At 67.4% G+C, this 55600-nt stretch carries 53 protein-coding genes, 2 tRNA genes and 1 riboswitch (1 of these 56 only partly in view); of the genes, 33 read left to right on the forward strand and 22 right to left on the reverse strand.

All coding sequences use genetic code 11. The annotated features are described in order from the left end of the window. The 3 genes in view from pyrF to AC3A5N_RS13565 are tightly spaced (at most 6 nt apart) and all read left to right on the forward strand, a layout consistent with a single transcriptional unit that may run on beyond the window. Positions 1-111, forward strand: the 3' portion of a protein-coding gene (gene pyrF / locus AC3A5N_RS13555; RefSeq protein ID WP_487737847.1) for an orotidine-5'-phosphate decarboxylase. Its footprint begins 576 nt before the window's first position; only the last 111 of its 687 coding nucleotides appear in the window; its start codon lies beyond the left edge, outside the window; its stop codon occupies positions 109-111. 2 nt (positions 112-113) lie between these two features. Further along, complete coding sequence (locus AC3A5N_RS13560; RefSeq protein ID WP_487737848.1) at positions 114-476, forward strand: bleomycin resistance protein; 363 nt, start codon at positions 114-116, stop codon at positions 474-476. 6 nt (positions 477-482) lie between these two features. Continuing rightward, the gene (locus AC3A5N_RS13565; protein ID WP_487737849.1) at positions 483-1121 is read left to right on the forward strand and encodes a phosphoribosylanthranilate isomerase; all 639 of its coding nucleotides are present in this window, start codon (positions 483-485) and stop codon (positions 1119-1121) included. 50 nt (positions 1122-1171) lie between these two features. Here the strand turns inward: AC3A5N_RS13565 and AC3A5N_RS13570 are convergent, their stop codons facing one another. Both AC3A5N_RS13570 and AC3A5N_RS13575 read right to left on the reverse strand, forming a co-directional pair. Then, on the reverse strand, positions 1172-1630 hold the full coding sequence (locus tag AC3A5N_RS13570) for an outer membrane protein (RefSeq protein ID WP_487737850.1): 459 nt from the start codon (positions 1628-1630) through the stop codon (positions 1172-1174). A 227-nt stretch (positions 1631-1857) separates the two neighbouring features. Beyond that, positions 1858-2445 (reverse strand): porin family protein, encoded by a 588-nt coding sequence (locus AC3A5N_RS13575; RefSeq protein WP_487737851.1) that lies wholly within the window; start codon positions 2443-2445, stop codon positions 1858-1860. A 246-nt stretch (positions 2446-2691) separates the two neighbouring features. Here AC3A5N_RS13575 and trpB point away from each other — a divergent pair, with 246 nt between their 5' ends. From trpB to AC3A5N_RS13600, 5 genes are all read left to right on the forward strand, one after another. Further along, positions 2692-3939: a tryptophan synthase subunit beta gene (gene trpB / locus AC3A5N_RS13580; protein ID WP_487737852.1), complete on the forward strand. Its 1248-nt coding sequence runs from the start codon at positions 2692-2694 to the stop codon at positions 3937-3939. A 39-nt stretch (positions 3940-3978) separates the two neighbouring features. Next, on the forward strand, positions 3979-4371 hold the full coding sequence (locus tag AC3A5N_RS13585; RefSeq protein WP_487737853.1) for an endonuclease domain-containing protein: 393 nt from the start codon (positions 3979-3981) through the stop codon (positions 4369-4371). After that, on the forward strand, positions 4368-5147 hold the full coding sequence (gene trpA / locus AC3A5N_RS13590; protein WP_487737854.1) for a tryptophan synthase subunit alpha: 780 nt from the start codon (positions 4368-4370) through the stop codon (positions 5145-5147). Before AC3A5N_RS13585 ends, trpA begins: the two co-directional genes overlap by 4 nt. Positions 5148-5208: 61 nt before the next feature. Further along, positions 5209-6057, forward strand: a complete 849-nt coding sequence (accD, locus tag AC3A5N_RS13595; RefSeq protein WP_487737855.1) for an acetyl-CoA carboxylase, carboxyltransferase subunit beta — start codon at positions 5209-5211, stop codon at positions 6055-6057. Between the two features lie 93 nt (positions 6058-6150). Then, the gene (locus AC3A5N_RS13600) at positions 6151-7446 is read left to right on the forward strand and encodes a bifunctional folylpolyglutamate synthase/dihydrofolate synthase (protein ID WP_487737856.1); all 1296 of its coding nucleotides are present in this window, start codon (positions 6151-6153) and stop codon (positions 7444-7446) included. A gap of 1 nt (position 7447) precedes the next feature. Here the strand turns inward: AC3A5N_RS13600 and AC3A5N_RS13605 are convergent, their stop codons facing one another. After that, the gene (locus AC3A5N_RS13605) at positions 7448-9181 is read right to left on the reverse strand and encodes an AmpG family muropeptide MFS transporter (protein ID WP_487737857.1); all 1734 of its coding nucleotides are present in this window, start codon (positions 9179-9181) and stop codon (positions 7448-7450) included. A 71-nt stretch (positions 9182-9252) separates the two neighbouring features. Between AC3A5N_RS13605 and AC3A5N_RS13610 the strand changes: the two genes are divergently transcribed. The 3 genes from AC3A5N_RS13610 to rsmD all read left to right on the forward strand — a co-directional run bounded on the left by AC3A5N_RS13610 (position 9253) and on the right by rsmD (position 11843). Further along, positions 9253-10416, forward strand: coding sequence for an aromatic ring-hydroxylating oxygenase subunit alpha (locus AC3A5N_RS13610; protein ID WP_487737858.1), 1164 nt, complete (start codon positions 9253-9255; stop codon positions 10414-10416). 114 nt (positions 10417-10530) lie between these two features. Further along, positions 10531-11295, forward strand: a complete 765-nt coding sequence (locus AC3A5N_RS13615) for a pseudouridine synthase (RefSeq protein WP_487737859.1) — start codon at positions 10531-10533, stop codon at positions 11293-11295. A gap of 2 nt (positions 11296-11297) precedes the next feature. Continuing rightward, positions 11298-11843: a 16S rRNA (guanine(966)-N(2))-methyltransferase RsmD gene (gene rsmD, locus AC3A5N_RS13620; protein WP_487737860.1), complete on the forward strand. Its 546-nt coding sequence runs from the start codon at positions 11298-11300 to the stop codon at positions 11841-11843. A 28-nt stretch (positions 11844-11871) separates the two neighbouring features. On the opposite strand, the gene AC3A5N_RS13625 is transcribed toward rsmD, so the two are convergent. Beyond that, the gene (locus AC3A5N_RS13625) at positions 11872-12372 is read right to left on the reverse strand and encodes a hypothetical protein (RefSeq protein ID WP_487737861.1); all 501 of its coding nucleotides are present in this window, start codon (positions 12370-12372) and stop codon (positions 11872-11874) included. Between the two features lie 303 nt (positions 12373-12675). Continuing rightward, positions 12676-13332, reverse strand: a complete 657-nt coding sequence (locus AC3A5N_RS13630; RefSeq protein WP_487737862.1) for a hypothetical protein — start codon at positions 13330-13332, stop codon at positions 12676-12678. Positions 13333-13441: 109 nt separating this feature from the next. Here AC3A5N_RS13630 and AC3A5N_RS13635 point away from each other — a divergent pair, with 109 nt between their 5' ends. Continuing rightward, positions 13442-15748 carry an ATP-dependent helicase gene (locus AC3A5N_RS13635; protein ID WP_487737863.1) on the forward strand — a complete coding sequence of 769 codons (2307 nt, stop codon included), beginning with the start codon at positions 13442-13444 and terminating at the stop codon, positions 15746-15748. A gap of 67 nt (positions 15749-15815) precedes the next feature. Here the strand turns inward: AC3A5N_RS13635 and AC3A5N_RS13640 are convergent, their stop codons facing one another. Further along, complete coding sequence (locus tag AC3A5N_RS13640) at positions 15816-16430, reverse strand: GyrI-like domain-containing protein (protein ID WP_487737864.1); 615 nt, start codon at positions 16428-16430, stop codon at positions 15816-15818. Between the two features lie 64 nt (positions 16431-16494). Here AC3A5N_RS13640 and AC3A5N_RS13645 point away from each other — a divergent pair, with 64 nt between their 5' ends. Continuing rightward, positions 16495-16893, forward strand: a complete 399-nt coding sequence (locus tag AC3A5N_RS13645) for a GFA family protein (protein WP_487737865.1) — start codon at positions 16495-16497, stop codon at positions 16891-16893. A 139-nt stretch (positions 16894-17032) separates the two neighbouring features. Continuing rightward, positions 17033-17191: a hypothetical protein gene (locus tag AC3A5N_RS13650; RefSeq protein ID WP_487737866.1), complete on the forward strand. Its 159-nt coding sequence runs from the start codon at positions 17033-17035 to the stop codon at positions 17189-17191. A gap of 54 nt (positions 17192-17245) precedes the next feature. On the opposite strand, the gene AC3A5N_RS13655 is transcribed toward AC3A5N_RS13650, so the two are convergent. Both AC3A5N_RS13655 and AC3A5N_RS13660 read right to left on the reverse strand, forming a co-directional pair. Then, positions 17246-18613 (reverse strand): DEAD/DEAH box helicase, encoded by a 1368-nt coding sequence (locus AC3A5N_RS13655; protein ID WP_487737867.1) that lies wholly within the window; start codon positions 18611-18613, stop codon positions 17246-17248. Between the two features lie 130 nt (positions 18614-18743). After that, positions 18744-19292 (reverse strand): hypothetical protein, encoded by a 549-nt coding sequence (locus AC3A5N_RS13660; RefSeq protein WP_487737868.1) that lies wholly within the window; start codon positions 19290-19292, stop codon positions 18744-18746. Positions 19293-19449: 157 nt separating this feature from the next. On the opposite strand from AC3A5N_RS13660, the gene AC3A5N_RS13665 reads away from it, so the two are divergent. Together AC3A5N_RS13665 and AC3A5N_RS13670 are read left to right on the forward strand one after the other, a co-directional pair. Next, a complete protein-coding gene (locus AC3A5N_RS13665; protein ID WP_487737869.1) occupies positions 19450-20898 on the forward strand; it encodes an FAD-binding oxidoreductase in 1449 nt (482 codons plus the stop codon). 68 nt (positions 20899-20966) lie between these two features. Beyond that, complete coding sequence (locus AC3A5N_RS13670; protein ID WP_487737870.1) at positions 20967-21749, forward strand: SapC family protein; 783 nt, start codon at positions 20967-20969, stop codon at positions 21747-21749. A gap of 173 nt (positions 21750-21922) precedes the next feature. Here the strand turns inward: AC3A5N_RS13670 and AC3A5N_RS13675 are convergent, their stop codons facing one another. Continuing rightward, positions 21923-22867 carry an N-formylglutamate amidohydrolase gene (locus tag AC3A5N_RS13675; RefSeq protein WP_487737871.1) on the reverse strand — a complete coding sequence of 315 codons (945 nt, stop codon included), beginning with the start codon at positions 22865-22867 and terminating at the stop codon, positions 21923-21925. A 97-nt stretch (positions 22868-22964) separates the two neighbouring features. Here AC3A5N_RS13675 and cpdR point away from each other — a divergent pair, with 97 nt between their 5' ends. From cpdR to AC3A5N_RS13705, 6 genes are all read left to right on the forward strand, one after another. Then, positions 22965-23354 carry a cell cycle two-component system response regulator CpdR gene (gene cpdR, locus AC3A5N_RS13680; RefSeq protein ID WP_487737872.1) on the forward strand — a complete coding sequence of 130 codons (390 nt, stop codon included), beginning with the start codon at positions 22965-22967 and terminating at the stop codon, positions 23352-23354. 79 nt (positions 23355-23433) lie between these two features. Further along, positions 23434-23508 (forward strand) — tRNA-Val (locus AC3A5N_RS13685). Positions 23509-23624: 116 nt separating this feature from the next. Beyond that, entirely contained in the window at positions 23625-24845 is a 1221-nt protein-coding gene (locus AC3A5N_RS13690; RefSeq protein ID WP_487737873.1) for an NADP-dependent isocitrate dehydrogenase, read from the forward strand. Between the two features lie 58 nt (positions 24846-24903). Then, positions 24904-26559 carry a GNAT family N-acetyltransferase gene (locus AC3A5N_RS13695; protein ID WP_487737874.1) on the forward strand — a complete coding sequence of 552 codons (1656 nt, stop codon included), beginning with the start codon at positions 24904-24906 and terminating at the stop codon, positions 26557-26559. Positions 26560-26717: 158 nt separating this feature from the next. Then, positions 26718-28481, forward strand: coding sequence for a cation:proton antiporter domain-containing protein (locus tag AC3A5N_RS13700; RefSeq protein WP_487737875.1), 1764 nt, complete (start codon positions 26718-26720; stop codon positions 28479-28481). Between the two features lie 59 nt (positions 28482-28540). Further along, the gene (locus tag AC3A5N_RS13705) at positions 28541-28711 is read left to right on the forward strand and encodes a hypothetical protein (RefSeq protein WP_487737876.1); all 171 of its coding nucleotides are present in this window, start codon (positions 28541-28543) and stop codon (positions 28709-28711) included. A gap of 6 nt (positions 28712-28717) precedes the next feature. Here AC3A5N_RS13705 and alaS read toward each other — a convergent pair whose 3' ends face one another. The 11 genes from alaS to recR all read right to left on the reverse strand — a co-directional run bounded on the left by alaS (position 28718) and on the right by recR (position 43569). Continuing rightward, entirely contained in the window at positions 28718-31384 is a 2667-nt protein-coding gene (alaS, locus tag AC3A5N_RS13710) for an alanine--tRNA ligase (protein WP_487737877.1), read from the reverse strand. A 71-nt stretch (positions 31385-31455) separates the two neighbouring features. Continuing rightward, positions 31456-32286, reverse strand: a complete 831-nt coding sequence (locus AC3A5N_RS13715) for a class I SAM-dependent methyltransferase (protein WP_487737878.1) — start codon at positions 32284-32286, stop codon at positions 31456-31458. Positions 32287-32757: 471 nt separating this feature from the next. Next, positions 32758-33816: a recombinase RecA gene (gene recA, locus AC3A5N_RS13720; RefSeq protein ID WP_487737879.1), complete on the reverse strand. Its 1059-nt coding sequence runs from the start codon at positions 33814-33816 to the stop codon at positions 32758-32760. Between the two features lie 145 nt (positions 33817-33961). Next, complete coding sequence (locus tag AC3A5N_RS13725) at positions 33962-35545, reverse strand: DUF4139 domain-containing protein (RefSeq protein WP_487737880.1); 1584 nt, start codon at positions 35543-35545, stop codon at positions 33962-33964. A gap of 13 nt (positions 35546-35558) precedes the next feature. Beyond that, complete coding sequence (locus AC3A5N_RS13730) at positions 35559-37070, reverse strand: DUF4139 domain-containing protein (RefSeq protein ID WP_487737881.1); 1512 nt, start codon at positions 37068-37070, stop codon at positions 35559-35561. A gap of 86 nt (positions 37071-37156) precedes the next feature. Beyond that, the gene (locus AC3A5N_RS13735; protein ID WP_487737882.1) at positions 37157-39601 is read right to left on the reverse strand and encodes a hybrid sensor histidine kinase/response regulator; all 2445 of its coding nucleotides are present in this window, start codon (positions 39599-39601) and stop codon (positions 37157-37159) included. Then, positions 39601-40191: a DUF2062 domain-containing protein gene (locus AC3A5N_RS13740; protein ID WP_487737921.1), complete on the reverse strand. Its 591-nt coding sequence runs from the start codon at positions 40189-40191 to the stop codon at positions 39601-39603. The genes AC3A5N_RS13735 and AC3A5N_RS13740 overlap by 1 nt, the downstream gene beginning before the upstream one ends. 137 nt (positions 40192-40328) lie before the next feature. After that, positions 40329-40811 (reverse strand): SsrA-binding protein SmpB, encoded by a 483-nt coding sequence (gene smpB / locus AC3A5N_RS13745; RefSeq protein WP_487737883.1) that lies wholly within the window; start codon positions 40809-40811, stop codon positions 40329-40331. A 58-nt stretch (positions 40812-40869) separates the two neighbouring features. Next, positions 40870-42189, reverse strand: coding sequence for a hypothetical protein (locus AC3A5N_RS13750; protein ID WP_487737884.1), 1320 nt, complete (start codon positions 42187-42189; stop codon positions 40870-40872). Positions 42190-42284: 95 nt separating this feature from the next. Beyond that, positions 42285-42851, reverse strand: a complete 567-nt coding sequence (locus tag AC3A5N_RS13755) for a peptide deformylase (RefSeq protein ID WP_487737885.1) — start codon at positions 42849-42851, stop codon at positions 42285-42287. A gap of 121 nt (positions 42852-42972) precedes the next feature. Beyond that, complete coding sequence (gene recR, locus AC3A5N_RS13760; RefSeq protein ID WP_487737886.1) at positions 42973-43569, reverse strand: recombination mediator RecR; 597 nt, start codon at positions 43567-43569, stop codon at positions 42973-42975. 52 nt (positions 43570-43621) lie between these two features. Between recR and fmt the strand changes: the two genes are divergently transcribed. The 4 genes from fmt (at position 43622) to AC3A5N_RS13780 (ending at position 47630) form a co-directional block, all read left to right on the forward strand. Continuing rightward, entirely contained in the window at positions 43622-44527 is a 906-nt protein-coding gene (gene fmt, locus AC3A5N_RS13765; protein WP_487737887.1) for a methionyl-tRNA formyltransferase, read from the forward strand. 34 nt (positions 44528-44561) lie between these two features. Next, positions 44562-45602 (forward strand): alpha/beta fold hydrolase, encoded by a 1041-nt coding sequence (locus tag AC3A5N_RS13770; RefSeq protein WP_487737888.1) that lies wholly within the window; start codon positions 44562-44564, stop codon positions 45600-45602. A gap of 10 nt (positions 45603-45612) precedes the next feature. Further along, complete coding sequence (truA, locus tag AC3A5N_RS13775) at positions 45613-46353, forward strand: tRNA pseudouridine(38-40) synthase TruA (RefSeq protein ID WP_487737889.1); 741 nt, start codon at positions 45613-45615, stop codon at positions 46351-46353. Between the two features lie 164 nt (positions 46354-46517). After that, positions 46518-47630, forward strand: a complete 1113-nt coding sequence (locus AC3A5N_RS13780; RefSeq protein ID WP_487737890.1) for a zinc-binding dehydrogenase — start codon at positions 46518-46520, stop codon at positions 47628-47630. Positions 47631-47723: 93 nt separating this feature from the next. Here AC3A5N_RS13780 and AC3A5N_RS13785 read toward each other — a convergent pair whose 3' ends face one another. After that, the gene (locus AC3A5N_RS13785) at positions 47724-48704 is read right to left on the reverse strand and encodes an asparaginase (RefSeq protein ID WP_487737891.1); all 981 of its coding nucleotides are present in this window, start codon (positions 48702-48704) and stop codon (positions 47724-47726) included. A 77-nt stretch (positions 48705-48781) separates the two neighbouring features. Between AC3A5N_RS13785 and AC3A5N_RS13790 the strand changes: the two genes are divergently transcribed. Both AC3A5N_RS13790 and AC3A5N_RS13795 read left to right on the forward strand, forming a co-directional pair. Then, positions 48782-48857: transfer RNA gene (locus tag AC3A5N_RS13790), tRNA-Val, on the forward strand. Between the two features lie 12 nt (positions 48858-48869). Further along, complete coding sequence (locus AC3A5N_RS13795; protein ID WP_487737892.1) at positions 48870-50012, forward strand: MFS transporter; 1143 nt, start codon at positions 48870-48872, stop codon at positions 50010-50012. A 4-nt stretch (positions 50013-50016) separates the two neighbouring features. On the opposite strand, the gene AC3A5N_RS13800 is transcribed toward AC3A5N_RS13795, so the two are convergent. Then, positions 50017-50547: a TlpA family protein disulfide reductase gene (locus AC3A5N_RS13800; RefSeq protein WP_487737893.1), complete on the reverse strand. Its 531-nt coding sequence runs from the start codon at positions 50545-50547 to the stop codon at positions 50017-50019. Between the two features lie 61 nt (positions 50548-50608). Between AC3A5N_RS13800 and argH the strand changes: the two genes are divergently transcribed. The 5 genes from argH (at position 50609) to AC3A5N_RS13825 (ending at position 55135) form a co-directional block, all read left to right on the forward strand. Continuing rightward, on the forward strand, positions 50609-51985 hold the full coding sequence (gene argH / locus AC3A5N_RS13805) for an argininosuccinate lyase (protein ID WP_487737922.1): 1377 nt from the start codon (positions 50609-50611) through the stop codon (positions 51983-51985). Continuing rightward, positions 51985-52224: an LPS translocon maturation chaperone LptM gene (gene lptM / locus AC3A5N_RS13810; protein ID WP_203112376.1), complete on the forward strand. Its 240-nt coding sequence runs from the start codon at positions 51985-51987 to the stop codon at positions 52222-52224. Before argH ends, lptM begins: the two co-directional genes overlap by 1 nt. 89 nt (positions 52225-52313) lie before the next feature. Beyond that, on the forward strand, positions 52314-53573 hold the full coding sequence (gene lysA, locus AC3A5N_RS13815) for a diaminopimelate decarboxylase (protein WP_487737894.1): 1260 nt from the start codon (positions 52314-52316) through the stop codon (positions 53571-53573). Continuing rightward, positions 53570-54346: a precorrin-2 dehydrogenase/sirohydrochlorin ferrochelatase family protein gene (locus AC3A5N_RS13820; RefSeq protein ID WP_487737895.1), complete on the forward strand. Its 777-nt coding sequence runs from the start codon at positions 53570-53572 to the stop codon at positions 54344-54346. Before lysA ends, AC3A5N_RS13820 begins: the two co-directional genes overlap by 4 nt. 25 nt (positions 54347-54371) lie before the next feature. Then, a riboswitch (yybP-ykoY riboswitch) is annotated at positions 54372-54473 on the forward strand. Positions 54474-54562: 89 nt separating this feature from the next. Next, positions 54563-55135, forward strand: a complete 573-nt coding sequence (locus AC3A5N_RS13825; RefSeq protein ID WP_487737896.1) for a TMEM165/GDT1 family protein — start codon at positions 54563-54565, stop codon at positions 55133-55135. The last annotated feature ends 465 nt before the right edge of the window (positions 55136-55600 follow it).

Raw genomic sequence — 55600 nt, forward strand, 5'->3', positions numbered from 1 at the left:
ACCCCGCGCCAGGCGCGTGACGACGGCGCGAGCGTCCTCGTCGTTGGCCGCCCGATCAGCCGCGCCGAGGACCCCGTGGCAGCCGCGGTCGCGATCGAAGCGACGCTCTAGGCGTGGCGGACCGCGCCACCCCCAACCTGCCCGCGCGCGACTTCGACAAGACCGAAGCCTTCTATGCCGAGCTCGGCTTTGAGCGCAGTTGGCGCGACGGCGGCTGGATGATCCTCAACCGGGGCGAGGTGCAACTCGAATTCTTCCCTTATCCCGGTCTCGACCCTGCCGAGAGCTCGTTCGGCTGCTGTCTTCGGCTCGACGACATGCCGGCCTTCGTCGAGGCATGCCGTGCGGCCGGTATCAGCGCCGGCCCCGTGGGTTTCCCGAGATTACAAGCCCCGCGGCGCGAGCACAGTGGGCTCCACATCGCCTATCTCGTCGATCACGACGGTTCCCTCCTTCGCCTCGTCCAGAACGCCTGACCGCCGATGCCCAAAATCAAGATCTGCGGGATATCCACACCCGACGCGCTCGACGCGGCGATTGCGGCGCGGGCCGACCATTGCGGCTTCGTGTTCTTCGCCCCCTCCCCGCGCAACCTCACCGCTGGCGCGGCGCGCGAACTCTCCGCCCGCGCGGATGGGCGGATCGGCAAGGTCGGGCTGCTCGTCGATCCCGATGATGCCCTGCTCGCCGAGGCGGTGGCGGCGGGCGCTCTGGACGCAATTCAGCTTCATGGCGACGAGACGCCCGAGCGCGCAGCTCAGCTCCGCGCGCGCTTCGGCCTGCCGGTGTGGAAGGTGATTTCGGTCGCCGCGCAGGGGGACGTCGCGCGCGCGGGCGCCTACCGTGATGCGGCGGACCTGATCCTGTTCGATGCCAAGACCCCCAAAGGTGCCGCGCTGCCCGGTGGGATGGGTCTGCGGTTCGATTGGTCGTTGCTCACCGCCTATCGCGGGCCACTCCCGTGGGGCCTCGCCGGCGGTCTCGCGCCTGCCAATGTCGCCGAGGCGATCCGAGCGACCGAAGCGCCGCTGGTCGACACGTCCTCGGGCGTGGAAAGCGCGCCGGGCGTAAAGGATCCGGCGCTGATCTCGGCCTTCTGCGCGGCAGCACGCGGCGCATAGAAAAAGGGCGGCCCCGCAGAGCCGCCCTCCCTTCGCAATTTTCGCAGGCTTCAGAAGTTGAAGCCGACGCCGACCACCGCCGTGTTCACGTCGACGAAGTCGCTGAAGAAGTGGCGGTACTCGCCCTTCACGTAGAGATTGGTGCCCAGGCGGTGCTGATAGCCGGCGCCGAGGTGCGGCGTGTCCTCGCCCTCGCCGAAGGTGTAGCCGCCGGCGGCATAGAGTTTGCCGTTCGCACCCATCTTGGCGCCAACGCGTGCCGTGGCGCCCCAGACGACGTCCGCACCGTCCGCGAGGATCTTGTCGGCCGAGCCTTCGACACCAAAGAACGTCGTCTCGCCCAGGTCGAAGTCGTACCCGCCTGCCACACCTGCAACGGCCTCTTCATGACCATTGGCCCAGGCGATGCCGCCGCGCGCTTCCACACGGCCTTCGTTGGCCTGCGCGGGCGATGCGATAACGGCCATTCCCACGAGGGCGGGCAGGGTTGCCAAAGCGAACTTTTTCATTGTTTTTCTCAACTCCACGATCCGGCCGGGCCCATCCCGGCCGTTCGATTGGCCGCATCTGGGGAGCCGATCCTGTATCTTTCATTTACCGTCGACGAACGACATTCCCGGTTCGAGTAACATCGTTTCGCTCTCGACCAATGTCGTACTCGGCCACCACGGGCGCCTCACAACAAAAAAGGGGCGGCCGATGGGCCGCCCCTCTGGTTGTCACGCGTCGCTGCCGATCAGAAGCGGTATGCAACGCCCGCGCGAACGGAGTTGTTCTTGATGAAGTCGCTGTAGTCGGCATAGGTGTACTCGACGCGGAACGAGGTCGCATCGCCGAACCGGGTTTCCAGGCCAGCGCCCAGAACCAGCGCATCGTCACGATCGCTTTCGCTCACGCCATCTGCGGCGAGCTTGAACCGGGTGTTCTCCCAACCGGCGCGCGCATAGAGGCCGGTGCTGTCGTTGAGCATGGCGCCCAGACGAGCGGTCGCGCCGAAGGTTTCCTTCGCGCTCGCAGAAAACGCATCCGTGCCGGTGTCGGCAGTGATCTCCGCGGCGCTCAGCGCGGCCTTAGCCTCGATCCCGACGAACGTGCTGGGGCTCACCGGCAGGTCGTAGCCGGCGAACACGGCGCCCACGACGCCATTGCCACTCAGGCCGTCGTAATGATCGCCATCGGCGAACACGTCATCGGCCTGCACTTCGTAGCTGTCGAGACCAGCTTCGATCCCGACGTATGGGCCTGAAAACGGCTCAGCCATCGCCGGAGTTGCGGCCAGCGCAAGGAAAGAAGCAGAGGCGATAACTGCGAACTTGGTATTCATTATTATTTTCTCCGTTCAAGTAGAACTTGAATCTATTGGTTGGTTAGGGGTATGTTTGCCACACTGTAGTGCAGCATGTCGGAATTTGGGGATTGGTGTTCCGGATTCCAGTGCCGAAAAGTATCTACCCTGCAAGAAAAACGCTGTGTTGCCCGGGTGCAACACCTTGCCTGTCCGGGACGCCCGCGCGCAATCGGCCGCGGGATTCTGGACAAGCTCAGACGGCTCTGCCAAGCGCGAGGGGCAATGACCGAGCACCCCAACTCATCCGGAAACCAGCCCCCAGCGAAAGCGAACAGCTTTCGCCAGATGCCGGACTCGCGCGGCCATTTCGGCACCTACGGCGGGCGCTACGTGGCCGAAACGCTGATGCCGCTCGTGCTCGAACTGGAGCGCGAATATCGGGCGGCCAAGGCGGACGCGGCCTTCCAGCAGCAGTTCGACGACCTGCTCGAACACTACGTCGGCCGCCCCAGCCCGCTCTACTTCGCAGAACGGCTCACAGAGGCACTCGGCGGCGCACAAATGTGGTTCAAGCGGGAAGAACTGAACCACACCGGCGCGCACAAGATAAACAATTGCATCGGCCAGATCCTGCTCGCGATTCGCATGGGCAAGACCAGGATCATCGCCGAGACCGGGGCCGGCCAGCACGGCGTCGCCACCGCCACCGTCTGCGCGCGGTTCGGCCTGCCCTGCACGATCTTCATGGGTGCGACCGACGTCGCCCGCCAGCAGCCGAATGTCTTCCGGATGAAGTTGCTCGGCGCGGAAGTCGTGCCGGTGGACAGCGGCGCCGCGACCCTGAAGGACGCGATGAACGAGGCGCTGCGCCACTGGGTCGCCCACGTCGAAGACACCTTCTACATCATCGGCACCGCCGCGGGGCCGCACCCGTATCCCGAGCTGGTGCGCGACTTCCAGAGCGTGATCGGCAAGGAGGCGCGCGCGCAGATGCTCGCCCGCACCGGCCGCTTGCCCGACCTGCTGGTCGCGGCTGTCGGCGGCGGGTCGAACGCGATCGGCCTGTTTCACCCGTTCCTCGACGATCCTGATGTCGCGATGGTCGGGGTCGAGGCGGCAGGCCACGGGATCGACAGCGGTCAGCACGCCGCCAGCCTGACCGGCGGCGCGCCGGGCGTGCTCCACGGCAACAAGACCTACCTGCTCCAGGACGAGGACGGCCAGATCACCGAGGCGCACTCGATCAGCGCGGGCCTCGACTATCCCGGCATCGGGCCGGAGCACGCCTGGCTGTACGAAAGCGGGCGGGTGAAATACCTGCCGATCGGCGATGACGAGGCGCTCGAGGCGTTCCAGCTCTGCTGCCGTCTCGAAGGCATCATCCCCGCCCTCGAAAGCGCCCACGCGCTGGCCGCGCTGCCCAAGCTGGCGGACGACTACGGCAAGGACCAGATCATTCTCGTCAACGTCTCCGGCCGGGGCGACAAGGACATCTTCACCGTGGCGCATAAGCTGGGGGTGAAAATCTAGCCCTCTCCCATTCAGGGGAGAGGGTTGGGAGAGGGGAAGATGCGCAACGCCGGTTCACTCAAACACGCACAACGCATGCGCAAGGAGATGACCGAGCCGGAAACGCGGTTGTGGCTCGAACTGCGCGCAGCACGCTTTCGCGGGATTAAGTTCCGCCGCCAGAAGGTCATCGGAAACTTCATCGCCGACTTCGTGGCAAACGAACCCAAACTGGTGCTGGAGGTGGATGGCGACGGTCATGCGACACAGGCGGCGTATGATGCTCGGCGGACTGCGTTTCTCGAAGAACACGGTTATCGTGTGGTTAGATTTACGAATGCGGATGTGATGATGAATATGGACGGCGTACTGGATCGGCTTGGCGAGATCATCGACGAACTGCGCCGGCCCCCTCTCCCAACCCTCTCCCCTGAAGGGGAGAGGGCTATATGACCCGCCTCTCCTCCGCCTTCGCCAAGCCGCACCGCGCGCTCGTGACCTTCATCACCGCGGGCGATGGCGATACCGCGGCCAATCTCGATGCGCTGGTCGAGGGCGGCGCGGATGTGATCGAGCTCGGCATGCCGTTCACCGATCCGATGGCCGATGGCCCGGCGATCCAGGCGGCGAACATCCGCGCGCTCGGCGCCGGAACGACCACGGCCGAGGTGCTGCGGATCGCGCGCGAGTTTCGCCAGCGCCATCCAGACGTGCCGCTGGTGCTGATGGGCTACGCCAACCCGATGGTCCGCCGCGGCCCCGAGTGGTTCGCCTCCGCCGCCGCCGAGGCGGGCGTGGACGGCGTGATCTGCGTCGATATCCCGCCCGAGGAGGACGACGCGCTCGGCCCCGCCCTGCGCGCCGCCGGGATCGCCCCGATCCGCCTCGCCACCCCGACGACCGATGCCGCGCGCCTGCCGCAAGTGCTCGAGGGCTCGGCCGGGTTCCTCTACTACGTCTCGGTCGCGGGGATCACCGGCAAGCAGCAGGCTGCGCAGGCGAGCATCGACGAAGCGGTCAGGCGTCTCAAGGCGGCAACCAACCTGCCCGTCGCCGTCGGCTTCGGCGTGCGCACGCCCGAACAGGCTGCCGCCATCGCCAAGGTGGCGGATGGCGTGGTCGTCGGCTCAGCACTCGTGGAGCTGGTGGGCGAACACGGTAAGGATGCGCCCGAGCATCTGCGCAAGCTCACCTCGGCGCTGGCGGAAGCGATCCGCACCGCCGGCTGAGCCCCCTTCCCGCGAACGGGAGGGGCTGTCATTCGCTCGATTTCGGTTTAAGGCCCGGCCCATGAACTGGTTCACCCGCGTCCGCAATTCGCTGCCTTTCGTGGCCAAGCGCACGACTGAGGAAACGCTGTGGGTCAAGTGCCCCGGCTGCTCGGAGATGCTGTTCACGAAGGAATACGAGGAAAACCTCAAGGTCTGCCCGCGCTGCGGCCACCACGGCCGGATCGGCGCCGACGAGCGGCTGCGTCAGTTGCTCGACGAGGGTTACGACGTGCTCAGGCAGCCCGACGTCGCCGAAGACCCGCTCAAGTTCCGCGATACCAAGAAATACACCGACCGGCTGAAGCAGGCGCGCGCGAAGAACCCGCACAAGGACGCCTTCACCGTCGGCTCGGGCGCGATCGAGGACCGGCCGGCCGTCGTCGGCGTACAGGACTTCGCCTTCATGGGCGGCAGTATGGGCATGGCCGTGGGCACCGCCTTCTGCCAGGGCGCCGAGCGCGCGCTGAGCCGCAAGTGCGCCTATGTCGTCGTCACGGCGGCGGGCGGCGCGCGGATGCAGGAGGGCATTCTCAGCCTGATGCAGATGCCCAAGGCGACCGTGATGACGCGCCGCCTGAAAGAGGCCGGCCTGCCCTATATCGTCGTGCTGACCGATCCCACGACCGGCGGCGTCACCGCCAGCTACGCCATGCTCGGCGACATCCATGTCGCGGAGCCGGGCGCGCTGATCGGTTTTGCCGGCCAGCGCGTGATCCAAGACACGATCCGCGAGAAACTGCCCGAAGGCTTCCAGCGCGCCGAGTACCTGCACAAGCATGGTATGGTCGACATGGTCGTCAAGCGGCACGATCTGAAGACCACGCTGGCGAGCCTGCTCGACTACCTTCAGCCGAGGGCGGCGGCTTGATGCACGCCGTCATTCCAGCGAAAGCTGGAATCGCGTGCAGCAAGCCCGGAGCGTGAGGACAGCGATCCCGGCTTTCGCCGGGATGACGACGCTATGAAAGACTTCGGCACTTCCTCGGACCCCGCGGTCCAGGCCCAGCTCGACCGGCTGGCGGCGCTTTCGGTGCCGCAAGGCCGCCTCGGGCTCGAGACGATCCGTGCGCTCCTCTCGCGCCTCGGCGATCCGCATCTGGCGCTGCCGCCGGTGTTCCACGTGGCTGGGACCAACGGCAAGGGCTCCACCTGTGCCTTCCTGCGCGCGATGCTCGAGGCGCAGGGGCACCGCGTCCAAGCCACGACGAGCCCGCACCTGGTGCGCTACAACGAGCGTATCCGGGTGGCGGGCGAACTGGTCTCCGACGCGCGGCTGGCCGAACTTCTCGCCGAAGTGCTCGACGCGGGCGATGATCTCGCGCCCAGCTTCTTCGAGGTGACGATCGCCGCCAGCTTCCTCGAGTTCGCGCGCGTGCCCGCCGATGCCTGCGTGATCGAGGTCGGCCTCGGCGGGCGGTTCGACGCGACCAACGCGGTCCCCCGCCCCGCGGCGTGCGGCATTGCCGCGCTCGGCATCGACCACGAGCGCTTCCTGCTCGTGCCGGAGCACGGCACCCCGCCCGAGCCGATCGCGCGCATCGCCTTTGAGAAGGCCGGCATCGCCAAGCCCGGCGTGCCGCTGGTGACGCTCGACTATCCGACCGAGGCGATGGCGGCGGTCGAACGGACCGCCGAACGGGTCGGCGCTCCGCTCCTGCCGCAGGGCCCCGGCGGCGCGTGGACGATAGAGGCGGATGGTGACCGGATTGCCTACTCCGATGCGCAGGGCACGCTCTCGCTCCCGATCCCCACGCTGCCGGGCCTGCACCAGTCTCTCAACGCCGGGCTCGCCGTGGCGATGCTGCGCCACCAGCAAAGCGTCACCGTCTCACCCGAAGCGATGGCGCAAGGCATTCGCGCCGCCTACTGGCCCGCGCGCCTCCAGCGCCTCGCGCCCGGCCCGCTTGCGGGCGAGCGCGAAGTCTGGCTCGACGGCGGCCATAACCCGAGCGCGGGCGCGATGCTCGCCCGGCATTTCGCGGGCCAGCGGCTGCACCTCGTGATCGGCATGATCGAGGGAAAGGATCCGGCGGCCCTCACCGCCCCGCTCGCCCCGAGCATCGCCACCCTCACCGCCGTGCCCGTCCCCTACCACGAGCATTATCCCGCCGAAGCATTCGGCGAAATCGCCCGCTCCGCTCCCGACGTACCAGGCGCCCTTGCGGCTCTGCCCCACGATGGCCTGCCGGTGCTGGTCGCAGGCTCGCTCTACTTGGCGGGCGAGGTGCTGCGGCTGAATGGGGAAACACCTGACTAAGCTACTCGGCTGGGAGGGCCTCTCTCGCTTCCGGCGCCACGACCCCCGCAGCGCGCTTCCCGCGGGATTCGCGGATCCATTCGAGAATGCACAGCACCACCGCCACCACGCCGATCAGCGCGGTGAAGATGAACACGTAGTAGTAGCCGCGTTCCTCGATCATCTGACCCAGCGCCCCGCGCCCCAAGGTGCCGACCAGCAGCGTCAGCGACGCCAGCAGCGCGTATTGCACCGCGCTATAGCCCTTGGCCACGATCGAACTGAGCCAGGCAACGTAGGCCGCGCCCGCGATACCGATGGCAAGGTTCTCTCCGCCGATAGTGATCATTAGCCGCGCGAGCCGCTCGCTCCCGCCGGGGAACTGCAGCACCGCCCAAGTGAAGCCGGTCGCGTCGCTTACCGCCTGCATCGTCGCTCCGCCCAACGCAAGGTCCGCGTAGAGCAGGTTGGTCGCTGCAGCGAGGCCGGCGCCGAGTGTCAGAGTGAACATCCGCCCGAGCACGGTGATCAGCCAGCCGCCGAGCGCCAGGCCGAGCAGGATCGCTCCGACGCCGAAGAACTTCGAGGCGACCGCAACCTCGTCGTTCGTATACTGCAGCTCTCCGAGATAGAACGGATAGGCGAAGGTGCCCCAGATCGCGTCGGTGATGCGGTAGGTGAGCACCAGCGCAAGAATGAGCACCAGCGACCAGCCCATGCGCCCAACGAACTCCACCAGCGGCTGCACCAGCGCGCGGTAGAGTTGATCGAGGATCAGCCCGTCGGAGGCTTTCCCCGCACGCCCCTCGACGATCACGTGCTTCCCGTCGCGCTTGAGTTTGGCGAGCCAGGCGGCCACGAACGCGGGGAGCACGATTGTCGCGATGACTATCAATGGGCCGTAAGTCGCGATGAATGCGGTCGGGTCGGGCCGTTCTTCGGGGATGGCGGTCATCGAGCGGGCCATGAACACGCCGACCGTCAGGATCGCCCAGCCCCACAGCAGACCCACCGCCAGCAAGGCCCAATTGCGAACCCTGGGTTCGATTTCGCCCGGCACGTAGAGTTCGGCGGTCTGCTTCTCATTCTTGGCAACCGACGCCGCCTGGTCGACATCCGCATCGGGAGCAAACAAGCCGGCCAAGCCGATCGCCAGCATGATGCAGCCCATCATCACGTAAGTCTGCGGCCAGCCGATCCGCGCCGCGACGATCAGGCCGAGCGCGCCGCCCACCAGCGCGGCGAGGCGGAACCCCATTTGATAGACGGTCGAGAGGATGTCGATCGTCGCTTCCTCGTCCGCGATGTCGATGCGCCAGGCGTTGATGACGATGTCCTGCGTGGCGCTGGCGAAGGCGCCGATCCCGGCGAGCAGGCTGAACCAGCCGAGCGAGCTCTTCGGGTCGAGACCCGCCATGGTTACGAGGATGATCCCGAGCAAGAGTTGCGCCGGCGCGATCCATTGCTTCCGCTTGCCGAGCCGGTGCAGGCCAGGAATGTCCATCCGGTCGAGCAGCGGCGACCACAGGAACTGAAACGCGTAAGCGAGGCCGATCAGCGAGAACACGCCCATCGTCTCCAGATCGACCTCGGCCTCGCTAAGCCACGCGTAGAGCGTACCGAGGAACAACGCGAAGGGCAGGCCCGAGGCAAATCCGAACAACGCCATGTACGCCGATTTCCGGTTGCGCAGCGAGCGCACCAGCGTGCGCCAGCCAGGCTTGGTGGTCTTTGTGGCGGCAGCAGCCTCGGCCATTCCCTAGCGTCCTTCCGTCTATCCCGATTTTCTGCGACACTAGCTGCCGGAGAGGGCCAGGAACAGGCGCTATGGAAGCTATCGACACCAAACATCCCGCGCGGCGGCCGACCGAGGGCATGCTGGCGCTGGCACGCGCGATCGCCGAGGGGCAGAGCCGCGCCGAGGCGGGCGTCAGCGAGGTTCCGGCGAGCGTCTATACCGACCCCGGCTATTACGGGCGCGAGATGGCCGCGATCTACGAGCGGATGCCGCAGATCCTGTGCCCGTCCGCCCTGCTGCCCGAGCCGGGCATGGCGGTGCCGCACGACGCGACCGGGCGTCCGCTGCTGATCACCCGCGACGGCGAAGGCAAGGCGCACGTCTTCCTCAACGTCTGCCGCCATCGCGGCACGCGGCTGGTGGAGGGTAGCGAGGCGCTGTGCCAGAAGCGGCTCGTCTGCCCCTATCACGCTTGGACCTATTCGGTGGACGGGCGCCTGCTCGCCCTGCCCCGCCCCGACACTTTCCCCGGACTCGACAAGGACGCGAAAGGGCTGATCGAGCTGCCGAGCCGCGAGACCGGCGGCCTGATCTGGTTCTGTCCGCAGGAAGCGACCGCCGACTTCTCCGATGCCGAGCGGCTGGGCGAGGACTTCGACGCGCTCGGCATGGGCGAGCACGTGCTGTTCCGCCGCAAGACGCACGAGGTCGCGGCGAACTGGAAGCTCATCATGGACGCCTTCCTGGAGAGCTATCACGTCACCCGGCTCCATGCGCAGACGATCGGGCCGTTCTTCAAGGACGGGGTGACCTCGGGCGACATGGTCGGCCCCCACGCCCGCTCCGCCGTCGGCCGGCTGGAGGAGATGGAGTCCGTGGACCTCACCGACATGGCCGCGTTGCGCCGCGTGGTGACCTTCGCCTACCAGCTCATCCCCGGCGCGCTGATCATCCCCAGCCCCGACTACGTCAACGTCATGGTCATGATGCCCCAGGCGCACGACCGCACGCTGGTGGAAGATTTCATGCTCATCCCCGAGCATCCCGTCACCGACAAGGCGCGCGATCACTGGGAACGGAGCTGGGCGCTACTGGATGGCGGCGTCTTCGCCGGAGAAGACTTCCGCGCGGCGGAGCTGGGACAGCAAGGGCTCTCCACAGGCGCGGTGCCTTCGCTGACGCTCGGCACGCTGGAAGGCGGCATCCGGCGATTCCACGAGACCGTGGAGGAGGCGCTGCGGGCGGTGAACTGACGACTCACCCAAGCCGTCATCCCAGCGAAAGCTGGGATCGCGTGCCGAAAGTCGGACCCGATCGGAGAGCGATCCCAGCTTTCGCTGGGATGACGGTGCGTGTAGAGGCCCCGCATGGCCGACACTCCAAAACCTCAGGGCGAGCGCATCGCCAAGCTGCTCGCGCGCGCGGGCGTCGCCAGCCGGCGCGAGGTCGAGCGGATGATCGCTGACGGCCGTGTCGCGATCGACGGCAAGGTGCTCGACACCCCGGCAACGATCATCCCCGACCTGCGCGGCGTCACGGTCGACGGCAAGCCGGTCGGCAAGGCCGAGCGCACGCGGCTGTTCGCCTTCCACAAGCCGACCGGCCTGATCACCGCGGAACGCGATCCGAAGGGCCGCGCGACGATCTACACCGCGCTCCGCAACGCGCTCCCCAAGGGCGCGGGGCGCGTGATGCCGATCGGGCGGCTCGATCTCAACACCGAGGGCCTCCTGCTGCTCACCAACGACGGTGAGTTCAAGCGCGCGATGGAACTGCCTGCCAGCGGCATCCCGCGCACCTACCGCGCGCGCACATTCGGCGAGGTGACGCAAGCGCAGCTCGAAGATCTGTTCGACGGCCTGACGATCGACGGCGTCCGCTACGGCCAGATCGATGCGAACATGGAACGGCGCACGGGCCGCAACCAGTGGATCGAGCTGACCATCACCGAAGGCAAGAACCGTGAGGTCCGCCGCGTGCTCGAACACCTCGGGCTGCAGGTGAGCCGCCTGATCCGCGTCGGCTACGGCCCCTTCGCACTGGGCGAACTGCCCCGCGGCGCGGTGGTGGAAATCCAGAAGCACGAGATCGAGCGGTTCCGATCGAGCCTCAAGAGAGCGCACCGGGCGTGAGCATGAGAGTGATTGCCGGAGAGTGGCGCGGGCGCAGGCTCGTGACGCCGAAGGGGGAGGCGACGCGCCCCACCGCGGACCGCACGCGCGAGACGCTGTTCTCGATGCTCAGCAGCCGGCTCGGCAGTTTCGAGGAGCTTTCCGTGGCCGACTTGTTCGCAGGCTCGGGCGCGCTCGGCCTCGAGGCGCTTTCGCGCGGGGCGGCGCAGTGCCTGTTCGTCGAGCAGGAAGAGGCGGCGCTCAAGGCGATCCGCGCCAACATCGCCGCGCTCGACGCCCGCATGCGAAGCGAAGTGCGCGCCGGATCGGTCATGGCGCTCGGCCCGGTCGACAAGCCCCGCGACCTGGTGCTGCTCGATCCGCCTTATGGCACCGGCGCGGGCGCGGTGGCGCTCGATCGGCTGCTGAGGCTGGGGTGGATCGGGGAAGCCACCTGGATCGCGCTCGAAACCGGAGCGGACGAGACGGTGGCGGTAAAGGGACTTTCGGTCGATGCCGAAAGACGTGTCGGCAAGGCGAAGCTGACTTTGCTCCGCCTTGCCGACTGATCTCGCGAGCTAGGCTCCGACCGACCGATTACATCGGGTCGTCGGTCATCGGCTCGTCAGGAGTGGCCGGCTCAGCCGTCGTGGGATCGGCCATCGGGTCCGGAGTCGTCGTGTCCGGGCCAGCCGGTTCCGGGGTCGTCGGATTGGCTGCCGGGTCGGTCGGGGCCGGCATGCCGGCCGCCTGAGCTTCGATCTGCGCCCAGGCCTGGGTCTGCTGCTCCGGCGGCAGGGTCGCGAGCGTGCTCTTGTCGGCATCCGAGATGCGCCAGAAGAGCTCCTGACGCTCCGGCGTCAGCGACCAGAAGTAGGTCTGCGTCTCGGCAGGCCAGGCATCGTACTGCGCCTGCTGCGCGGGCGCCCAGGCATCATAGGCCGACTGCTGGTCCGGGGTCAGCGTGGTTGTCGTGGCAGTGTCGGCCGGCTCCGCGGACTCGACCGGCGGTTCGGCCATCTCGGTGTCCTGAGCCAGCGCCGGGCTGGAAACGATCGCCACGGCGGCGACGGCGGGAAGTAGGTTACGGATACGCATTGGGAAGTCTCCTTTAAAATATTCCCAAGCGACGAACGCGAACTCTTCCTGACAATTCGGTCCCCCGTCAGGATTACCTAGAGGTTGGGGACTTCACGCTGCGGCGGCAAGACTTACACTCGACTACAATCGCATGAGCGAAACGCCTCGCCGGAAAATGTGTCAGAATCGGGGCGAGCTGTAATAGACTGATTTTCTTGCAACTTGTCACGGAAAGACACGGGAAAGGGGCAGAGCCGCGAAAGCAACTCTGCCCCTTCGGGTATCGACGCACCTGCTTAGGCGCGCGCCAGAGAAACGCGGTCAGGCGCCGTCGGGCTTTTTGGCCGGCAGCGGCTCGTCGATCTCGCTCGCTGGCTTGCCCGGCCAGTAGTCGAGCGGGACGTTGCCATAGTTCTTCCCCGCCGCGCGCGGATTGATGCAGCCGTCCTGCACCTCGGCGCTGCAGATCGGATACTCCTCCTTCGGCGGAGGGGCGGTCTGCACCGTCTCGCTCTCGACGAACCGCATGTCGCCGCTCGTCGCCATCGAAGCCGTCGTGCTCGCGGGGCCGGCCGGCGTGCCTGTGGTAGTGGTCGCCGCGGTCGAAGCTGCTGCCCCGGGCGCGGCGCCGTTCATCTGCGCGGCGATCTGCGCCCAGGCCGACGTGCGCTGCTGCGGCGTCATCTGATAGACCTGCCTGCGCTGCTCGTCGGTCAGCGCCCACCAGCCGGTCTGCTGGTCGGGGGTCAGCGACCAGAAATACTCCTGGATCTCGGCCGTCCACGCATCGTAGGCGGCCTGGCGATCGGCCGGCCATGCGTCATACGACGTCTGCTGGCCCGCGGTCATGGTGTAGGTGCCCACAGGCGTCTCGACTTCGGCTTCGACCTGGGTCTCGGCGTCGGCCTCGGTGTCCTGCGCCGCAGCGGGCACGGCGAAAGCCAGTGCCGCGGCACCGGCTAGAATTATGCTACGCATTGGAGCTGTCTCCATCCGTTCATCATCGGTGCCACTACGCCGCACAGGTGATGCGGTTCCGTGCGGCCCTTGCGTGTTTCCTCCGCGTTCCCTAGCTGTTCGCCTGCTCATGACCCTGCCCGGCACCGCCCCGAACTCCGCCCCTGATGGCGAAATTCCCCTTTACGCAGCGCGGCTTAACGCCCCGCAGCGGGAGGCGGTGCTGACGACCGAAGGGCCGGTTCTGATGCTCGCGGGCGCTGGCACGGGCAAGACCGCGGCGCTTACCGCGCGTTTGGCACACCTCGTCGCAACACGGCGCGCCTGGCCGAGCGAGATTCTCTGCGTCACCTTCACCAACCGCGCGGCCGGCGAGATGCGCGAGCGTGTTGCCCACCATCTCGGCGAAGCAGTGGAGGGCATGCCTTGGCTCGGCACCTTCCATTCGATCGGCGCCAAGATGCTGCGCCGCCATGCCGAGCTGGTCGGGCTGCAATCGAACTACACGATCATCGACACCGACGATCAGCTCCGCCTGCTCAAACAGCTCATCGTCGAGAACGACCTCGACGAGAAGCGCTGGCCCGCGCGCCAGCTCGCCGGCCTGATTGACCGCTGGAAGAACCGCGGTCTCAATCCCGAAGACCTCGATGCGGTCGAAAACGAAGCCTATGCCAACGGCCGCGGGCAGCAGTTCTATCGCCTCTATCAGGAGCGGCTGAAGGCGCTGAACGCCTGTGACTTCGGCGACCTGCTGCTGCACATGCTGAATGTGTTCCGGCGGGAGCGCGAAGTGCTCGCGCACTACCAGCAGCGCTTCAAGTACATCCTGGTCGACGAGTATCAGGACACCAATCAGGTCCAGTACCTCTGGCTTCGCCTGCTCGCGCAGGAGCGCAAGAATATCTGCGTGGTGGGGGACGACGACCAGTCGATCTACTCCTGGCGCGGGGCCGAGGTCGCCAACATCCTGCGCTTCGAGAAGGACTTTCCCGGCGCACACGTGATCCGGCTGGAGCAGAACTACCGCTCCACCCCGCACATCCTCGGCGCCGCCTCGGGTCTGATCGACGCCAACAGCCAGCGCCTCGGCAAGACGCTGTGGACGGAGGTCAACGGCGGCGACAAGGTGCGCGTGATCGGCGTGTGGGACGCGCCCGAGGAAGCGCGCCGCGTGGGCGAGGACATCGAGCGGCTGGAGCGCGAGGGCGCGCCTCTCGAGCAGATCGCCATTCTCGTGCGCGCGCAGTACCAGACGCGCGAGTTCGAGGACCGCTTCATCCAGATCGGCTTGGGCTACCGGATCGTCGGCGGCTTCCGCTTCTACGAGCGCGCCGAGATCCGCGACGCGCTCGCCTATCTGCGCGTGATCGCCCAGCCGCAGGACGATCTCGCGTTCGAGCGCATCTATAACCAGCCCAAGCGCGGGCTCGGCGCCAAGACGCTCGAGAAGATGCATCAGCACGCCCGCCGCACCGGAATGCCGCTCGCCGCCGCCTCGCTCCAGCTCGCCGACAGCGACGAGCTGCCCGCGCGCGCGGCGAACGCGATCGGCGGACTGATGGGCCAGTTCCTCGAGTGGCGCGAGCAGGTGGACAAGGTCACCCCGTCCGAACTGCTGCGCACGGTGTTGGACGAGACCGGCTACAACGCCATGCTCGAGGCGGAGAAGACCGCCGAAGCCTCCGGCCGTCTGGAGAACCTTTCCGAGCTCGCGCGTGCAATGGAGGAATACGAGACGCTCGGCGACTTCCTCGAACACGTCAGCCTGGTGATGGACAACGACCGTGCCAACGAGGGCGAGAAGGTCACCATAATGACCATGCACGCGGCCAAGGGTCTGGAGTTCGCCAACGTCTTCCTGCCCGGGTGGGAGGAAGGCGTGTTCCCGAGCCAGCGCGCGCTCGACGAAGGCGGGCTCGCCAGCCTGGAGGAGGAACGCCGCCTCGCCTACGTCGCGATCACCCGCGCGCGCCGGCGCTGCACGATCCTGCACGCGGCCAACCGCCGCATCTACGGCCAGTGGACCAGCTCCATCCCCAGCCGCTTCGTCGGCGAACTGCCCGCCGATCATATCGAGGAAGAGACCACCCTGACCGGCGGCGCCTCCCTCTGGCGCGCGGGCATGACCGAGCACGAGGACCCCTTCGCCCATCTCGCCCGCGAGCGCCCCGCCCGCACCGCCACCCGCGGCCCCGGCTGGCAGCGCGCGCTCACCACCGGCTACGATGCAACGCCGAAGCGCGTGCGCGAAACCACCCGCAGCGCCGCCAGCTTCGCCGCCAAACCCCGCACCGACATCGCCGTCGGCCAACGCGTGTTCCACGACAAGTTCGGCTACGGCGTGGTGACGGACCAGGAGGGGAACCGGCTGGAGATCGAGTTCGAGCAGGCCGGGGTGAAGCGGGTGATCGACAGCTTCGTGACGGTGGCGTGAGAGCGGCGACTGTCGAGCAACGCTCCGAGGTCCGCCGCTTCCCCCAATCACGTCATCCCGACGGGCCTCAACGCTTCCGGATTGGCTGGCGGAGGATCGTTTTCAGTTTTGCCGGCTCGGTCCTCCGGGGGTCGCTCAGATAGATTTCATGATGTGGGCCGTTGAAGGTCGCATCGAGGCTGGGCATCGCTTCTTCGTGGAGGCGTCTCAAGGTCGGACCTTCGTCGTCGTAGCTGCCGATGTGCAGGATCTGCAGCGATCGGCCCTCGTCATAGGATTCGAAGCGCAGCGATGGCGGACGGTGGCCGCGCTTTGCCGCGGTCTTCGCGACCCCTTCGTCGAAATCGGCCTCGCCGATAAAGTCCGGCGCCATTATCATCACGGTCCAGCGCCAGCGATCTTTCTCCCGCCGCACGAACGCGCCGGGATCGTCTGCCCACCAGAGCGCTTCCAACGGGGGCACCACGTAGTCGCGGCCAAGCCTTTCCTTCGCCGCGAACTTCATTGCGTAGCTGACGCCGTACAGCCACTCGACCGCCGTCTTGTATTCGTCCGCCGTGTTCGGATCGCCCGCCCCGTCCGCTTTCACGAAGGCCATTCTCGGCACCACGATCTCGGCGAAGCTGTCCTGCGGCGGATTGAACAGCGCCCTGTGCGTCTTCTTCAGATCGAGCTTCGTCATCCGTCTCCTCCTGACACATCGGGCCCCTTTCGCAAACGCCCGCTGCGCTCTAGACGCCGACGTTGTGACCGATCGCGAGGCAACCTGCCGGTGTGGGCAATTGCGTGCCAGATGCACGGGCGACCCGGTGCGCGTTTCGGTCTGCCATTGCCTCGCCTGCCAGCAGCGGACCGGCAGCGCGTTCGCGGTTCAGGCGCGCTGGCCGGACGAGCGGTTCGAACTGACGGGGGCGTTCCGCGAGTGGTCGCGGGTGGGCGATAGCGGGACGCGGGCGACCTATCGCTTCTGTCCCGATTGCGGCTCGACCGTCGCCTACGTCAACGAGGGGATGGCGGGCGTGACCGCGGTTCCGGTCGGAGCGTTCGCCGATCCCGATTTCCCCTCGCCGAAGTTCTCGGTGTACGAGGAACGCAAGCATCGCTGGGTCGCGATCGTCGGCGATGACATCGAGCATATGGACTGATCGAGCTTGGCGATCGCGCGACGCATCGCTGATCCGCCATCCCAGCGAAAGCTTAGATCGCGCCCCAGCTCGGACATCGAGGCAAACGGTCGGAAACCTCCCGCGGCCCGGTCGTTGGTTTTCGTGAAGGAGAACCGACATGACCAGCGAAGCCGGCAACGCCCAGGCGCGGAAGGAAAACCGCGGCAGCGGCAATCCGAATGAAAAGCTGCAGAAACAGGAAGCACGCGATCCGAATCGCTCCAACGCGCGCGATCGCGAGAACCGCAAAGGCGGCGACAATGCGGAAGCGCTGTAGGCTCGACTAAAGCGTCATCCCAGCGAAAGCCGGAAGGGCGCCGGACGCTTGAGCCTAGAGCGCGCTGACGTCCAGGAAGTCGGGCTTCGGGCCGTTCCATTCGCCGGCCGGAACGGGCTCGCTGTCCTCGTCCCGCCGAGGGCGTGAGCGTTCGGGACGCTCGGGCTTCATCGCCTTCTCACGGCGCGGCTTTGCGGGACGCGGCTCGCGCTCCTCGTCGTCGCGCTCTCGGCGCGCCCGGCGAGGCTTTTCTTCCTCGTCGCGCTCTTCGCGCGGTTCGGGCGCGGGCTTGAGCTCGACGCGCACGTCCTTCTTACCGAACACCGGGATCGCGGCGCCGGTCAGCTTCTCGACGTTCTCGATCGCTTCGGCATCGTCTTCGGAAACGAGAGTGAACGCCCGCCCCTTGGCCCCTGCGCGACCGGTGCGGCCGATGCGGTGGACGTAGTCGTCGGGATGCCAGGGCGTGTCGAAATTGAACACGTGGCTCACGCCCTTGATATCGAGCCCGCGCGCGGCGACGTCGGACGCCACGAGGATATTGATGTCGCCGCCCTTGAAGCGATTGAGCTCCGCGATGCGGCTCGTCTGATCCATGTCGCCGTGGATCTCGCCGCTCGCGAAGCCGTGGCTGCGGAGGCTCTTGTTGAGCTCGCGCACGGTGGTTTTGCGATTGGCGAAGATGATCGCGGTTTCGACCAGGTCGTTCTTAAGCAGCCAGCGCAGCGTGTCGCGCTTCTCGCGGCTCTTCACCGGCACCTTGAACGCGGTGATGTCCTTGTTCGTGCTCGCTGCGCGGCTGACCTCGATCCGCTTGGGATTGTCGAGGAACTTCTTCGACAGCTTTTCGATCGGCGGCGGCATCGTGGCCGAGAACAGCATCGTCTGGCGCGTGTCGGGCAGCTTGGAGCAGATGAACTCGATATCGGGGATGAACCCCATGTCGAGCATCCGGTCGGCCTCGTCGATCACCAACAGTTCGCAGCCGTTGAGCATGATCTTGCCGCGCTCGAACAGGTCCATCAAGCGGCCCGGCGTCGCGATCAGCACGTCCACGCCTTCGTTCAGCGCCTTGATCTGATCGCCCATCTGAACGCCGCCGATCAGCAGCGCCATCCTGAGGTCGTGGTTGACGCCGTACTTCTCGAAATTCTCGGCGACCTGCGCGGCCAGTTCACGCGTCGGCTCGAGGATCAGGCTGCGAGGCATCAGCGCCCGACGGCGGCCGTTGGCGAGGATGTCGATCATCGGCAGCACGAAGCCCGCCGTCTTGCCCGTGCCCGTCTGCGCGATGCCGACGATATCCTTCATCATCAGCACGGGCGGGATCGCCTGCGCCTGAATCGGAGTCGGCTCGGTGTAGCCGGCGGCTTCGACGGCTTTGAGCAGTTCTGGCGAGAGGCCGAGGTCGGCAAATGTCATCTGAGTTTGAATTGTCCGGGTTTCGAGGGTGCGCGCCCAAATGTGCAGCGCGTTGGCACTTGCACAAGCGCCGCGCCCTTTGCGCGGCGCGCGGGCAAAAGTCAAGAAAAGCGCGCCGACCTGCCGCGCGTCAGTCGCGGGCGGGCACCATCTGGCTGATCGCGGTGACCTCGCACTTCGATCCGGTGCGCGATTGCAGCTTGTCGCGGTCGACGCAGATCATGCCGTCGTCGTTACGCTCGACGTAGAAGCCCGAGTAGAAATCGCGCGCGTGGCACGAGCGCTCCAGCTTCGCGCTGTAGAGGCGCCGGTCGCGCATGAATAGCATCAGGCGATTGTCGGGAGCAGGCTGAACCGCCCCGACCGCGGCCGCTGGCACGCAGTCAGCGGCCTTGCGTTCGACCAGCCGCGTGTTGGGCCGGGGCGCCTCGACGAACGATGCCGCTCCCTGCCGGGTCGCGGCGCTGCGGGGCACGATGCGGATGATCACCCGCTGCTCGATCCGGACCTGGCGCTGAACCGGCGTACCGCGAACGGCATCGAGTGCGCGCCAGCCCGGCTCCACACGGCCCAGGGCGACGGAACTCCGCGGCGTCGATACGCTCCCTGTTTCATCCACCGGTGCCGGCGGGCTGAACAACAGCACGATAGGGGCAAGGAAGGCAGCGGGACTCGTCATCGGCGCTGGTCGCGATCTCCGTGCGGCCGCTGCAAACGATGCGGCCATATCCGGCCCTGCGGAATAGCGCAAACGCTTGAACGACGGCTTAATCCGCGCAGCACGCATACGCAAACCGGGTGGTGCGGGGGCGCCGGGCTATGCCATAGGGCTCGCCATGCGCGATCTCGACACCTTTCTCGCAAGCGCGGCCGAACTGCTCGGCAAGCGCGGCTTCACCCAGGACCCCGAGGCAATGGCACCATGGCTCACCGACTGGCGCGGCCGCTATGCGGGGAAAGCCCTCGCCATGGCCTCCCCTGCCAACACGGAGGAAGTCTCGGCCATCGTCCGGCTCTGTGCCCGGCACCGCGTGCCGATCGTGCCGCAGGGCGGCAACAGCGGCATGTCGGGCGGCGCGACTCCCGACAGCGAGGGCGAGGCCTTGCTGCTCTCGCTGCGGCGAATGAACGCGATCCGAGCGATCGATGTCGATTCGCGGCAGGCGGTGTGCGAGGCCGGGGTGATTCTCCAGACCTTGCACGAGGCCGCTGCCGACAAGCGGATGCGCTTCCCCCTCACCCTCGGCGGCAAGGGATCGGCAACGATCGGGGGGCTGATCGCCACAAACGCCGGCGGCACGCAGGTCCTGCGGCACGGGACCATGCGCGCGCAGGTCCTCGGCCTGCAGGCGGTACTCGCGGACGGCGACGTGTTCGATGCGCTCACTCCGTTGAAGAAGGACAACCGCGGGTTCGACCTCAAGCAGTTGCTGATCGGGTCCGAAGGCACGCTCGGCATCGTGACGGCCGCCACGCTGCGGCTGCTGCCTGCGATCGGCGAGCGCGCGGTGCTCTGGGCAGGGCTCAAGTCGATCGGCGACGCACGCCGCCTGCTGCTCCATTGCGAGGCGCGCGCGGGAGATCATCTCGAAGGGTTCGAGGTCGTCCCCGCGCATTGCCTCGCCGCGGTTCTCGATCACCTCCCCGATGCGCGCAGCCCCCTGGCAAGCGAACACTCGTGGCACGCGCTGATCGAGCTCGTCGCGGAGGACGGTGCGGCCGACGGCCTTTCCGAGCTGGCAGAATCGCTGCTCTCCGAGGCTTTCGAGGCGGGGACGATCGAAGATGCGACGATCGCTGCGAGCGAAACGCAGGCGGAGCAGTTCTGGCTGCTGCGCGATTCTATCTCGCCGGCCGAGCGGGCGATCGGCCCGGCGATGCAGCACGACATCTCGGTCCCTGTCGCGAGGATGGCCGAGTTCGTCGAACGGGCCGTACCCGAAGTGGAGGCCCGCTTTCCCGGGACGGCTGCGGTCGCATTCGGACACCTGGGCGACGGCAACGTCCACTTCCATGTCCTCGCGCCGCCCGGCGTGGTTCGCGGCGAGTGGGAAGATGGCGAGGGCAAGGCAATCAGCGCCTTCGTGCACGATCTCGTCACCCGCTGGGGGGGCTCGATCAGTGCGGAGCACGGTATCGGCCAGATGAAGCGTGACGAACTCGGCCGTCTGGGCGACCCGGTGGCGCTGGCCATGATGCGCAGCGTCAAGCAGGCGCTCGACCCGCAGGGCCTGCTCAATCCCGGAAAGCTCGTCACGCTTGCGCCTGAGACACGCAGCAACTAAAGCGCGCCCTTCATGCGCGGGGTGCATGCCTTGCCGAGTAGACAATCCTAGCGATCCGGAGAGAATCCATGGCCAGCGCGCCGCAGCCCAACCTGCCCCTGTTCTACAACGACCTCATGCCGCTCAACAGCCGCGATCACGCGAAGTGGCACAGCAAGGGTATCGATTCGGCGAAGTGGCTGACCGCCCAGCACGCAATCCCGCTGACGGTCGACGAATTCGTCCAGGCGCAGCGTGATTACCCGATCGTCTTCTCCTCGGGCGACAACCCGCTGCCGCTCGCGCTCATGGGCCTGAACGAGGGTGTGAACACCTTCGTGGACGAAGAGGGCAAGGTGAACGAGCCGGTCTATCTTCCGGCCTACATCCGCCGCTATCCGTTCATGCTCGCCAAGCTGCAGCCGGATTCCGAAGAGTTGTCGCTCTGCTTCGACCCGACCACCGATTCGCTCGGCGAGTTCTCGGACGGCGAGGCTCTGTTCGACGACGAGGGCAAGCCCGCCGACGCGACCAAGCGCGCTCTCGAGTTCTGCCAGCACTTCGAGGAAGCCGGTCAGCGGACCAAGGCATTCATTGACGAGCTGAAGAAGCACGACCTGCTGATGGACGGCGAGATCGCAATCTCCATGCAGGACAATCCTGACCGCCCGTACGTCTATCGCGGCTTCCAGATGATCAATCAGGAAAAGCTGCGCGAAGTGCGCGGCGACGTGCTGCGCACGTGGTGCCAGAACGGGCTGCTCGCGCTGATTTACGCTCACATGTTCTCGCTCGACCTGATGCGCGCGATCTTCGCCCGCCAGCAGCAGCAGGGCAAAGGCCCTGAGATCGTGCCTGCAGCGACGAACTGAGACGACAACACGAGATCGTCTCGCGATAGCCGGGGTTGAAACATCCCGGCATGCAACCTATCTCCTCGGTATCGGAACGGCGCTCCCCTCATAGCCTGTTCCGATCGGTGCACTGCGGTGCACCTCCTCCCTGAACCTTGGCCACCTCGTGCATTTTGCACGAGGTGGTTTTTTCATTCTGCGGCGAGCGGAAGCGCCCCGTTTCTCCCGAGCGCGGCAACCGTATCGCCGAGCTCCCGGACGAAGCCGGTCAGCAGCCGCGCGACCGCGGGCATGCGCGCGGACGTCTCCGAAAGCCGCGCGTCGAGATAGCTCGAACGGCAGATTTCCAGCTGCAAGGCATGAATGGCGCGCGCCGGCGCGCCGTGCCGGTCGAGGATATAGCCACCCGCGTAGGGCCGGTTGTGCGCGGTACGCCGCTCGATCCGGGCGAAATATGCAAGGCCCTGCGCTGCGAGCGCGGGATCGCAGGAGGCGCCGAAACGGTCGCCGAGTACGACTTCCGCAGTGCGGTCGCCGGGAAAACGCGGCCGCAGCGGCGGCATCGAGTGGAGATCGACCAGCAGCGCTGCGCCCCAGCGGTCACGCAGGGTCTCCAGCGCGCCAGCCAGTTGCGCGTGGTAGGGGCGGTGAATTCCCTCGATCCGCGCCTCCAGATCGTCTCGGGGGATCGGCCCTTTCCAGATCTCCCCCAGCCCGCCGAGCCGACGCGGTACGAGGCCCAGGCCGCTGCGCGAACGGCGATTGATCGCGGAATGCCGCGTCTTCCTCGGTGCACCGCCGGCAACCATCGACCAATCCATGTCGTCGCAGGCGCGATTGAGGTCGAGCATGGCCCGCGGCGCATGTGCGACGAGCAATGCGGCGCCGGTCGCGGCGGCGATTTCCCCCGCGAGCAGGTCGGTGTAGCGATCCTCCAGCCGCAAGGCGCTGTATTCGGGATCGCGCATGCGCTCCCTCAAGGTTTGGGGATAGCAGCGGCCGGCATGCGGCGCCGCGATCAGGACCGGGATCGGCGTCTCGCGCGGCATCTCCAGCGTGAATGCGGGCTCGTCGGTGCCGGGGATCGCCCCGCCCGAGACCCGCTCGCCGCACCCGCTGGAATCGCGCTCGTCCATTCGCATCCTTGCTGGACCGTTAGCGACGATGTGTCAAAGCAGGGCAGTACCGACAAGGCGAAAGATTTCTTAAACCGCCGGCGCTAAGCGAACCCTTATGAGCGAACGCAACGGCCTCAGGATACTTCTCGCCGAAGACGAAGAGGCGATGCGCGGCTATCTCGCCCGCGCGCTGGAAAATGCCGGCTACGAAGTGATGGCCGTCGACCGCGGAACGCGGGCCGTTCCGCTGCTCGAATCGCAGCACTTCGATCTCCTCCTGTCGGATATCGTCATGCCGGAAATGGACGGGATCGAACTCGCGCAGCGCTGCAGCGAAGTCAGTCCACGGACCAAGGTGATGTTCATCACCGGATTCGCCGCCGTGACGCTGCGGGTCAGCCGCGAACAGCCGCAGGCGAAGATCCTCTCGAAACCCTTCCATCTGCGCGACCTTGTGCTCGAGATCGAGCGCGTGTTCGAGGACTGCTTGCACGCGACGGTCTGACCATGAGAATGAGGGCTTGCGCGGCCTTGACCCAATCGCTAGATGGCGCGCCTGCCGTCCGCGGCACCTCCGATGGTTCGGGCGTATAGCTCAGTGGTAGAGCACTATGTTGACATCGTAGGGGTCCCAAGTTCAATCCTTGGTACGCCCACCATCGAGGAAGAAGAAGCCCGCCGCTCCGGCGGGCTTTTTCGTATCGGCAGCTTCCCTTGCGCCCTCCCCCGCCTCTGCTAAAGCCCGCGCAAAACCATCCAGACAGATAGGGCACACATGCAGAAGATTCAGGTCAAGAACCCCATCGTCGAACTCGACGGCGACGAGATGACGCGTATCATCTGGGAATGGATCCGCGAGCGGCTGATCCTCCCCTACCTCGACGTGGACCTGAAGTACTACGACCTGTCGATCGAAAAGCGCGATGAAACCGACGACCAGATCACCGTCGATGCGGCCAATGCGATCAAGGAACACGGCGTCGGCGTGAAGTGCGCCACGATCACGCCGGACGAGGCGCGGGTCGAGGAATTCAGCCTCAAGAAGATGTGGCGCAGCCCCAACGGCACGATCCGCAACATCCTGGGCGGGGTCGTCTTCCGGGAGCCGATCGTGATCGACAACGTGCCGCGGCTCGTTCCGGGCTGGACCGATCCAATCGTCGTTGGCCGTCACGCGTTCGGCGACCAGTACCGTGCGACCGACACGCTGATCCCCGGTGCGGGCAAGCTGCGCCTCGTGTTCGAAGGCGAAAACGGCGAGAAGATCGACCTGGACGTGTTCGAATTCCAGTCGAGCGGCGTCGCCATGGCGATGTACAACCTCGACGATTCGATCCGCGATTTCGCGCGCGCCAGCTTCAACTACGGCCTCGACCGCGGCTGGCCGGTCTATCTCTCGACCAAGAACACGATCCTCAAGGCTTATGACGGCCGCTTCAAGGACCTGTTCCAGGAAGTGTTCGACGCCGAGTTCAAGGACAAGTTCGACAAGGCTGGCATCACCTACGAGCACCGCCTGATCGACGACATGGTCGCCTCCGCGCTTAAGTGGAACGGCAAGTTCGTCTGGGCCTGCAAGAACTACGACGGCGACGTGCAGTCCGACACAGTGGCGCAGGGCTTCGGCTCGCTCGGCCTGATGACCAGCGTTCTGATGACGCCCGACGGCAAGACGGTGGAGGCCGAGGCGGCGCACGGCACCGTCACCCGTCACTACCGCCAGCACGAGCAGGGCAAGGCGACCAGCACCAACCCGATCGCCAGCATCTTCGCCTGGACCCGCGGCCTGATGTACCGCGGCAAGTTCGACGGCACGCCCGACGTGGTGAAGTTCGCCGAAACGTTGGAGCGCGTCTGCATCCAGACGGTCGAGCGCGGCCAGATGACCAAGGATCTCGCGCTGCTGATCGGCCCCGATCAGAGCTGGCTCACCACCGAGCAGTTCTTCGAGGCGATCGTGACCAACCTAGAAGCGGAGATGGCCAACTGGGCCTGAAACGTTTGCCTCCTTCCGTCATTGACGACAGACAATGACGGAAGGGGGAACGACACCAGTGGCCAGGGCACCGAAGAAGAAGCAGCCGGTCCGCCGCAAGGCACCCGAGAAGTTCGGCAAGCGGCGGCTCGAAGTCCGCAACGCGCGGCCCAAGGACGTGCGCGGGATCGCGGCGCTCGTCCGCCGCGTCTATGACGACATGCCCGCGTATACGCACGGCGAGATCCGCGGGCAGATCAACAATTTCCCAGAAGGCTGCTTCGTCGCGCTGCTCGATGACGAAGTCGTCGGCTACTGCGCGACGATGCAGATCGCCGAAACGCTGGCGTTCCAAGATCATGACTGGGACGAGATCACCGGCAACGGCTTCGGCAGCCGGCACGATCCGACCGGCGACTGGCTCTACGGCTATGAGATGTGCGTCGACCCGAAGGTGCGCGGCGTGCGCATTGGGCGGCGGCTCTACGAGGAACGCCGCGCGTTGGCCGAGGAGCGCGACCTGACCGGCATCGTCTTCGCCGGCCGCATGCCGAACTACCGGCGCAACAAGCGCAAGGTGGACGGGCCGGAGGACTATCTCGAGCAGGTCGTCGCGGCAAAGATCCACGATCCGGTGCTGCGGTTTCAGCTCGCCAATGGGTTCGAACCCGCGCGGATCCTGCATGGGTATCTGCCCGAGGACAAGAAGTCGGAGGCGAACGCCGTTCTGATGGTCTGGCGCAATCCCTACGTGGAGCGCGATCAGCCGGTGAAGAAGCGTCTCCCGCGCGGCGTCGAGGCGGTGCGCGTGGCGACCTGCCAACTCCAGGCGCGCGCGGTGGCGGACTATGCGGAGTTCCACCGCGCCATCGAGTATTTCGTCGATGTTGCAAGCGATTACGAGTCGGACTTCATCGTCTTTCCCGAACTCTTCACCCTTCAGTTGTTGAGCTTCGAGGAAAAGCAGCTCTCGCCGGTCGAGGCGATCGAGCGGCTTTCGGAGTATACCCCGCGCATCAAGTCGGACATTTCCGACATGGCGATGCGCTACAACATCAACATCGTCGCCGGATCGCATCCGACGCGTATGGACGACGGCGACATCCACAACGTCGCCTATGTATGCCTGCGCGATGGATCGGTGCACGAGCAGGAGAAGATCCATCCGACGCCGAACGAGCGCTATTGGTGGAACATCCGCGGCGGTGACAGCATCGACGTGATCCCCACGGACGTGGGACCGATCGGCGTCCTGATATGCTACGACAGCGAATTCCCCGAACTGGCCCGGCGTCTCGCGGACGAAGGAGCGCGGATCATCTTTGTGCCCTTCTGTACCGACAGCCGGCAGGGATACTTGCGCGTGCGCTATTGCGCGCAGGCACGCGCGATCGAGAACCAGTGCTTCGTCGTACTTTCCGGCAATGTCGGCAACCTGCCCAACGTCGGTAACGTGGACATCCAATACGCGCAGAGCTGCATCCTCACACCATGCGACTTCCCCTTCGCGCGCGACGGAGTGGCCGCCGAAGCGAGCGAGAACGTGGAGACGCTGACGATCAGCGATATCAACCTGGCAGACCTCAGCTGGGCCCGCGCGGAGGGCACCGTTCGTAATCTCGCCGATCGGCGTTTCGATCTCTATCGGATCGAATGGGACGAGGCAGGCAAGCATCCGGGCAAGCCGCGCCCCAGGCGTGAACCGCTCGGCCCCTCCACGGTGGGGGGCGGCTGATGTTGGGCGGGGGCGAGCGCACGCGCTGCCACGTCGCAGGCGCGGACCGACAGCATTCCCGCCGCTGCACCGGCCGGTAGGTTCGATCCGAGCGCAATGTCGTTACGATTGCGTTGTGCGCAGTGACAACGGCGCCCGCCGCCGTTAGGTGAAGCCCAATGGCCGGAGAGATCGCACCTTCCCCCGCACTGACGGATGCTCTGGTCATCCTCGGCGCGGCGGGTATCGTGATCCCGGTCTTCACCCGCTTCCGCATCACACCGGTCATCGGCTTCATCCTGATCGGCATCGCGGTCGGGCCGTTCGGCCTCGGCAAGCTGATCTACGAATACCCCTTGCTCGGCCATGTGACGATCAGCGACCCCGAGGTGCTGGCGCCCTTCGCCGAGTTCGGGATCATCCTGCTACTCTTCACGATCGGTCTCGAACTATCGTTCAACCGATTGTGGCAGATGCGAAAACTCGTCTTCGGGTTGGGTGCGCTCGAACTGCTCATCATCGGATCGTGCATCGCCATCGGCCTGTCGATGATGGGCCAGTACTGGACCGGCGCGCTGGGCCTCGGCCTTGCCCTGGCGCTGTCGTCGACCGCGATCGTGCTGCCGATCTCGGGCACGCATACGCCCGTGGGACGCGCCGCGCTGTCGATGCTGCTGTTCGAGGACATCGCGATCGTTCCCATCATCTTCCTGCTCGGCGCCATGGCGCCCAACGCACAGGCAGAAGGATGGGAAGGTCTCGTCGGCACCTTGTGGCAAGGCGGCCTGGTGGTCGTCGCGCTGCTGGTCGTGGGCCGGATCGCGTTGCCCCGCCTGTTCGCGCAGGCCGCCCGAACGAAGAGCCCCGAGCTGTTCCTCGCGGCGAGCCTGCTCGTCGTGATCGGCGCCAGCCTCGCCACCGCGGTCGTCGGCCTCTCCCCGATCGTCGGGGCCCTCATCGCCGGGCTGCTGATCGCCGAGACCGAGTATCACGGCGAGGTCGAAGCGATCATCGAGCCGTTCAAGGGCCTCGCGCTCGGTATCTTCCTCATCACCGTAGGGATGAGCATCGACCTGATAACCGTCTGGGAGAATCTCGGCGCGATCGCTCTCGCGGTGGTCCTGGTGCTGGGCTTCAAGATGCTGGTCACCGGCCTTCTGCTGCGTCTCATGGGCGCGCGCCGCAGCACGGCCGCCGAAACGGGCATGCTGATGGCGAGTCCCTCGGAAACGACTCTGATCGTGCTCGCCGCCGCCACGTCCGCGCTGCTGATCCAGCCGGGCACCGCGCAATTCTGGCAGATCGTGACGGCCATTGGCCTGACCATCACCCCGATCCTCGCCAAGATCGGACGCGCGGTAGCCCGGCGCATCGACAGCGCCCCGGAGCTGCCGCCCGAATACAGCGAGGACCCGCGCGTGATCATTGTCGGTTCCGGCCGTGTCGGTCGCCTGGTGGCGGACATGCTGACGGTGCACAACAAGCCCTATATCGCGCTCGATTCCGACGCCGATATCGCCGATCGCGCCAAGCGCGACGGCTACCGCGTGCTCTACGGTGATGCCTCGCGCCGCGACGCACTCGAAAGGGTCGGGCTGCGGAATGCGCTGGCCGTCGTCTTGACCATGGACGAGCCTATTCTCGCACAGAGACTCGTCCAAAAGATCCGCAGGCAGTACCCCGACCTTCTCATTGTCGCTCGCGCCCGGGATTCGAGGCATGCCGCCGGGCTTTATCGTGCAGGCGCAACCCACGCCGTGCCGGAAACACTCGAAAGCTCGCTCCAGCTCTCCGAAGCGGTGCTGGCGGATATCGGCGTCGCGATGGGTCCTGTGATCGCCTCGATCCACGAGAAGCGTGACCAGCTTCGGGAACAGATCCGCGAGGAAGGCGCGCTCCAGTACAAGCCGAAGCTGCGTACGACGACGGCCGAGGCCGGCTGAACGAGGAACCCGTGAACTCTCCCGCGCTCCATGCGTTGAGCGATGAAAGGAGAATTCAGATGGCCGACCGCAACCCGGCGAAACCGGAACCGAACGAAGAGAAGTTCAAGCCCCAGAACGTGACCGAGGACCAGAAGCGCGGCGCGAACCAACCGGCCGATCCCCGCGGGCGTGATCTTCCGCGCGGAAGCGAGCCCGAGACCCGCGGCTCCAGTAGCGTTAGACGGTAGCGAACCTCAGGCGGAGACGGTCTCCGCGAGCGCGGCCTTCACGGCGGCGATGGCGTCATCCGCCTTCGCTCCGTCCGGCCCACCGCCCTGCGCCATATCCGCGCGGCCGCCGCCGCCTTTGCCGCCCAGCGCCTCGACGCCCTTGCGGACGAGCGCGATGGCATCGAAGCGGCTGGCGAGGTCGTCGGTCACGCCCACGGCGATCGCCGCGCGTCCGTCGTTGACCGCAACCGCGGTCGCAACGCCGGAGCCGATGCGCTTCTTCGCCTCGTCGAGCAGGCCGCGCAGGTCCTTGGGGTCGAGGCCGTCGAGCACCTGGCCGGAGAACTTCACGCCTCCGACGTCCTCGTCCGCCGGCCCTTGCGCGGCACCGCCACCGCCGCCGAGCGCGAGCTGCTTCTTCGCTTCCGCCAGTTCGCGTTCGAGCCGTTTGCGCTCCTCCACCAGCGCGGCAACGCGCGCCTCGACTTCTTCGGGGGCCGCCTTGATCGTCCCGGCAACAGCCTTCAGCGCCTCTTCGCGTCCGACAAGCCACTGGCGCGCCGCCTCGCCTGTCAGCGCCTCTATCCGGCGCACGCCGGAGGAAACCGCACTCTCCGAAACGATGCGGAACAGGCCGATATCGCCGGTCGCGCGCACGTGGGTGCCGCCGCACAGCTCGACCGAGTAATGGCGCGTGCCGTCGGCCTTGCGGCCCATCGAAAGGACGCGCACTTCGTCGCCGTATTTCTCGCCGAACAGCGCCAGCGCCCCGGCCGCGACTGCGTCGTCGGGGCTCATCAGGCGCGTCGCGACTTCCTGGTTGGCGCGGATCTCGGCGTTCACCTCGGCCTCGACTGCGGCAATGTCCTCGTCGGTCAGCGGCTTGGGATGCGAGAAGTCGAAGCGGAACCGGTCTGCGGCGACCAGCGAGCCCTTCTGCGTCACATGATCGCCGAGCCGGTTGCGCAGCGCCGCATGGACCAGGTGGGTGGCCGAATGGTTTGCGCGGATCCTGTCGCGCCGCTCGGCATCGACGGTCAAATGCACGTTGTCGCCGACCGTGATTTTGCCGGCCTCGATCCGGCCATGATGCGCGTGCAGGCGGCCCAGGGGCTTGGAGGTGTCGGTGATCTCGATCCGCAGCCCCTCAGGGGTCGAGATCGTGCCGGCATCGCCGCTCTGCCCGCCGCTCTCGCCGTAGAACGGGGTCTGGTTGGTCAGCACCATGACCTCGTCCCCGACGTCCGCTGAATCGACTTCGGCGCCGTCGCGAACGATCGCGACGACGCAGCCTTCGCCCTCAGTGGCGGAATAGCCCGTGAATTCGGTACTGCCCTCACGCTCGGCGATGTCGAACCAGAGCTCGCTATCCGCGGCCTGGCCCGAACCCTTCCATGCCGCGCGGGCGGCCTGCTTCTGGCGCTCCATGGCCGCTTCGAAGCCGGCGCGGTCGACCCCGATGCCGCGCGCGCGCAAGGCATCTTCGGTGAGATCGTAGGGGAAGCCGTAGGTGTCGTAGAGCTTGAACGCCGTCTCGCCTTCGAGTTCGCCGCCCTCGCCCAGCCCGGCCGTTTCCTCGTCGAGCAGGCGCAGGCCCTTGTCGAGCGTGCGGCGGAACTGCGTCTCTTCGCGCTCGAGCACTTCCTCGATCAACGCCTGGCCGCGCTGGAGCTCAGGGTAGGCCTGGCCCATTTCGGTGACGAGTGTGGGTACGAGGCGGTGCATCAGCGGCTGCTCGGCGCCGAGCAGGTGCGCATGGCGCATCGCGCGGCGCATGATGCGGCGCAGGACATAGCCGCGGCCCTCGTTCGACGGCAGCACGCCGTCGGCCAGCAGGAAGCCGCTGGAGCGCAGGTGATCGGCGATGACGCGGTGGCTGGCGCGGCGCTCGCCCTCGGCGGCAACGCCGGTCAGGCTCTCGCTCGCGGCAATCAGCACCTTGAACGTGTCGATGTCGTAGTTGTCGTGCACGCCCTGCATGACGGCGGCGATGCGTTCGAGGCCCATGCCGGTGTCGATGCTTGGCTTGGGCAAAGCGGCGCGCGAACCGTCGGCCGACTGCTCGAACTGCATGAACACGAGGTTCCAGATCTCGATGAAGCGGTCGCCGTCCTCATCGGGCGAGCCCGGAGGACCGCCGGGTATATGCTCGCCGTGATCGTAGAAGATCTCGCTGCATGGGCCGCAGGGGCCGGTGTCGCCCATCGACCAGAAGTTGTCGCTCGTCGCGATCCGGATGATCCGCTCTTCGGGCAGGCCCGATATCCTGCGCCACAGATCGAACGCCTCGTCGTCCGTGTGGTAGACGGTGGCGGTGAGCTTCCCGGGCGCGAGGCCCCATTCCTTCGTCAGCAGGGTCCAGGCGTGCTCGATCGCCTGTTCCTTGAAGTAGTCGCCGAACGAGAAATTGCCGAGCATCTCGAAGAACGTGTGATGCCGCGCAGTGTAGCCCACGTTGTCGAGGTCATTGTGCTTGCCCCCGGCGCGCACGCATTTCTGACTCGACACAGCAGTCGACGCGGGCGGTGCTTCGAGCCCGGTGAACACGTTCTTGAATGGCACCATGCCCGCGTTGACGAACATCAGCGTGGGATCGTTGTAAGGCACCAGCGGCGCGCTCGGCACCGGCGCGTGGCCGGCACCCGCGAAATAGTCGATGAAGGACCGGCGAACGTCGTTGGTCGAAATCATGCAGCGCAGTTAGTTGCTGGAGCGCGGTGCGACAAGCGGATTAAGGCGCATTCCCCCAGGCAGGCGGGCGATCAGCCGTCGGGGGCGTGCGCCGTGACAAGCCAGGCGCCCGCTTGCAGCGCGACCCGGCCGTCCTCGAGATGATCGTGCAGGAACGCCCGCACGCGCTCGATGAACTGCGCGCGTTCGCCGTTCTCCATCTGCGCCGCCGCGCGCGCCGCGGGCCCGATTGCAAGGAAGTAGGAGAGCGCGTCCTCGACCGGATCGTACCCGCCCCCGGCAACATAGGGGAAATCGATCGCCTCGAACGCTGCGTCCCGCCACCCCGCTTCGGCAAGGATCCGCTTGACCCGTGCCTTGTCGGCGAAGGCGAACGGCCCGGGCTCGCCGGGCGGCGGCGGCACGCCGAGACCCGAGGGCAGCAAGGCGGTGAGCCCGCTCGCCCACGCGTTCTCAGACGGGTCGCGGAAGCAGGTGAAGGCGAGCCGTGCGCCGGCGGCCGCAAGGCGGGCAAGATGCGTGAAGGCGGCGATCGGTTCGGGGAAGAACATCACGCCGTGCCGCGACACGAGGAGATCGGGTGCGAAGCCGGCACGCGTCCAGCGCGCGGCGTCGCCGAGCTCGAAGGCAATGTTCGGCAGGTCCGCACCCCGCACGCGGGCGGCGGCGAGGAGCTCATCGCTGACGTCGACCCCGACCACCTGCGCGTCGGGATTCGCGCGCGCGAGTGCGAGGGATACTTCACCCGCCCCGCAGCCGATATCGAGCGCCTGAGCGATGGCAGCACCGGTCGCGGCGCCCAACAGGCGCTCGGTCAAGGCAGCGAAGCTGCGGTCGGTGCGCTGCCACTCGGCCGCCCAGGTGCGCCCGACGCGTCCTTCCCATTCGGCCTTGTCGGTCATGGATATACGCTCCTTGGCTGCTGTTGGGCGGGACCTGGGTTGTCTCGCGAATCGGCATTCGCTCATCGTAACCGGGAAGCCATGGCCGTCTACGTTGCACGGCAGCGGTCGGCCTGGCGGACGATCACGAAGATTATCTGGCCCAGCCTCCGCTCGGGCGGCGGACGCTCTTGGGGTCGCTATCAGGGATCGCTATCGCAGATGATTATCCGAGATCGTTCGCGGGGATCGTTGTCCGCTGAACATAGTCGGGGCCGTCGCCCCCGTCGCGGCCACGGATCGCCTCGTGGATCGTCCCCCAACACACCCGCGATCTCCACCGCGGAAATCGTCACCGGACCACGGTCGCGGATGGTCCATCCTGCGCGGCCGCCTTTTCCGCCAAAGAAAAACCGGCGTGCCCCGTATGGATGCGCACGCCGGTTTCCCGTTTTCCCGGGCGCCCTGCGGCACCCGCTTGAAGCGATGATGTCAGTCGTCCGCGTCCGGACCCGTCATCATCTCCTCGGCGACCGCGTCGGTCCGGCCGCGGATGGCGGCTTCCAACCTGTCGCAAACTTCGGGGTTTTCCTTGAGGTACTGCTTGGCGTTCTCGCGGCCCTGGCCGATTCGGATCGAGTCATAGCTGAACCAGCTCCCCGACTTTTCCACGATCCCGGCCTTGACGCCGAGATCCAGGATCTCGCCGATCTTCGAGATGCCTTCGCCGTACATGATGTCGAACTCGACCTGCTTGAACGGCGGGGCGACCTTGTTCTTGACCACTTTCACCCGGGTCGAGTTGCCGACGATTTCGTCGCGATCCTTGATCTGGCCGGTGCGGCGAATGTCGAGCCGCACGCTGGCATAGAACTTGAGCGCATTGCCGCCGGTGGTCGTTTCCGGATTGCCGTACATGACGCCGATCTTCATCCGCAGCTGGTTGATGAAGATCACCATGGTCTTCGAACGGCTGATCGATCCGGTGAGCTTGCGCAGCGACTGCGACATGAGACGGGCCTGGAGGCCGACATGGCTGTCGCCCATCTCGCCCTCGATCTCAGCGCGCGGAACCAGCGCAGCGACCGAGTCGACCACCAGCACGTCGATCGCGTTCGAGCGCACCAGCGTATCGGTGATCTCGAGCGCCTGCTCGCCAGTGTCCGGCTGCGAGACGATCAATTCCTCGATGTCGACGCCCAGCTTCTTGGCATAGACGGGATCGAGCGCGTGTTCGGCATCGACAAACGCGGCGGTGCCGCCGTTCTTCTGCGCTTCGGCAATCACGTGCAGCGCAAGCGTCGTCTTGCCCGAGCTTTCCGGCCCGTAGACTTCGATCACCCGGCCGCGCGGCAAGCCGCCGACGCCGAGTGCAATGTCGAGACCGAGCGAACCGGTCGAAATCGATTCGACCTGCATCGCTTCCTTCTGGCCCAGCTTCATCGCCGAACCCTTGCCGAATGCCCGGTCGATCTGTGCCAGTGCGGCGTCGAGCGCCTTTTGACGGTCCACGTTGCTTTCCTTCTCAACCAGCTTCAGTTCGGCCGCCATCGCATGGGCTCCTTCGCTTGCCTAGGGCTTCGTTCCCGTTATCGACTGATGAGCTATGTATCCGCTTTGTTCCGGCAGAACAAGAGTGGAACAGTAATTTTTTCACCAAGCCGAAAAATGACGGATTTCCGCCGGCTCTTGGCGGTCAGCGGTGCGACGAGCGGACTCGCCAGCGGATTTTTCGATCCGAATTGGCGGGAATGGTCGTCTCGATCACGCGCTCACCGTCCTTGATCCGCAGCCCGCGCCCGCGAACTTCCCAATCGGCCGCTGTGCCGAGCCTAATGCGCAGACGCGCCGGATGGTCGAGGGCATTCGCGATCTCGGCCTCCATCCGCACCCATTTCTCGGGTTCTATCCCTGGATCGTGCTTGCTCGTGCGCGTGCAGGCGACCTGTATCCGGCTGCTTGTGCCAAGCGCGATCTCGACGTCCTGCCCGCGCGCATAGTCGCGCAGGCGCTCCTCCCCGACCAGTAGCGGGCCGTGGGACGATGGCTCGAACACCGCGACGCCGCCCGAAGGCAGCGCCACGCCGAGGCCGTGGGCTTCATCGTTGACCGTCGCCAGCAGCCGTTCGGCCGGGCGAAACTCTTCGTCGCTCACGCGATTCGCCCAGCATCCGATCTCATAGATCAGTTCGCCCTCGACCTCGTCCTTCTGCAGGAAGGCAACCTGCTTCAGCCCCTTGGCCGACACGGTGACGGGCTCCGGCACGCGGTAGAGTTTCAGATCGCCGAGCTCCTCCTCGGTGGCCATGATCGCGGGGGCCGCCTCCATGCTCTGCACGCGCGATGCGGTGACGGTGATCGCATCCGCCGTCGGCGGCGGGGGTGGGGCTGGCGGAGGGGGCGGAGGTGGATAACCGACCGGCGACCCTCTCGCCGTGCTGCCGATCGGGTAACAGGTCAGCCGCAGCGGCTCCGCACGGGGCGGCTCAGCCAAACTCTCGTAGTCGCTCTCGACGTTGAGCCGGCCGGCCACCGCCATCAGCTCGGCGCCGGGAAACGACTGCCCGTTGTCGTTGAGCAGGGTGAGCCAGGAGGTCAGCCCGAGCTCGACCCCGCCCCGGCCGTCGCCCTCGCCCAGCATTGCCACGTAGTTCGCCTGCCAGTCGAAGCCCCAGGCGAGATAGGTCAGCACGACCCGATAGGTCCCGCCGTTCGCATCGCGGGTATCGATTGAGAACACGGGCTGCGCCGAGAGCCCCGCGGGAATGCGATCGAACGTCAGCTTCTCGGGCAAGCCGGCGCAGCGCACCGCCTCGAACCCCTCGCCCGTCTGCAGCACGAGCCCGCCGTCGGCACGGGTGCGGACGATCGCGGATTCGCTTTCCGCCACGCCGGTGGCCGGATTGGTGCGCGTGATCGTCACCCGGTTGCCGAGCATGCCGTTCACCAGCGCCGCGGGGGAAAGCAGCTCCGCATTGCGGTTCTTCTCGATCGTCCCGCCCGGCAGCCCGGTGACGATCGCGGAGACCGCCACCATCCCCTCGGCGACGCCTTCGAAGCGCACCGTGCTCTCGCCCGGAGGCAGGGTGACGGTGCGCGTCTCGCTGATCATCGCGAAGCCTTCGGGGAAGGCACGGTCCATCGCCTCGTCCGGCCCGCGTTCAGGATCGCGGTAGACGGTTACCGCGAGCGCGACCGGCGCCGAAGCATCGACCGTCTCGCGCGCCTGCGCGGCGGCGGAGGCGGCGATCAGCGCGAGGAGGAATGCGGCGCGCCGCATCGCCCGGCGCCGCTCAGTACCGGGTTTCGTAAGTCACGCGGACCACGCGCTCGCCCTCGGCCGGCACGGGGACCACCCACTTGCGCCGGTCGGCATTGAGCTGCTGACCCGGAATGTCCTCGCTGACCACGCGGTAATCGTTGCCCCACCAGCCGCGGTCGAGCCCCGCCTGCACCAGATCGATCTCGACCGGTGCGGCCTTGGCGTTGGTCAGCGTGTAGCGCATCGTCGTGCGGTAGAAGTCCGTCGGCCGCTCGACCTCGACCTGCTCGACCACCTCGCCGTCACGGATCACGCGGTAGCGGGCGCTGCGCTCCCACTCGGCAGCGGTGATCGTCTCACGGCTCTCGACCTCGGCCTGGACGAAAATATCGAACGCGTCACCGGTGCGCAGCGAAAGCTCACTGCCCATCGGCGTGTGGCCGATTGCGTTTTCGCCGATGAACTGCGGCGTGCCCTGGCTGTCGCGCTGGTAGAAGCGCACTGTCCCCGCCGGCAGTGCATCACCGAGCCCGCCCTGCCGGGAGGACGAAAAGGCGATCTCGCTCGAGACGTTCACCGGCGCATCGTCGTTCGCCAGCCAGCCCACGGTCCGCGCATAGACCTTGCGCGCCGGGACGCCCTGCACGTCGAGAAAGCTGACCTGCTTGGTCTGGTTGTTGGCGATCGTGGTGCGGCTCTCGATCGGATAGAGATAGAACTCGCCGACCTGCTCTCGGCCCGAGCTCTCCGTGCCCGGGCGAACCATGCCGGGCCGCGGCGGAGGCGGCGGCGGATAGCGCCGGTTGCTGGACACCGCCGATCCCGGGCTTCCGGCGACCAGCAGCGTGTCGGCCTGATGGAACGTCGTGCCGGTCTGGTTGGTCAGCGTCACCCAGCCCTGCATGTCGATAGCGCCGGTCGCCTCGTCGTAGAGCGAGACGTAGTCCGCCGACCAGCCGAGCCCGGGCGTGAGATAGCGGATCGAGGCCGGGCGCGTGCCGCCCCGGTCGCTCTCGACCGTAACCGACAGTGTCGGCCGGGCGCGCAGGTTGGGCGGCACCCGGTCGAACACGGTGCGCACCGGCAGGCCGTCGTCGCGCAGCACTTCGATGCGGTCGCCGATCTTTACCACCACCCCGCCGGCGGTGGACAGCACCGTCGCGCGCTCGCGCGTCTCGACGCCGGTAGCGGGGTTGGTGCGCACCAGTGTCACCGTCTGCCCGATCGCCTTTTCCATCAGCTTCGCCGGGGTGAGCAGGTCGAAGTCGAAGTTCTGCTCGACGATCGCCGCGCCTTCTGCCGCGAAGCTCAGGGTCTCGGGCCGGATCTGCGCGGAGACATCGGGAAACTCGATCCGGCTACGCCCACGGGCAATCGGTAGCTGCCGCACGTCCTGCACCAGCGCCTGGCCGTTGTTGTAGATCGTGACCGAAACGTCGCCCTGCGCGGTTTCGTCGGGATCGGTCTGCGCGGAAGCCGCGGTGGCGAGAAGCGCGAGCGGCAGGGCCGCTCCGAGTGCGGCCAACAAGCGATACGTCTTCACGCGAACCCTCCCCCTGCCAAGTCCATGGACTTTGCCGAGGAGCGGTTTTACGGCGCGTGAACCACGCGGTCCACCGCCAATCGCCCCTAGCGATGCACAGCGCCGAGGACCTGTGCGACCTTATCGCCGATCTCCTGCACGCTGAACGGCTTGGCGATGAAGTGCATGTCGGCGAGGTCGATCTCGCTGCGGAGCTGCTCTTCGGCGTAGCCCGACATGAACAGCACGGGCAGGTTCGGCCGCACCTTGCGGATCGCGCGAACCATGGCCGGGCCGTCCATTCCGGGCATGACGACGTCGCTCAGAACGAGATCGAATTCGCCGCCCTCGGCAATCGCGGCGAGGCCCTCTTCCCCGTCCGCCGCCGTGGTCACGCTGTAGCCCGCGCGCGATAGCGCGCGCTCGGCGACGGCGCGGACCATGTCCTCGTCCTCGACCAGCAGCACGCGCCCGCCGCCCGACCATTCGCTGGTTGCCTGCGGCTCTTCCGGCGCCGGCCGGGGCTGGTGCGGCGCGCTGCCCCCGTGCACCGGCAGGTAGATCGTGAACCGCGCGCCCTGCGGGCGGCCGTCGACCCCGATCAGGTTGTCGCAGAAGATGAACCCGCCCGACTGCTTGACGATGCCGTAGACGGTCGACAGCCCCAGCCCGGTCCCCTTGCCCTGCTCCTTGGTGGTGAAGAACGGCTCGAAGATCTTGCCCATCAGCGCGGCCGGAATGCCGCCGCCGGTGTCCTGCACCACCAGTACGGTATAGTCGGCGACCGGGATGATGTCGGACCCCATCTTGCGCACGTCCGCTGCGGTGACGCGGCGGGTCGCCAGCGTCAGCCTGCCCGTCCCGTCGCCGCGCGCCTGCATGGCATCGCGCGCATTGACCGCGAGATTGACGATCACCTGCTCGAGCTGCTGCGGATCGGCACGAACCGGGCCGAGATCGCGGTCGTGGTGGACCTTGAACGCGATCTTCTCGCCCAGCAGCCGCTTCAGGAGCTGGCTGACCTCGCTCACCACGTCGGGCAGTTGCAGCACTTCGGGCCGAAGCGTCTGTTGGCGGCTGAAGGCGAGAAGCTGGCGCGTCAGGCTCGCCGCGCGGTTCGAATTGGCGCGGATCTGCTGGATGTCGTCGTAGTCGCTGTCGCCCGGCGTATGGCGCAGCAGCATGAGATCGCAGTAACCGATGATCGCGGTCAGCACGTTGTTGAAATCGTGCGCCACGCCGCCGGCGAGCTGGCCCACCGCCTGCATCTTGGTCGCCTGGGCGACCTGGCGCTTGAGGCGCGTTTCCTCGGTCGTGTCGACCAGGCTCAGCAGCACCGCCGCCTCGCCCAGTCCGCGCACCCCGGCGAGGCCGAGCGAGACCGGCTCGTCCGGCTGATGCCGCAGTCGGACTGCCATGTCCGCACTGGCAATCGAACCGCGTGCGAAGCGCCGCACAGCATCGGCCAGCGCGCCCTTGTCTTCCCGGACCACGAGATCGGAAGGGAACGAGGGCAGCCCTTCCCGCTCGATCTCCGCCGCGCGGAGGAAGGCCTCGTTCGCGAACAGGAAGCGCCCGTCGCGGTCGGTCATCGCCAGACCCAGCGGCAGCGCGCCGAGCAGCGCCTCGAGCTGCGGCGTGGCCGCCTGCCCCACCCCTTCCCAGCTCCCGCCGATGCCGATGCCGCTTTCCACCAGCAGCATGAGCGAAGGCGCCTCGTCGGCCCGGGCGGGCCGCGCCGCGTCGGGATCGGCGAGCGAAACCTGGATCAGCATCTGCGGCGTGCCGCGCTGCCCTTCGCGTGCGAAATAGATCCGCTCGCGGCTGTCGGAGCGGAGCTGTGCCACGAACTCCTGCCCGGCCAGCGTCGCCGCCGGATCGCCGGTCGCGCGCGCGGCGAAGCCGGCGGCGGCCGCGCGGATCGTGCCATCGGTCCCTACGATCGCCGTCTCGATCCCCGCGTTCGACAGCACCGCGCCGAACGGACCGGTGATCCATTCGGCGAACCGCGCCACCGGATCTTCCATCGTCAGCGCGGTGAAGCGCCAGACCAGATAGTCGTCGCCGCGCCCCGCGCGTTCGGTTTCCACCCGCCACGACCCGCCGCCGTCCTCGCGCTCGAGCAGGTCGACCGACGAGGTGCCGTCGCGCCATGCCTCACGCGCGGCGCGGACCAAGCGTTCCAGCGAGGGGCGGTCGAGGTCGAGGTTCGGCGGCGCATGCGCGATGCCGAACCAGTCGCCGTAGAGCCGGTTAGCACAGACCAGCCGGTTGGCGCGGTCGGTCACCGCGATGGCCATGTTCGGCTGCTCGATCGCGGCGACGGTCACCGACCAGTCGGGCGGCGCGAAGGCCGCTTCGGCCGGTCCCGTGCGCATCCGCGAGAACGCATATCCCGCGGCCATGAGCGCGGCGAGCCCGACTGCGTAGCCGAGCGTGAGCATGCCGTCGCCGGTCGCGAGCCAGATCAACAGGGCGCTCACCGCCAAAGCGGCGGCGATCCACGTGGCAAGCGACAGTCGCCCCTGCCCCTGCCCGATCAGCTTGGCCATCAGCCTTCCTGCGCCCCCAGGCGCCGGTCCAGCCGCGCTTCCATCTGGCGCAGCCGCCGCTTGCGCTTGCGGGCGACGACGATGCGCCAAACCACGCTGGATATGAGATAGCCGGCCGCCGCCGAGCCGATCGACAGCACGATGAAGCCGAAGGCGGTCACCCCTGCCACTTCGAATGCGCCGAGCGCCCAGCCCTCCCAGCGGCCGCTGGCGAGCTCGTCATTGGCCACGCCCACCGTCACTGCGTCGACCTTCAGCACGAAGGCGCCGACCTTGTTCGCAACGACCAGCCAGAAGGCGAGCGTGAACGGGTTGGTGACGAAGGTGACGGCCGCCGACAGCGGCACGTTCGCACGCGCGGGGAGCGCGAGGAAGGCGGCGAGGAAGATCTGTCCGACGGGCACGATGAACGCCGCGAACAGCCCCAAAGCCACGCCGCGCGGCACAGAGCGGCGGGTGAAGCGCCAGAGCTCCGGGCTGAGGAACCGGTGCGCGATCGGCGCGAGGTACTTGTTCTGCGCCATGTCCTCGCGCGTCGGCATGTTCTTGCGCAGCCAGTCGGCGAGGAAAGTCTTGGAAGGTTTGCGCATCATGATCTCGCCGCCGCAATGCTCGCGCAGGGCGGCAAGGGCAAGTGGGGCGGCGCGGAATCTGGTGAAGCGGTCATTGCGGGCGATATGGGTAGCACCCGGCGAATAGCCAGCGGGTGAACGCCAACTCGGGGCCGCTAGCGGCTCTCGCGCAGCAAACGTGCCTTGTCGCGCTTCCAGTCTCGGTCCTTGATCGTCTGGCGCTTGTCGTGCGCCTGCTTGCCCTTGGCCAGCGCGAGTTCGACTTTCGCGCGGCCGGTCGAGTTGAAGTAGACGCTCAGCGGAACCAGCGTCATCCCCTTGCGCTCGACCGCGCCGAACAGCTTCTCGATCTCGCGTGTGTGGAGCAGCAGCTTGCGCGGCCGGCGCGGCTCGTGGTTGAAACGGTTGCCGTGGCTGAACTCGGGGATGTTGGCGTTGACCAGCCACACCTGCCCGTCGCGCACTTCGGCATAGCTTTCCGCGATCGAGGCCTCGCCGGCCCGCAGCGCCTTCACCTCGGTGCCCTGCAGCGCGATTCCCGCCTCGAACTTGTCCTCGATATAATAGTCGAACCGCGCGCGCCGGTTCTCGGCGACGGTCTTCTGCTTGTCGAACGTGGCGGGTTTGGGACGAGCCATAAGGCCGCGCCATGTAGGCGTTCGTGCGCGCCGGGGAAAGCCCCCGCGGCGGCGGACGCTATTCCGCTCCGCTCGCCATCGCCACGAGATCCCGCGGCAGTGCCGGTTCGCTGAGCAGGCGCTCCATCCGCTCCCACCGCACGTCAGCGCCCGCGTCACCCGCTTCGATCGCGGCCTGCACCATGTCCCGGCCGAGCCCGTAGTTGATGATGTAGCTGCGGTAGGTGTCGATGAAGTCGAGCGACTGCTTCGCCCGTTCCGGCGAGACAAGCTGGTAGCGCTGCAGCAGCTCGGTCGCCCGCGCGGCGTCGATATCGCCCGCGAGATACTGCGAGGCGATCGTGTAGCGCGCCGGCCCCAGGTCCTGCATGGCATCGCGCAGCGCGATGTAGCGCTCGACGTCGAGGTCCTCCAGCCCGGCGATCGGCGCCAGCACGTCGCGCGTGAAGGCCACGTCCTCCTCGCCCGGGAAGGCGAGGTCGATCCCGTAGTTCGCCGAACCCTCGGCGATCAGCGACTGCGGCGAATAGAGCGGATAGACCGAGAATTCCTGCCACCCGCGCCCATTCACCAGCTCGCGCTCGAGCAGCGAGTTGAACGCGTGGTGGCCCGGATAGCCCTCGTGACAGCCGAGGTCGATCGCGCGGTCGAGCCGCACCGGCAGGTCGGTGTTGACCTCGATCTTCGAATGATAGCCGCCCTGGTAGTAGTTGTAGCCGCTCCACGGCTTGTCGGTCACCAGCGCCAGTGTGAAGCTCTCGCCTTCGGGCAGCGTGATGTGGTCGAGCGTGCGGCGTTTGCACTCGGCGATCGCCGCATCCATCACCGGGCGCACGCGGCCCGCCGGCATGTCGAAGCGCTTCTGGAACGTGTCGATCCGCTGCCACAGCGGCCCTTTGCCCGGCACCAGCCGCTCGATCTGCGCCAGCAGCGGATCGAAGCTTTCGAGCGGCGGCAACTCGGGCCGCACGCCGAACAGCCCCTCGGCCTCCTCGGCGAACGACAGTTTCTCGCCCCGCATCATCCTGAGCCGCGTGCCCGCCGCGGTGAGCTGCGCGACCAGGAACCGAGCGCGTCGCTCGTCCAGGCTGTCGCCGGGAACGCCGTCGTCGGCGAACTGCGCCGCGCGCGTCTCCAGCGCCTCGGTGCGGGCGGCGAGCATCGGCAGGGTCTGCCCCGCGGCCTCGGCCACCGCCTGCGTGCGGACGTCCTCCGGCCCGTAGTAGGCGTCGATATAGCCTTCCTCCTTCTCACCGATGGTGAGCTGGAGAAGCAGGTAGTCGTCGGCGATCGCATCGAGCGTGTCGGGCTGCCCGCCCGGGCTCGTCGCGCAGGCCCCCAGCGCCAGTGCCGCCAGAACAGACAATCCCTTGCGCATCGTCACCTCCCTCGCCCGTGCGACGGCAGGGGCCTAGACAGCCCCGCCCGCTTGCGCAACTCGGTCGATGTCGATGAGGGCCGCGAAGCCCGGCGTCAGGCCGCCTGGCGCAGCTTCTGCAGCTTCTTCAACGCCATCTGCCGCTTGAGGCGACTGAGGTGGTCGATGAAGAGAATGCCTTCGAGGTGGTCCATCTCGTGCTGGATGCAGGTCGCCATCAGGCCCTCCATCTGCTCTTCGTGGACGTTCCCCTCGAGATCCTGCCAGCGCACGCGGCAGGCCGCCGGCCGATCGACGTCGGCGTAGATCTCGGGCACCGAGAGGCACCCTTCCTGATACGTCACGAGATCTTCCGCCGGATCGAGAATTTCCGGGTTCACGAAGATCCGCGGCTCGTTCTTCGTCGGCTGGTGCGTATGCTGGTGCCCGCCGTGGTCGCACACTTCGGGCTCGGCATCCGGATCGTCGGGCTGGAGGTCGATCACCAGCACGCGCCTGGGCACGCCGACCTGGATCGCGGCGAGGCCGATGCCGTTCGCGGCGTACATGGTTTCGAACATGTCCTCGACGAGCGTCTTGAGCTCGCCATCGAACGCTGTGACCGGTTCGGACACAACCTTGAGCCGGGGATCCGGCACTTCGAGAATTTCGCGGATTGCCATGCGGCGTAAAATAGTGCGGCCCGGCGCAAACGACAAGTGAGTCCCCGCGAAGGCGGGGATCTCAGACGCCGGCGCTCCACAAGTGGCCTGAGACCCCCGCCTTCGCGGGGGCTCGCGCTACCTATCCCACGGGCCTCCGCGCCCGCAGCGCCTGCGCCAGCGTGCCTTCGTCGAGGTAGTCGAGCTCCCCGCCCACGGGCAGTCCGTGCGCGAGCTGGGTCACGCGCACCGGAAACTCCTCGAGCCGCTCGGCGAGGTAATGCGCGGTGGTCTGACCCTCCAGCGTGGCGTTCATGGCGAGCACGACCTCGTCCACCCCGCCCTGCCCGACGCGTTCGAGCAGCGCGCCGATCGTCAGGTCCTCCGGCCGCACGCCGTCGAGCGCGGAGAGCCGCCCGCCGAGCACGTGGTACTTGCCGGTAAACAGCTTCGCCCGGTCGAGCGCCCAGAGGTCGGAGACGTCCTCGACCACGCAGATCGCGCGCGGATCGCGCCGGTTATCGGCGCAGATGCCGCACGGCGCGCGCGTATCGATATTGCCGCAGGTCGGGCATTCGACCAGCTTGTCCCGCACTTCGGCCATGGCGCCGAGCAACTGGTCCAGCGCCGTTTCGCGCCGCTTGAGCAGCCACAGCACCGCCCGCCGCGCCGAGCGCGGCCCGAGCCCAGGCAGCCGCGCGAGCGCCGATGCGAGGTTCTCGATCTCTTGCGATGCCATGAGGCGGGAGATAGGGCCTGCGCTCCCGCAACGAAAGGTGGCCGCCGGGCTTATGCGCATCGTCTTCATGGGAACGCCCGATTTCGCCGTCCCCGCCCTCGCGGCACTGGCGGAAGCGGGGCACACGCTGGTCGCGGCCTATACCCAGCCTCCGCGTCCCGCGGGCCGGGGCAAGAAGCTCCAGCCCTCGCCCGTCCAGCGCGAGGCGGAGGCGCGCGGCATTCCCGTGCGCTACCCCGCGTCCCTGAAATCGGCGGAGGCGCTGGCGGAGTTCGCGGAGTTCAAGCCGGAGGTTGCGGTGGTCGCCGCCTACGGGCTGATCCTGCCGCAGGCGGTGCTCGACGTGCCGACTTTCGGCTGCCTCAACATCCACGCCAGCCTGCTGCCCAGATGGCGCGGCGCGGCGCCGATCCAGCGCGCGATCCTGGCGGGTGACGCGGTGACCGGGATCACGATCATGCAGATGGAGGCCGGGCTCGACACCGGCCCGATGCTCGCCACCGCCCGCACCCCGGTCGACTACAAGACCGCGGGCGAGCTGACCGAGGAACTGGCCGAGATCGGCGCGCACCTGATGACCGGCACGCTGATCGATCTGCCCGCGCTCCAGCCCGTGCCGCAGGACGATCTGCAGGCGACCCATGCCCCCAAGATCGACAAGGCCGAAGCGCGGATCGACTGGACCGGCGACGCCGAAGCGATCGAGCGCCAGATCCGCGCCATGGCCCCCTTTCCCGGCGCCTGGTTCACGCTCGGCGGCGAGCGGATCAAGGTTCTGAAGGCCGACGTGGTCGCGCGTGAGGGAAAGCCGGGCACGACTCTCGACGACGAACTCACCATCGCCTGCGGCTACGCCGCGCTCCGCCCCGTCCGCATCCAGCGCGCGGGCAAACCCGCGATGGACGTCGCGGCGTTCCTGCGCGGCCGCGCCGTGCCCGCAGGGACCATGGTGGAATGATCCCGACGACGCGCAACACCGGAGCCGACCGACCATGAAGACGCCGACCTTTCTCCGCATCCTTCCGGCCGCCGCGATCGGCCTTGCCGCGCTGGCGCATGCGAACGCGGCGCAGCCGGACGCGCCGAGCCCGGTGGTCGAGCGGTTCGGCGTCAACCTCGAACGTTTCGAATATCCGTGGCCGATCGAGACGATGCCGGTCCAGATCGGCGATAGCGCGGGGCAGATGGCGTTCATGGACGTCACCCCGGATAAACCGAACGGCCACAGTGTGGTGCTGCTGCACGGCAAGAACTTCTGCGGTGCGACCTGGCAGGACACGGCCGAGGCGCTGCTCGCCGCCGGCTACCGCGTGCTGATCCCCGACCAGATCGGCTTCTGCAAGTCCTCCAAGCCGCGCGAGGCGCAGTACACGTTCGCCATGATGGCCGGCTTCACGCGCGCGCTGATGGAACGGCAGGGGATCGCCGACGCCGCGGTGGTCGGCCATTCGACCGGCGGTATGCTGGCGATGCATTTCGCGCACATGTATCCCGGCGCGGTCCGCCAGCTCGTGCTGATCAACCCGCTGGGGCTGACCGACCGGATGGCCGAAGGGGTGCCTTACGTGCCGCTGTCGAAGCTGGTCGAGCAGGAGCGGGCCAAGGGCTACGACGAAATCCGCAAGTACCAGCTCGATACCTACTACCACGGCCAATGGGAGCCGCGCTACGACCGCTGGGTGCGGATGCTGGCGGGCCAGTACGCCAGCGGCGATGCCGTCGCCTACGCACAGGCCAAGACCAGCGAGATGATCCTGACGCAGCCGATCTCGCAACATCTGGAGCGCCTGACCATGCCGGTCACGCTGATGGTGGGGATGCTGGACACGACCACCTTCGGCAAAGGCCAGGCCCCGCCGGACGTACAGCGGCGGCTCCGCGCGATACCGGCCCTCGCGCCCGATGCGGCGCGCCGGTTCCCCGATGGCGAACTCGTTACATTCGAGGATCTGGGCCATTCGCCGCAGGTCGAGGCGCCCGAGGTGTTCGAGCCGCGCCTGCTCGAAGCGCTCGCCCGCGCCGACTCGCGCTGATCCCCACGGCATGACCCGCTTCGCGCTCACGCTCGAATTCGACGGCACGCCGTTCATGGGCCTGCAGCGCCAGCCGCACGGGCCAAGCGTGCAGGCATCCGTCGAGCGCGCCGTCCATGCGGTGACGGGCGAGCACGCGACGCTCCATTCCTCGGGCCGCACCGACACCGGCGTCCATGCGCTCGCCATGCGCAGCCATGTCGACATCGAAAAGCCGTTCGAGCCGTTCCGCCTGATGGAGGCGCTGAACGCCCTCCTCCGCCCCGATCCGATCGCGGTGATCGGGTGCGAGATCGTGCCCGACGACTGGCATGCGCGCTTCTCGTGCCTAGGGCGCGCCTACGAGTACCGCATCGTCAATCGGCGCGCGCCGCTTACGCTCGACAAGGATCGCGCGTGGCAGGTGCCGCAGCCGCTCGATGCCGATGCCATGCACCGGGCCGCGCAGGCGCTGGTCGGCAACCACGACTTCACCACCTTCCGCTCGGCCCACTGCCAGGCGGCGAGCCCGGTCAAGACGCTCGACCGCCTCGCCGTCCGCCGCGCGGGCGAGGAGGTGTTGATCGAAGCGGAGGCCCGCAGCTTCCTCCACCACCAGGTCCGCTCGATGGTCGGCTGCCTCGCGCTCGTCGGCATGGGCCGCTGGCGGGAAAGGCAGGTGGCCGAGGCGCTGGCAGCGCGCGACCGGCAGCAGCTCGGCCTCAACGCGCCGCCGAGCGGGCTCTATTTCGTGCGCGCGGTCTATCCCTAGGTCTCTGCGCGCTGGCCATCATTCATAGTTTGGGTATGTTCAAAACGGGTCTCGCGCGGCGCCGCGAACGCCGCTAGACAGGGTTGCAAACCAAAACCGTTCATCCGAGGAGGCGCAGCCGCGGGCTGAGCCGTCTCGAGGAACCAGAGAGAGGAAACCGATCGATGACCACAACCGGAAAGCAGCTTTTCACCACCCTCGCGCCCGACGGCACGCTGACGGTGGAGGTCGCCGAGACGCAGTTCCCCGATCCGACCGGCAACCAGGTGCTGGTGAAGATGGAAGCCGCGCCGATCAACCCGAGCGACCTCGCGCTGCTGTTCGGCCCCGCGGACATCGACAACGCCGAGTTCTCGCCCGGCAAGCTCGTCGCCAATATGCCCGAACCGTTCAACTCGGGCGCCAAGGGCCGCCACGGGCAGCGTCTGCCGGTCGGCAACGAGGGCGCGGGTACGGTGGTTGCGGCGGGCGATTCGGAAGCTGCCCAGGCGCTCGTCGGCCAGCGCGTCGCCTGCGTGCCGGGCCACGCCTATTCGCAGTACGCGATCGCCGATGCCGGGATGTGCCTGCCGTTGGGCGACAACTCCGCGCGCGACGGGGCGAGCGCCTTCGTCAATCCGATGACCGCGCTCGGCTTCGTCGAGAATGCCAAGATGGACGGGCAGAAGGCGATCATCCACGCCGCGGCCGCCTCCAACCTGGGCCAGATGCTGGTGAAGATCTGCCAGGAAGACGGGATCGAGTTGGTCAACATCGTCCGCAAGCAGGAACAGGTCGATCTGCTCAAGGGGCTCGGCGCGAAGTGGGTCGTCAATTCCTCGGCTGACGATTTCCTGCCGAAGCTCTGCGAGGCGATCGACGCGACCGATGCTTACTACGGTTTCGACCCAATCGGCGGCGGCACCACGGTCGACGCCTGCTTCAAGGCGATGGAGCGCGTCGCGGTGTCCAAGATGAAGGACTACAACCGCTACGGCTCGAACCAGCCGAAGCGCATGTTCATCTACGGCCGGCTGGACCTCGGACCGACGATCCTCACGCCCAGCTACGGCTTCGGCTGGACCCTGTCGGGCTGGCTGCTGACCCCGTTCCTCGCGCAGGCGGGCGCGGAGACCATGGCGCGGATGAGGAAGCGCGTGCTCGACAACATCACGACGACTTTCGCCAGCCATTACAAGCGCGAAGTCACGCTCGAGCAGATGCTGGAGAAGGACGCGGCAACCGATTACCGCGCGATGAAGACGGGCGAGAAGTACCTGGTCACGCCCTGGGGCTAAGCGAATAGCCCTCTCCCCTTCAGGGGAGAGGGTTGGGAGAGGGGGGAATCGCGCGAGGCTTGCCGTATCGCACGCACGCCCTCAACTCCGGCTTTACCGCCGGTCGAACGCGGCCTGGATCGTGGCCGGATCGTCGATCCCGTTCGCCAGCAGCACCTGCAGCAATATCCGTGCCTTCTGCGGGTTGAGCGCACGCGCGGCGACGAAGCCGTTGGCGTCGTCCTCGGGTTCCCGGTCGACCAGCCCTTCGCTCAGGCGGCTTGCGCGCACGATCAGAACGCCGGATTCGCGCAGCCGCACGAGCTCGCGCCGCAAGGCTTCCGGCATGTTGCCCTCGCCCACGCCCGCGATCACCAGGCCGCGCGTCGTCTCGCTCGTCAGCCGCGCCGCCACGTCGGGGGCGATCCCGCCGTAGACGTAGAGGATCGGCACCTCGGGCAGCTCCGCGTGGTAGGCGTATTGCGCGCCCTCGCCCATGCGCCACGCCGCGCCGAACCAGTCGAGCGCGCTCGGCGTGACCAGCCCGACCGCGTCGCGCGGAAATCCCCGAAAGGCATCGGTGCCCCGCGTGCGGACCTTGCGCACGTCGCGCCCGGCGAACACCCGGTCGCCCATCACCACCAGCACCCCGCGCCCCGCAGCTTCACTATCACTGGCGACACGCGCGGCATTGGCAAAGTTCCGCAACCCGTCGTACCCCACCGCATCCGCCGGCCGCATCGCCCCGACCAGCACGACCGGTTTGGTCGTCGGCAGCGTCAGGTCGAGCAGAAATGCGGTCTCCTCCGCCGTATCGGTCCCATGGGTGACGATCACCCCTTCGCAGTCGGGATCGGCAAAGGCGGCAGAGATCTCCTCGTGCAGCCGCGTCCAGATCGCCGCGCCGATATCTTCGGAACCGATGTTGGCGATCTGCCGCCCGACCAGCCGCGCTTCCAGCCCGAGGGCGTCGACCTGCTCGAGATAGTCCTCCACCCCAATCTGGCCGGGGCGATAATCGTGCCGCAAGGCGGACCCCGCCACCCCCGCAATCGTGCCGCCCGTTGCGAGAACCAGAAGATGCGCCTGCGTCATGACCGGCCCCTAGACGTGCAGGCGCGCCATTCGCAATTGATTCTCGGCGACAGCACGCTAGAAGCGCCCGCACCGTGGGGCGGTTAGCTCAGCTGGTAGAGCATCTCGTTTACACCGAGAGGGTCGGCGGTTCGAACCCGTCACCGCCCACCACCGGATATCTCAATGTCGCTTTCAGCCGATCGCCCAGCCACGCGTACCGCCACCCGGCTGGCCTTCCTCGTCGCGGGGTTCGGGATGGCATGCTGGGCGCCGCTGGTTCCCTTCGCGAAGCTCCGCGTCGGTGTCGACGACGGCGAACTCGGCCTGCTGCTGCTCTGCATCGGCCTGGGCTCGATTTCCGCGATGATCGCGACGGGGCCGATCAGCGCCCGCTTCGGCAGCAGGCCGGTGATCCTTGCGGGCGGGCTCGCTCTCGCCGCAACCCTGCCGTTCCTTGCCCTCGCGGCCACCCCGGTCGCACTCGGTGCCGCGCTGTTCGTTTTCGGAGGCGCGCTGGGCTCCATCGACGTGGCGATGAACATTCACGCGGTGGAGGTGGAACGCGCGGCCGCTCGCCCGCTGATGTCGGGCTTTCACGCGCTCTTCAGCATCGGCGGTTTCGCCGGAGCGGCGCTGATGACGGCCTTCCTGACCGCCGGCCTCCACCCCGTCGCCGGAACGCTCGTTTTCGCCGCGCTGATCGTTCCCGCGATACTCATCGCGTCGCCGCGACTGCTTCCCGCCACGGCCGCGGAGAACGAGCCGCTCTTCGTCCGCCCCCGCGGCGTCGTGCTGCTCCTGGCGATACTCGCGGCCGCAACCTTCCTGGTGGAAGGGGCGATGCTCGACTGGAGCGCTCTCCTGATCGCTGAGGAGGGGCTGGTCGCGCGCGATCAGGCAGGCCTCGGCTACATCCTCTTTTCCATCGCCATGACGATCGGCCGGCTGGGCGGCGACAGACTGACGGCCAGGATCGGCGACCGGTCGACGCTCATCGGCAGCGGCACGCTCGCGGTCGCGGGACTGGTTGTGCTGCTGACCGCCTCCGCGAGCGCGGTGGCGCTTGCCGGTTTCCTTCTCGTCGGGTTCGGCGCTTCCAACATCGTGCCCGTGCTCTTCCGGCGCGCCGGCTCTCAGGAGACGATGCCGCCCGCGCTGGCCATCGGCGCGATCACCACCATGGGCTATGCGGGAATCCTCGCCGGGCCAGCCGTGATCGGGTTCGTCGCACACGGCGTCGGCCTGTCGGCCGCATTCTGGATGCTCGCCGGCCTCCTTTGCCTCGTGCCTTTGTCGGCAGCAGTCGTGGCGAAGGGCACTCGCTGAACGGCTAGCTTGCTTCCGCGATCGCCTCGCGCACGTCTGCACTAGACCAATCGTATTCGCCAACGACGCGCCAGACCTCCCGGCCGCTGGCGTCGTAGAGCACGGTGGTCGGCAGGCTCTGGCTTTCGAGCGCGAAGCCGAGTTCGAGCTTCGGCTCGATCCACGGCTCCAGATGTTCGAACTGCATCTGCGCGAAGAAGGGCTCCACCTTCTCCGCACCGCCCATGTCCTGGCTGACGGTGATGACGCGCAGCGATTCGCCGTACTCCGCCGCCAGATCGTCGAGCTGCGGCATTTCCTTCACGCACGGCGCGCACCATGTCGCCCACAGATTGAGCAGCACCGGCGTCCCCTGCGCCGCCGCGAGGTTGAGCTGATTGCCTGCCGGGTCCGAGACGGTCAGGGCCGGCATCAGCTCGCCCGCGCGGCTGCGGTCGATCACGCTCGACAAGTCCGCCTTGTCCGCCGCCAACGCGCCGTCGCCTTGCGCGTCCTCGGGCGCTTGCCTATCGCAGCCGGCAACAACCAGGGCCAAGGCGATTATCGTGAGCGAAAAGCGGGACGACAGGGACGGCGACAAGGGCGGTTCCAATGCGATGTGGGGCGGCAGGTTCGCCGAAGGCCCTAGCGCGATCATGCGCGAAATCAACGCTTCCATCCCGTTCGACAAGGCGCTCTGGCGTCAGGACATCGCCGCCAGCAAGGCGCACGTCGCCATGCTTGCCGCGCAGGGGATCGTCTCGCAGGCCGATGCGGCGGAGATCGCGCGCGGTCTCGACGCCGTCGCCGCCGAGTATGAGGCGAACGGGGTTCCCGAGAACTGGGACCTCGAAGACATCCACATGACCACCGAGAGCCGCCTCGCCGAACTGATCGGCCCGGCGGCGGGGCGGCTGCACACGGCCCGCAGCCGCAACGATCAGGTGGCGACCGATTTCCGGCTCTGGGTGCGCGAGGCCATGGAGCAGGCCGACGCGGGCCTGGCCGAATTGCAGCGCGCGCTCGTCTCGCGGGCGGGCGAGCATGCGGGCAGCGTCATGCCCGGTTTCACGCACCTGCAGACTGCGCAGCCGGTGACGCTCGGCCATCACCTGATGGCCTATTACGAGATGGTGCGCCGCGACCGCAGCCGCTTCGCCGATGCGCGCGCGCGGCTCAACGAATGCCCGCTCGGTTCGGCTGCACTCGCGGGGACGGGCTTCCCGATCGACCGCCAGGCGACCAGCGGGGCGCTCGGCTTCGACCGCCCGACCGCGAACAGCCTCGATGCGGTGTCCGACCGGGATTTCGCGCTCGATTACCTGCAGGCGGCCGCGCAGTGTTCGCTGCACCTCTCGCGGCTGGCGGAGGAGATGATCCTCTGGGCCAGCCAGCCCTTCGGCTTCATCCGCCTGCCCGATTCGCTCAGCACCGGCAGCAGCATCATGCCGCAGAAGAAGAACCCCGACGCGGCCGAGCTCGTGCGCGGCCATGCGGGGCGGATCGTCGGCTGCCTGACCTCGCTGACGGTGACGATGAAGGGCTTGCCGCTCGCCTATTCGAAGGACATGCAGGACGACAAGCCGCCGGTGTTCGAGGCGGCGGGCCTGCTCGCGCTGTCGATCGCGGCCATGACCGGCATGGTTGCGGAGAGCCGGTTCGATACGGCGCGCATGCGCGCCGCGGCCGAGCTCGGCTATGCCACCGCGACCGACCTCGCCGACTGGCTCGTGCGCGAGGCGGACATTCCGTTCCGCGAGGCGCACCATATCACCGGCGCCGCGGTCAAGCTGGCCGAACAGCGCGGCGTGGCGCTCGACCGGCTCTCGCTGGAGGACCTGCAGGCGATCGACGCGCGCATCGGCGACGGCGTGTTCGCCGCGCTGTCGGTCGATGCCTCGGTCGCGGCGCGCGCCTCCTATGGCGGGACGGCGCCCGATCAGGTAAGACAGCGCGTGGCCGAAGCGCGCGCCGCGCTCGGCATGGAGGAATGATGCGCCGGATCCTCGCACCGCTCGCCCTCGCCGCCGCCCTCGCCGGCTGCGGGCAGAAGGCCGACCTCGAGCCGCTGGCCGGGCAGTCGCTGCCACCCGCACCTTACGGCAGCGAGGTTCGCCCGACCTCGGAAGACCTGCTCGCGCTCGACCCGCAAGCCGCACCCGAGCGCAGCGTCGAACTGCGCAAGCGCTCCGAAGAGCGCGAGGACGATCCCTTCGACCTGCCGCCGGAATAACGCCTTTCACCCGGCCGGAAGGGCCTGCCTTTCCCCTTTCAAGCAAGGCTTGCTCGACTGCCGCATGCGCACCCGCTAAGCGCCCGCGCATGGACCATTTCCAGCTCAAGAACGGCGTGCTGCACGCCGAGGACGTGCCGCTTCCCGCGATCGCCGAAGCCGTCGGCACGCCCGTCTACGTCTATTCGCGCGCCACACTGGTCCGCCACGCCCGCGTGTTCCGTGAGGGGCTGTCGGCGCTCGACCGGCCGCACCTCGCCTTCGCGGTCAAGGCGAACCCCAATCTCGCGGTGCTCAGCGTGCTGCAGAAGGAAGGCTATGGCGCCGACGTCGTTTCCGGCGGCGAGCTGACCCGCGCGCTGGCGGCCGGGATGGCGCCGACCGATGTGGTGTTCTCCGGCGTCGGCAAGACCCATGCCGAGCTCGTCCAGGGGCTCGAATCCGGGATCGGCCAGTTCAACATCGAGTCCGAGGAAGAGGGCTACGAGCTCGCCGCGGTCGCGCGCCGCCTCGGCAAGACCGCGGCTTGCGCGCTGCGGGTCAACCCGGACGTCGACGCGCGCACGCACGAGAAGATCTCGACCGGCAAGCGCGAGAACAAGTTCGGCGTCCCGCTCGACCGCGCCGGCGCGATCTATGCCGCGCTGGCGGCGGAGGACGGGCTCGATATGCGGGGCGTGGCCGTGCACATCGGCAGCCAGCTCGGAGATCTCGAACCGCTCGAAAGCGCCTTCACCAAGCTCGGCGCGCTGATCGGGGAACTGCGCGCGGCGGGGCTTTCGGTCACGCATGCCGACCTCGGCGGCGGTCTCGGCGTGCCTTACAAGCCGGGCGACATCATGCCCTCGCCGGCGGACTACGGCGCGATGGTCGCGTGGGTGACGAAGGGGTGGGACGTACGTCTCACCTTCGAGCCCGGGCGCGTAATCGCGGGCAACGCGGGCATTCTGCTGACGCGCGTGATCCGCTCGAAGCGCAGCGGCAACGGGCCGCCCTTTGTGATTGTCGACGCGGCGATGAACGACCTCGCCCGCCCGGCGATGTACGGCGCCTGGCACGATATCGAGGCGGTCACGCCGAGCGGGAACAGGATGACCTCGCACGTCGTCGGCCCGATCTGCGAGACCGGCGATACTTTCGCGATGGACCGCGAGATCGACGCGCTGACGGCCGGCGATCTCGCCGTGTTCCGCACCGCGGGCGCCTACGGCGCGACGATGGCGAGCAGCTACAACAGCCGCGGCTTCGTGCCCGAAGTGCTGGTCGACGGCGACAGGTTCGCGGTCGTCGCGGACCGCATTCCGGCCGACGCGATCATGGACGCCGAACGGGTGCCCGACTGGCTATGACGAGCCTGCCGCTCTTCCACCGGGTCGCGGGCGAGCGTGTGGTCGTGCTCGGCGACGGCGATGCGGCGGAAGCGAAGCGGCGGCTGGTCGAGCGCGCGGGCGGCCTGTGCTGCGGCGAGGCGGAGGCGCATCACGCGCGGCTCGCCTTCGTCGCGCTCGACGACGCACAAGAGGCCCGAGCGGCGGCCATGCGGCTGAAGAGCAAGGGGCTGCTGGTCAACGTGACCGACCGGCCCGAGCTGTGCGACTTCACCGTGCCCAGCGTGCTCGACCGCGATCCGGTGCTGGTCGCGGTGGGGACCGGCGGCGCCTCGGCCGGGCTGGCCAAGCACTTGCGGCTGCGGCTCGAAGCGCTGCTGCCGCCCTCGCTGGGGCGGTTGGCCGAGGGGCTTTACGCGGCGCGCAATGCGATCCGCGGCCGCTTTCCGGATGCCGCCGATCGCCGCCGTGCGCTCGACGCGGCGCTGGCGGAAGGCGGGGCGCTCGACCCCTTGGAAGAGGACGCGGCCGAACGAATCGAGGGATGGCTGGAGAGCGCCGCCGACGGCGCCGCCGACTCCCGCACCGAAATCGTGCTCACCAGCGACGACCCCGACGATCTGACGCTGCGGCAGGCGCGGCTGCTGGGTGAGGCCGACGCGATCCTGCACGATGCCGACGTGCCCCTCGCGATCCTGAACCGTGCGCGCGCCGATGCCGTGCGTCAGCCTCTGCCCGGTAATTTTTCCGGCCATGGACACACTGTCATCCTGCGCCGAACGGCGACGGGTTGATCTTCACGAACCGCGTGGCTAGGCCCGGCCCGTCATCTGGGGAGTAGCCGACCGCCTACCCAGGCGGGCCTGCGCGTCAACATACTCGGCCGAGAGGCCGTGGCGCACGGGGGACGGGACACCGTTCGGGCGAGACCAATGGCATGGCACCCCGCCTGGCCGGGCGCGCGGTGCGATGCCGTTCGTCTTGTCCGTGCCCGGCCCCGGAGATCTGCCTTGGAAGCCTTCCTGACGTCGACCGCGGTCGTCGCCCTCGCCGAGATCGGCGACAAGACCATGCTGCTCGCGATCGTGCTCGCGGCGCGGTTCAAACGGCCGCTGCCGATCGTGCTCGGCATTCTCTTCGCGACGCTCGCCAACCATGCCTTCGCCGCATTCCTCGGTGAGGTCGCCAGCTTCCTGCTCGACGGGATCTGGTTCCGCTATCTGGTCGCCGCCTCGTTCATCGTCATGGCGGCGTGGACGCTCGTGCCCGACAAGCTCGACGAGGACGAGGCCCCGAAACCGGCCCGCTTCGGCGCGTTCCTGACGACACTGGTCGCCTTCTTCCTCGTCGAGATGGGCGACAAGACACAGGTCGCCACGATCGCCCTCGGCGCGCAGTTCCAGAGCGTGCTGATCGTCACCGCGGGCACCACTCTCGGTATGATGATCGCGAACGTTCCGGCGGTCTTCCTCGGCAACGCCCTGATCGCCCGCGTACCGCTAGGCGCCGTGCGGATCGCCGCCGCGCTGCTGTTCCTCGGAGTTGGTGTCTGGCTACTGCTAGAAACCGGGGGCTGGCTCTAAAATCGGACGGGGGAAGCGGCGATGGCAGAGCGAGGTGCAGAGACCTCTCAACGCCGCCTGACTCATTCGCACCTCCGGCGGAACTGAAGCAGGTCTTCGCCCCTCCCTGTCCTCCCGCGGACGCGGAGACCTCGGTCCGGCGGTGGATCTGGGCCCCGCATCCGCGGAGATGGCAAAGAGGAGCAGTAGAGCGGCCGCGCCTGGCACGGGCGTGCTGCGACGCATCGCCCAGCTCGAGGACCGCCTCGGGGGCGCAGAGGTTCGAAAAGCTGCCTTCGGGCTACCGCTTAACAAATTTCAGTCCAGTCTTCGGAATGCTGCCATTCTGGCGGGACGAGCGCTGATAGCCGGATGCCGCCGACAGAGCGGTCGTAGCGGATACGAAATCGGACTGTCGAAATCGACCGTTCATTCATCAGGTTTGAGTATGGGTTCGAATGGCGTGAAGCTGGGCCGCGACCTGAC

Source organism: Pelagerythrobacter sp. Soil_C_18, from assembly GCF_057657235.1.

What these genes read in the sequence shown, in the direction of transcription:
- AC3A5N_RS13700 (WP_487737875.1), top strand. Translation starts at nt 26,718, where the DNA reads ATGGCCGGAGAGATCGCACCTTCCCCCGCACTGACGGATGCTCTGGTC.
- AC3A5N_RS13665 (WP_487737869.1), top strand. Translation starts at nt 19,450, where the DNA reads ATGCGCGATCTCGACACCTTTCTCGCAAGCGCGGCCGAACTGCTCGGC.
- AC3A5N_RS13785 (WP_487737891.1), bottom strand. Translation starts at nt 48,704, where the DNA reads ATGACGCAGGCGCATCTTCTGGTTCTCGCAACGGGCGGCACGATTGCG.
- AC3A5N_RS13585 (WP_487737853.1), top strand. Translation starts at nt 3,979, where the DNA reads ATGCGCAACGCCGGTTCACTCAAACACGCACAACGCATGCGCAAGGAG.
- AC3A5N_RS13660 (WP_487737868.1), bottom strand. Translation starts at nt 19,292, where the DNA reads ATGACGAGTCCCGCTGCCTTCCTTGCCCCTATCGTGCTGTTGTTCAGC.
- AC3A5N_RS13610 (WP_487737858.1), top strand. Translation starts at nt 9,253, where the DNA reads ATGGAAGCTATCGACACCAAACATCCCGCGCGGCGGCCGACCGAGGGC.
- AC3A5N_RS13670 (WP_487737870.1), top strand. Translation starts at nt 20,967, where the DNA reads ATGGCCAGCGCGCCGCAGCCCAACCTGCCCCTGTTCTACAACGACCTC.
- AC3A5N_RS13715 (WP_487737878.1), bottom strand. Translation starts at nt 32,286, where the DNA reads ATGACCGACAAGGCCGAATGGGAAGGACGCGTCGGGCGCACCTGGGCG.
- AC3A5N_RS13640 (WP_487737864.1), bottom strand. Translation starts at nt 16,430, where the DNA reads ATGACGAAGCTCGATCTGAAGAAGACGCACAGGGCGCTGTTCAATCCG.
- AC3A5N_RS13795 (WP_487737892.1), top strand. Translation starts at nt 48,870, where the DNA reads ATGTCGCTTTCAGCCGATCGCCCAGCCACGCGTACCGCCACCCGGCTG.
- cpdR (WP_487737872.1), top strand. Translation starts at nt 22,965, where the DNA reads ATGAGCGAACGCAACGGCCTCAGGATACTTCTCGCCGAAGACGAAGAG.
- recR (WP_487737886.1), bottom strand. Translation starts at nt 43,569, where the DNA reads ATGGCATCGCAAGAGATCGAGAACCTCGCATCGGCGCTCGCGCGGCTG.
- AC3A5N_RS13625 (WP_487737861.1), bottom strand. Translation starts at nt 12,372, where the DNA reads ATGCGTATCCGTAACCTACTTCCCGCCGTCGCCGCCGTGGCGATCGTT.
- accD (WP_487737855.1), top strand. Translation starts at nt 5,209, where the DNA reads ATGAACTGGTTCACCCGCGTCCGCAATTCGCTGCCTTTCGTGGCCAAG.
- AC3A5N_RS13570 (WP_487737850.1), bottom strand. Translation starts at nt 1,630, where the DNA reads ATGAAAAAGTTCGCTTTGGCAACCCTGCCCGCCCTCGTGGGAATGGCC.
- AC3A5N_RS13615 (WP_487737859.1), top strand. Translation starts at nt 10,531, where the DNA reads ATGGCCGACACTCCAAAACCTCAGGGCGAGCGCATCGCCAAGCTGCTC.
- AC3A5N_RS13725 (WP_487737880.1), bottom strand. Translation starts at nt 35,545, where the DNA reads ATGCGGCGCGCCGCATTCCTCCTCGCGCTGATCGCCGCCTCCGCCGCC.
- argH (WP_487737922.1), top strand. Translation starts at nt 50,609, where the DNA reads ATGTGGGGCGGCAGGTTCGCCGAAGGCCCTAGCGCGATCATGCGCGAA.
- AC3A5N_RS13780 (WP_487737890.1), top strand. Translation starts at nt 46,518, where the DNA reads ATGACCACAACCGGAAAGCAGCTTTTCACCACCCTCGCGCCCGACGGC.
- alaS (WP_487737877.1), bottom strand. Translation starts at nt 31,384, where the DNA reads ATGATTTCGACCAACGACGTTCGCCGGTCCTTCATCGACTATTTCGCG.
- AC3A5N_RS13690 (WP_487737873.1), top strand. Translation starts at nt 23,625, where the DNA reads ATGCAGAAGATTCAGGTCAAGAACCCCATCGTCGAACTCGACGGCGAC.
- AC3A5N_RS13675 (WP_487737871.1), bottom strand. Translation starts at nt 22,867, where the DNA reads ATGGACGAGCGCGATTCCAGCGGGTGCGGCGAGCGGGTCTCGGGCGGG.
- AC3A5N_RS13750 (WP_487737884.1), bottom strand. Translation starts at nt 42,189, where the DNA reads ATGCGCAAGGGATTGTCTGTTCTGGCGGCACTGGCGCTGGGGGCCTGC.
- AC3A5N_RS13820 (WP_487737895.1), top strand. Translation starts at nt 53,570, where the DNA reads ATGACGAGCCTGCCGCTCTTCCACCGGGTCGCGGGCGAGCGTGTGGTC.
- smpB (WP_487737883.1), bottom strand. Translation starts at nt 40,811, where the DNA reads ATGGCTCGTCCCAAACCCGCCACGTTCGACAAGCAGAAGACCGTCGCC.
- AC3A5N_RS13565 (WP_487737849.1), top strand. Translation starts at nt 483, where the DNA reads ATGCCCAAAATCAAGATCTGCGGGATATCCACACCCGACGCGCTCGAC.
- AC3A5N_RS13600 (WP_487737856.1), top strand. Translation starts at nt 6,151, where the DNA reads ATGAAAGACTTCGGCACTTCCTCGGACCCCGCGGTCCAGGCCCAGCTC.
- recA (WP_487737879.1), bottom strand. Translation starts at nt 33,816, where the DNA reads ATGGCGGCCGAACTGAAGCTGGTTGAGAAGGAAAGCAACGTGGACCGT.
- AC3A5N_RS13770 (WP_487737888.1), top strand. Translation starts at nt 44,562, where the DNA reads ATGAAGACGCCGACCTTTCTCCGCATCCTTCCGGCCGCCGCGATCGGC.
- trpB (WP_487737852.1), top strand. Translation starts at nt 2,692, where the DNA reads ATGACCGAGCACCCCAACTCATCCGGAAACCAGCCCCCAGCGAAAGCG.
- AC3A5N_RS13655 (WP_487737867.1), bottom strand. Translation starts at nt 18,613, where the DNA reads ATGACATTTGCCGACCTCGGCCTCTCGCCAGAACTGCTCAAAGCCGTC.
- AC3A5N_RS13705 (WP_487737876.1), top strand. Translation starts at nt 28,541, where the DNA reads ATGGCCGACCGCAACCCGGCGAAACCGGAACCGAACGAAGAGAAGTTC.
- truA (WP_487737889.1), top strand. Translation starts at nt 45,613, where the DNA reads ATGACCCGCTTCGCGCTCACGCTCGAATTCGACGGCACGCCGTTCATG.
- trpA (WP_487737854.1), top strand. Translation starts at nt 4,368, where the DNA reads ATGACCCGCCTCTCCTCCGCCTTCGCCAAGCCGCACCGCGCGCTCGTG.
- AC3A5N_RS13605 (WP_487737857.1), bottom strand. Translation starts at nt 9,181, where the DNA reads ATGGCCGAGGCTGCTGCCGCCACAAAGACCACCAAGCCTGGCTGGCGC.
- rsmD (WP_487737860.1), top strand. Translation starts at nt 11,298, where the DNA reads ATGAGAGTGATTGCCGGAGAGTGGCGCGGGCGCAGGCTCGTGACGCCG.
- AC3A5N_RS13740 (WP_487737921.1), bottom strand. Translation starts at nt 40,191, where the DNA reads ATGCGCAAACCTTCCAAGACTTTCCTCGCCGACTGGCTGCGCAAGAAC.
- AC3A5N_RS13630 (WP_487737862.1), bottom strand. Translation starts at nt 13,332, where the DNA reads ATGCGTAGCATAATTCTAGCCGGTGCCGCGGCACTGGCTTTCGCCGTG.
- fmt (WP_487737887.1), top strand. Translation starts at nt 43,622, where the DNA reads ATGCGCATCGTCTTCATGGGAACGCCCGATTTCGCCGTCCCCGCCCTC.
- lptM (WP_203112376.1), top strand. Translation starts at nt 51,985, where the DNA reads ATGCGCCGGATCCTCGCACCGCTCGCCCTCGCCGCCGCCCTCGCCGGC.
- AC3A5N_RS13635 (WP_487737863.1), top strand. Translation starts at nt 13,442, where the DNA reads ATGACCCTGCCCGGCACCGCCCCGAACTCCGCCCCTGATGGCGAAATT.
- AC3A5N_RS13650 (WP_487737866.1), top strand. Translation starts at nt 17,033, where the DNA reads ATGACCAGCGAAGCCGGCAACGCCCAGGCGCGGAAGGAAAACCGCGGC.
- AC3A5N_RS13575 (WP_487737851.1), bottom strand. Translation starts at nt 2,445, where the DNA reads ATGAATACCAAGTTCGCAGTTATCGCCTCTGCTTCTTTCCTTGCGCTG.
- AC3A5N_RS13735 (WP_487737882.1), bottom strand. Translation starts at nt 39,601, where the DNA reads ATGGCCAAGCTGATCGGGCAGGGGCAGGGGCGACTGTCGCTTGCCACG.
- AC3A5N_RS13755 (WP_487737885.1), bottom strand. Translation starts at nt 42,851, where the DNA reads ATGGCAATCCGCGAAATTCTCGAAGTGCCGGATCCCCGGCTCAAGGTT.
- lysA (WP_487737894.1), top strand. Translation starts at nt 52,314, where the DNA reads ATGGACCATTTCCAGCTCAAGAACGGCGTGCTGCACGCCGAGGACGTG.